Genomic DNA, 56,818 nt, shown 5'->3' with positions numbered 1-56,818 from the left:
CTCCCGGCGGCCCCTTAGTCGGGTCCCGCCTTACCGTCCACCAGATCGACAGCAGGAAGAGCGTGCCAAGCAGCAGGCCGGGCCCGATCCCAGCGATGAACAGTTTGCCGATGTCCTGGTCGGTCAGCACACCGTAGATCAGCAGCGGGAAGCTTGGTGGAATCAGCGCGCCCAGCGTACCGCCTGAACTGACGCATCCTGCTGCGAGGCTGTCGGCGTAACGATGGCGGCGCATCGGCGGCATGGCGACCTTGGTCATCGTGGCCGCCGTGGCGATGGAGCTGCCAGACATGGAGGCGAAGCCCGCGCAAGCCAGCACGGTCGCATGGGCCAGTCCGCCGCGGAAATGGCCAATCCACGCATTGGCCGCGTCGTATAGCTCTTCCGCGAGGTCGGCCTTGTAGATGAACGTCCCCATCAGGATGAACATCGGCAGCACCGACAGGTTTTCGTTGGCCGCGAGATCGGCGATGGTCATGCCGGCCATCGCCAGCGCCGGTTCAACACCGCGTATGAGGGCGAAGAATCCTACGCCGACGCTCAGCATGGCGAAGCCGAGCGGCACGCCTGCGAATGCGAACAGCAGGACGGTGAGAAAGCCTAGCAGTGCGAGCGTCATGATGCCTCCCGGTGACGCGGAAACGATCTGAGGTGCTGGAACGCGAGCAGGATCAGGACCAGCAGCGTGACTGCAGCCAGCGCACTCATGAAATAGCTCAGGGGCGCGAGCGGCCATTCGAGCACGGTGGTGGTGATCTGGTTCTCGGCCAGGTCAACGCCGTCGGCGGCCAGTTGCCGCGCCATGATCGCCACGGCTGCGATGCTGACTAGCAGGACAAACGCCTGCTGCAGCCACGTGCCCAGGTCGCCAAGCCTGTCCTGCAGGATGTTCACGGTAATGTGCTGCCGCCCCAACGTGACCAGCGGGAAGGCCGAGAAGATCAGGATGGCCATGGCGAATCGCACCATTTCGGCGGCGCCGCGGATCGGTGACGAAAGCCAGTAGCGCAGGAAAACATCGCCGAACGTCAGCATCATGATGAAGCACAGCGCCAGTGCCACGATGGTTCCAAGCGCGCGTTGCAGCCAGCGGGCCGCCCACCCGCGCGGCGGGGCGGCGGTGGCCGAGCCCATCTCCGCAACCGTCGGGGTTGCGGCGGAATCCGGATGTTTCATTGGGCCTCCTTCAACGCTTGCTCGCGATAGAAGCGAAGGGCGCCCTGTCCCTCAACATTGCGCCGCGCCGCGGCGGCAAGCCACTGCGCTTCCATCGGACGCGCGAGGTCGGTCAGCTCGGCCAGGAAAGCGGGGGGCGGCGTGACAAGCGCCAGTCCGCCAGCCACTGCGTCGGCACGCGCCTGCGTGTTTGCCTGGTCGATGACGCGCATGCGCCGTGCAAAGGCCTCTCCGGACAACGCGGTGATGGCGCTGCGGTCTGCCACCGAGATCGAATCCCAGGCCGCCTTGTTGACGAAGAAGGAAAAGCTTGGCGCGGTAATGCCGCCTGGAATGACGGTCTCGGCCCGCGCATAGCGCACTACGTTGAAGCGTGCGGCGTCCAGGTCGGGAATGCCCGCGAATCCGTCGACCGTGCCGCCGGCCACCAGCTCGCTCATCTTCGCCGCGGGCGTGGCCACGACGCCCGCGCCGGCATGATCCATCAGGTTCGCCGCGACGCCAGGGAGCGCCCACAGTTTGACGCCCCGCATCGCCTGGCGGGAGGTGATGGGCTGCTTGAGGCTGTAGAGCTGGCCCGCCGGGAAGACCACCAGCGCGAGCAGGTGCACGTCACGATACTCGCCGGCCTGACTGAAGTACTTCTCATGCGTGCGCCACAGTGCCACCGACATGCCGGCCGCCGTGGTCGAGCCGAGCGGCAGGTGCGCAAGCTGGGGCAGGGTGACGCGATTCTGGATCAGGCCGTTGAAGATATAGGCGCCGTCGACAATGCGCTTGCGGACCACGTCCCACTGCTGCTGCGGGGAGCCGACGCTCGTCGGCGGATAGACGATCCTGACGCGGCCTTCGGTCGCCCGCTCCACCTCCTGCGCCCACGGCTTCATGATCGCGACGTTGAAGATGTGCTGGGGCGGCAGAAAGGCACTGACAACCAGGGTGGTGGTTGGGGGCGTGGTGGCGCGCGCCGTGGCAGGCAGCGCAAATGAAAGCGCCGGCAGCAGTGCCGCCGCTATCCATGCGATCCATCTCGGCATGGTGTCTCCTGTTTCTCGGTTCTTGTGTCGTGGCCGGTGCGAGAAAAAAGGGTGGGGGCGCCGGCCAGTCGCGGCGGCCGCGCAAGGCAGCCGTCACAGGATCAAACTTAGCGGCTGGCGCAGCCGATGTCCCGGGTTTTTACTGCGGGTTTCACGTGGTGAAACCCGCAGGTATGCCGGGCGGCGCAGGCAAGTCGGAGCGCGCCGGGGCGAGAAGCAAAGAGGGCAGGCGCGCGGGGTCCGCGCTAGGGGCGAGCCGACATCTTCCCGGCGATGGCGTCGGCCGTGTGCCGCAGCGGGTCCAGGCACTGCGTCACCATCTGCTCCGGCGTGCGCACGCCTCGAATCCAGACGATGTTGACGCATCCATACACGCGCCCCTTGTCTCCCATGATTGGCACGGCCAGTGCATCCAGGCGGTCGTCCGCCTCGGTGCGCGGCTTGTCATAGTCGCCACCGAATCCCTGCTCGCGCACGCCGTAGCCGCGCTGCTGCGTGCGCTCGATCGACCGGGCCACGTACGCCGGATCACGCGCGACAGCGTCCCCGCCCCGGCGGCTGCGGCGCAAGGCCGCGAGGATCATCTCGCGTTCCTTCTGCGGGCAAAAGGCCAGATAGGCCTGTCCCACCGCCGAACGAAGCATGTTGACCTGGAAGCCGATGTTGTCGCGCCGGATCGTAAAGTACGACTCGGCGCGGTTGGTTTCACACAGCACCATGGCGTTGCCGCGCCGGATCGCGAGATCCGAGGGCCACAGGATCTCGGCCTGAAGCCGGTCGAGCTCCGGAGCGGCGAACTGTGCCAGCCGGTCGGTCACGTCGGATTGCCGCCGGCTTGCGGGCGGCGGACTGCCGGGGCAGTAGTGCCCGTCAGCGATGCGCCGCCAGATCAGCGCGCGGCGCTCCAGGGTCACCAGAATGCGCAGCAGCGTCGCCTTCGGCAGCCCCGTTTCATCATGCAGCGCCTGCAGGCTGGCGCCACCGGTCCTGCGCACCTCGTCCAGCACGGCCAGTCCCCGATCCAGCGCCGTGATTGTCTTGACCTTCGGGTCCCACATGCATCGTCTCCCGCACGGGACTCGGCTTCCCGTGTATTTCACTGAGTGAAACTCTAGCAGAAGCCGCTTGAGAAGCCCACTCGCAGGAAATATTGTTCTGGCCATGGCGGCGACGCAGCAAACGTGTCTGACCGCTTCACTACGAAGCCACAAGAGGAGACGTCGAGATGGGAGCGCAACGCATACGCAATGTCCTTTGGATCATGTGTGATCAACTGCGCTGGGACTACCTGTCCTGCTACGGCCATCCCCGCTTGCATACCCCCAACGTCGACCGCCTCGCGAGCCGTGGCGTGCGCTTTACCAATGCGTTCGTGCAGGGGCCCGTGTGTGGGCCGTCGCGCATGTCCTACTACACGGGGCGGTACGTGACGAGCCATGGCGCCGTGTGGAACTTCGTACCGATGCCGGTTGGCGAGATGACGCTCGGTGACTTCCTGCGGCCCCATGGCGTACGCGTCGCCGTAGCGGGCAAGACGCACGTGGAGGCGGACCGGGCGGGCATCAGGCGACTCGGTATCGATCCGCGCAGCGCTGAGGGCGCGCTGGTGGCGGAAGGCGGATTCGAGCCGTTCGACCGCGACGATGGCATCTGGCCACCGGGCTTTGCCGATGAGAGCCACCAATACACCGCCTATCTGCGCGAGCGTGGCTACGACGGGGCGAATCCGTGGCACGACCATGCCAACTCGGCCGCCGGTGAGAACGGAGAGATCCTGTCCGGCTGGGACATGCGCTACGCCCGGTTGCCTGCGCGGGTCCGCGAGCAGGATTCGGAAACGCCGTACATGACGCGCCGCGCGATCGACTTCATCGAGCAGAGCGGCGACCAGCCCTGGGTGTTGCACCTGTCATACATCAAGCCACACTGGCCCTACGTCGCGCCGGCGCCGTATCACGCGATGTACGGCCCTGATGACGTGCTGCCGGTCAAACAGCACCAGAGCGAGCTGGACCATGCGCATCCCGTGCTGCAAGGCTTTCGCAACTGCGAGGTCAGCCGCAATTTCTCCCGGGCGGAGGTGCGGGACACGGTCATTCCCACTTACATGGGCCTGATCAAGCAGATCGACGACCAGCTTGGCGTGCTATTCGACTACCTTGAACGCAGTGGTCGCTTCGACGACACCATGGTGATCTTCTCCAGCGACCATGGCGACTACCTTGGCGACCACTACCTCGGCGAGAAGGAGCTCTTCCACGACAGCGTGGCCAAGGTGCCGCTGATCATCTGCGACCCGCGCGCGGACGCTGCGCGAGGCCACGTGGAAGCACGGCTGGTCGAGGCCATCGATCTGGTGCCGACCATTCTCGATGCCTATGGGTTGCCAATTCCCGACCACGTCGTGGAAGGCCGATCGCTGGCGCCGCTGCTGCGCGGCGAGACGCCGAGCGAATGGCGCGATGCGGTGTTTTCCGAGAACGACTACGCCTTCCGCGATTTCGTGCGCGAACCGGTCGGACGCCCGGCGCACGGCTGCCATATGACGATGGTGCGCGACCACGACTGGAAATTCGTGCACTTCGAAGGCCTGCGTCCGCAGTTGTTCGACTTGCGCAATGACCCGGACGAGTTCGTTGACCTGGGCGCCGATCCTGCCTATGCAGAGATACGCGAGCGCTTCCAGGCGCGCCTGTTCGACTGGCTGCGCGACCGCCGTATCCATCCGACAGTCAGCCATGCCGCCATGGCCGGATGGACGCGCAAGGAAGAGGAGGTCGGCATCCATATCGGCCGCTGGTAGCGCGGTTGCAGTACCCCGTAGCGGCCACCGGAGAGCCGCCGGGAATCACGAAACTCTCAGGAGACAACATGAAACCCACAAGTCACGCACTGGCGCTCGCCTGTCAGATCGCCTGCGTGTTTGCCGTCGTGCCGGCGGCTTCGGCACAAGCCGACTGGCCCAGCAGGCCGATCCGGATCGTCGTAGCGTTTCCCGCAGGTTCGCCCGGAGACATCGCATCGCGGCTGGTTGCCAACAAGCTTGGCCAGTCGCTCGGGCAGCCAGTGGTGGTAGAGAACCGGCCGGGGGCCGGCGGCAATATCGGCGCCGACGTGGTAGCCAAATCGCCCGCCGACGGCTACACGCTCCTGCAAGGCCCGGACACGATCCTGACGGTCAACCCGACGCTATACCGCAAGCTCAGCTTCAAGCCCGGCGACCTTGTTCCCGTGATCACGCTTGCGCGCTTCAACCAGATGTTGGTCTGTGCGCCGTCCTCGGGTATCCAGTCCCTTTCGGACCTGGCGAAGAAGGCCAGGTCGGCGCCGGAAGGGCTGAACTATGCATCGGGCGGCCCCGGCGTGCCGGGCCACCTGGCGATGGAGATGTACCTGACGCATGCCGGCATCAGGATGACGCATGTGCCGTACAAGGGACCGTCGCCGGCCATGCAGGATGTGCTGGCCGGACAGGTCCCCTGCGGATATCTGGCGTCGCCGGTGGTCACGCCGATGGTCAAGGCCGGCAAGCTTGTGGGACTGGCGGTATCGGGTTCTACACGCTCGGTGCTGGCGCCGCAGGTACCCACCATGGCCGAGGCCGGCGTGACCGGCTACGACGCGAGCTTCAGCGAACTGCTGCTCGCGCCGAAGGGCACGCCGGACGCCATCGTGCGCCGCCTGAATGAAGAGATCGGCCGCATCGTGAGGCTGCCGGAGGTGCGCGCGAAGCTGCTTGCCAATGACCTCGCACCTGCCCCCGACCAGCCCGCCGCATTGGCCGGGCAGATTGAAGCCGACACCGCCAAGTGGCAGGCCGTGATCCGCCGCGTCGGTGTGTATCTGGACTGATCCGGCCACCCGACAGACAACCAACCGCAATTCGCCGGCGGTGCATCCGCCCAACTCAGGAGACATCCATGACGACATCCACGCCCCGAACCGTTTTCGGTTCTCTCGACAACTACCGCAAGGGCAGCATCGAAGTGACCCAGGGCGACGCCCGTCACTATGTGTTTTCCAACATCTTCGAAGTGGCCGCAGGCTCAGCGCCGTACGAGCGCGTGGTAGTCGGCAAGAACTTGGAGTACGTGGTGGAAGCCGCGCGTGCCGAAGGGCAATCCGCATGGTTCACCTGCTCGCACGATGAATTCGTGATCTCGATGGACGGCGAGGTACGCGTGGACTTCGTCAAGCTGGACGCGTCTCCCGCCGCCGCGGATGGTGCCGTGCTGGCCGAGCCCACGGGGCGCAAGATGGGCCACGTGGTGCTGGGCAAGGGCCATCAGAGCCTGCTGCCGGCAGGCTGCGCCTATCGCTTCAACGCGCAGCAGCCATGCGCACTGCTCTTGCAATCCAGGCTCGGTGCGCTGTCCGTGGAGAAGTGGGCGGACATCTGCCTCCATTGACCCAAGGCCCGATCGCACGTTCCACCAAAATCATTAGGAGACTTACCATGGCCATGCTCGACGTTGCCGACAAGCCGAAAACTTCCGCCTTCGCCGCCAATAAAGTCCAGTCCGGCGCGCCCGATCCGGTCAGCGGCTACCGCGATTTCAACCTTGGCGCCTTCCGCTTTTCGCGCGACGCCTACTTCGCCACCGTGCAGTGGCCCGCGCGCGGCCAGCTCCGTACCCACGCCATTCCTGCCGACGCCTTCCTGCGCGCCATGATGCGCGACGTCGCCTGGGGCTTCTTCTACGGCTGGGTCAACTTCGACCACGTCTTCGGCACGCGCAACCACTACGGCAAGGTCGACGTCTACGCGGGCGCCTTCAACGGCGTGATGAAGGAAGCGGGCGTGGACTATACCGAGACCTTCGAGACCCCGGTCATCATGGCGACATTCAAGGCCATCCTGCACGACTGGACCAACGAAGGCTTCGATCCTTTCGCCGCGCCCGAGGAAACCGGCACAGCCTTCGGCCCCAAGCACGGCGACAACATCGCTGCGATCGAGCGCACGCGCATCGCCACGCGCCGCATGCCTGGCCTGCCGGACGACTCGCCCCTGCGCGATGACCTGCCCGTCAACCGTGCCTTCCTAGACGTGGCACAAGATGAGCCCGAGATCCACGTCGAACCCGGCTTCGAAGGTCAGCTCCACGCGTTCAACCTGTTCAAGTACCTTTCCCGCTCGGACGTGACGTGGAACCCGTCGGTCACGTCGGTCTGCGGCCAGAGCCTGTTTTGCCCGACTACCGAAGAGTTCATCCTGCCGGTCTTCCACGGCAACGACCGCGTGGAGTGGTTCCTGCAACTGTCCGACGAGATCATCTGGGACATCGGCGACAAGAACACCGGCGCTCCGCGCGCCCGCGTCACCATGCGCGCCGGCGACATCTGCGCAATGCCGGCCGACATCCGCCACCAGGGCTACTCGACCAAGCGCTCGATGCTGCTGGTGTGGGAGAACGCCACGCCGAACCTGCCCAAGCGGTACGAAAGCGGGGAACTGAAGCCGTATCCGGTGGAGTTCTGATCGTCCGCTCCGTGCCTTGCGCCTCACATACTCCTGGAACATCGTCATGCTGAACAAACTCTTCATCAACGGCCGCTTCGTCGATGCGCTGGCCGGCGGCACCATCGACGTACTGAATCCGCACGACGGCAGCCTCATCACCGCCATCGCTGCGGCCGAGGCAGCCGACGTGGATCTTGCCGTCGAGGCTGCCGCCAAGGCGTTCCCCGCCTGGTCCCGCATGGCCGCCGCCGAGCGCGGACGCCTGCTGCTGAAGCTCGCCGATGCCATCGAAGCCAACGCCGAGGAACTCGCGCAGCTCGAATCGCTCGACACCGGCCACCCGATCCGCGATTCGCGTGGTCTGGACGTGCCGCGCACCGCCGCCTGTTTCCGCTACTTTGGCGGCATGGCCGACAAGCTGCAGGGCTCGGTCATCCCGGTAGAGACCGGCTTCCTGAACTATGTGCAGCGCACCCCCATCGGGGTGGTCGGCCAGATCGTGCCGTGGAACTTCCCGCTGATGTTCACGAGCTGGAAAATGGGCCCGGCACTGGCGGCAGGCAATACGGTGGTGATAAAGCCGTCCGAGCTGACGCCGCTGTCGTCGCTGCGGATTGCCGAGCTGATGGCCGAGGTGGGCTTTCCGGCGGGCGTGGTCAACATGGTGCCGGGCTACGGACACACGGCGGGCCAGCGGCTGGCCGAGCATCCCGGGGTCGGCAAGATCGCCTTTACCGGGTCGACCGCCACTGGCAGGCGCATCGTGGAGGCGTCGAAGGGCAATCTGAAGCGTGTGCAGCTCGAGCTGGGCGGCAAGGGCGCCAACATCGTCTTCGGGGATGCCAACCTCGACGCGGCCATCAACGGCGCCGCCTGGGCGATCTTCCACAACCAGGGGCAGGCGTGCATCGCGGGCTCGCGGCTGGTGCTGCATGAACGCATCGCCGACGAGTTCCTCGACCGCTTTGGCAAGCTAGCGGCGTCCATCCGGCTGGGCAATCCGCTCGATCCGGAAACCGAGATGGGGCCGCTGACCTCGGCCCAGCATCGCGACAAGGTGTTGTCCTATACCAGTGTGGCGCGAGAGCAGGGTGGGCGAGTGCTGACCGGCGGCCGGGCGCCGACGCTTGCGGGGCTCGAGAAGGGTTACTACGTCGAGCCGACCATCGTCGAGGCAAAGCCGCACGACCGCGTGGCGCAGGAGGAGGTGTTCGGCCCCTTCGTCACCGTGCTGCGCTTCGGCAATGACGAGGAGGCGCTGTCCATCGCCAACGCAACCGAGTACGGACTCGGCAGCGGCCTGTGGACGCGCGACCTGGGCCGCGCGCACAAGATGGCCGACAGCATCCATGCCGGCATGTGCTGGATCAACTGCTACAAGCGGGTGAACCCCGGCAGCCCGTTTGGCGGGCTTGGGCAATCCGGCTACGGTCGCGAAATGGGCTTCGAGGCCATGCACGACTACACGGAAGCGCGGTCGGTATGGGTCAACGTGGACGCTACGATACCGCCGCATTTCAAGCGCTGATGCACTGGGCGGGTCAATGAGTCAGGGAGGGGGGATGGAATCCTTTGTCTACCAGGCCACACCGTCGCGGGTGGTCTTTGGGCCGGGCCGACTGAATGCGCTGCCCGATGAGGTGAAGCGGCTCGGCGCGCAGCGCGCGCTGGTGCTCACCACGCCGGAGCAGCGGCCGCTCGGCCAGCACGTGGCCGCGCTGCTCGGCGAGTGCTCGGCGGGCGTCTACAGCGAGGCGGTGATGCACGTGCCCGTCGAGGTGGCGCAGGCCGCGCGCGATGAGGCGGCGCGGTTGGGCGCCGACTGCTACGTGGCGGTAGGCGGCGGTTCGACTATCGGCCTCGGCAAGGCCATCGCTCTGGTCTCGGGGCAGCCCATTATCGCTGTGCCGACCACCTACGCCGGGTCGGAGGTGACGCCGATCTACGGGCTGACTGAAGGGCGCCTGAAGAAGACCGGTCGCGACCTGCGCGTGCTGCCACGCACGGTCGTCTATGATCCCCAACTGACCCTGAGCCTGCCCGCCGGGATCTCGGCCGCCTCCGGCATGAACGCGATGGCGCATGCGGTCGAGGCGATGTATGCCGAGGATGCCAACCCGATCATCAGCCTGATGGCCGAGGAGTCGATCCGCGCGCTGGCAGGATCGTTGCCCGCCGTTGTGCAACGGCTGGACGACATCGAAGCCCGCAGCCGTGCCCAGTACGGCGCGTGGCTCGCGGGCGTCTGCCTGGGCACGGTCGGCATGGCGATCCATCACAAGCTCTGCCACACGCTGGGCGGCACCTTCAACCTGCCGCATGCGCAGACGCACGCCACCATGCTGCCGCATACCGCACACTACAACCACGCCGCGGCGCCGCGCGCGCTGGAACGCGTGGCGCGGGCGCTGGGTGGCGAACGGGCGCGGGACGCCGGCCCGCTGCTGTTCCGGCTGAACCAGTCGCTGGGTATCGCCACGGCGCTGACCGCCATCGGGATGCCGGAGGACGGGCTGGACGAGGCCGCCACGCTGGCCTGCACCAATCCGTACTTCAACCCCAGGGCCGTCGAGCGCGACGCGGTACGGGCGCTGCTCGAACGCGCCTGGCGCGGCGAAATGCCGGCCTGAATGCGGCAATCACACCTCAGGAGAGCCAACATGGAGCGAAGCCCCCACGCTGCCGCCGACGCCGCACTGACCGAGCAGGTCATCGCCCGTTTCAGCGACACACCCGACCCTCGCCTGCGCGCGCTGATGCAGGGGCTGGTTCGCCATCTGCACGCGTACGTGCGCGAACTCGAGCCGACAGAGGCGGAGTGGTTCGCCGCCATCCAGTTCCTGACTGATACCGGCAAGATGTGCGACGGACTGGTCCGCCAGGAGTTCATCCTGTTGTCGGACACGCTGGGCGTGTCGATGCTCGTCGATGCGATCAACCATCGCCAGTCCACTGGCACCACCGAAACCACCGTGTTCGGCCCGTTCTATATTGCCGGCATGCCTGACCGTGCCTTTGGCGAGAACATGGCGGTCACGCCCGGTACACCCGCGCTGGTCCACGGCCGTGTTTGCTCCGCCGATGGCACGCCGCTGCGCAATGCGGTGCTCGACATCTGGCAGACCGCGGAGAACGGCATGTATTCCGGCCAGGATTCCGCCCAACCCGCGGGCAACCTGCGCGGCCGCTACCGCACTGACGACGAGGGTTACTACGCGATCCGCACCATCGTGCCGGTGAGCTACCCGATACCGACCGACGGCCCTGTCGGCCGCATGCTCGACGCCACCAGGCGCCATCCTTGGCGGCCGGCACACCTGCATTTCATGATCGACGCGCCCGGCCATCGCCGGCTGGTCACGCACCTGTTCAACCAGGGCGATCCATACCTGAACTCGGACGCGGTGTTTGGGGTCAAGGAATCCCTGCAGGTAGCGTACGAGGAGCGCCCCGCGGATGATCCGTTGGCACGGCGTTTCGGCTTCGATGGGCCGTTCCGTGAAGCGCGCTACGACTTCGTCCTCGAACCGATCTCGCAAGGCTGATCGCCATGTCCCGCTTCTATGCCATCTTCGCCACTGACAAGCCCGGCATGCTGGCCGTCCGCGAGCGTGAGCGCCCCGCGCATCGCGCCTATCTGCGCAACGCCGCAGCCGCGCAAGGCGTGTTCGTGCGACTGGGCGGCCCGACACTGGACGCACAGGCCGACACGATGAACGGCACGCTGCTGGTCATCGAGGCCGAGCACATCGACGATGTCCAACGCTTCGTCAGCGACGATCCTTATATGCACGCCGGCATCTTCGAACGTGTGGAGATCCGACCGTGGAACTGGAGTCTGGGTCAGCCCGGGCGCGAGGGGTGACGATATGGACACCACCGTGCTGTGCCATCTCGATGACGTGCCCGACGGCGGCGCCCGCGTGATCGACCGTGACCCGGGAGTCATCGTGGTTCGCCGGGGGCAACAGGTCTGGGCCTACATCAATCGATGCCCTCACTTCTCCATTCCGCTGGACTTCGAGCCGGGTACCATCTGCACGTATGAGGCCGAAGTACTGATGTGCGCCCATCATTCCGCGCTGTTCCGGTTTACCGACGGCGTTTGCATCGACGGTCCGTGCCGTGACGCGACGCTGTCATCGCTGGCCGTGCAGGTGATCGACGGGCGGGTGTGCCAGTGCTAGTCGCCGCGCACCATGGCTACTCCTTCACGGCATGTTTCCTGTCGCTATGGGCGTGTGACATGGCATACCGATGGATGAGGGCCGGATGATGGCCCGACCGAAATGGCAGCAGCAGGGGAGCGAGCCCGACTACCGGTTCTCGCTTGCGAACGAGCGTACCTTCCTCGCGTGGATCAGGACCGCACTCGCCATCCTGGCCGGGGGTGTTCTGCTGGATCAGTTCGCCGGACATGTTGAACCGAAGATAATGCTGGCAACGGTTGCGCTCGCATTGTCAGCGCTGGCAGCGGTGATTGCCAGTTGCGCATACTCGCGCTGGAAGGGCAACGAGATCGCCATGCGCAATGCTGGCCCGCTGCCGGCATCCCGTGGAATTCCATTGCTGGGTGCCGCGATCGTCTGCGTTGCGTTGGTTCTCTCTCTCGGGCTCTTGCTGAAGTTTCATTGATGCGCGATCCAGGGGTTCAACCTGAACGTACGGCGTTGGCCTGGCACCGCACGGCGCTAGCCATGCTGGTCAATGGCGCGCTGTTGGTCCGCGCAGCGGCAGAGGCTCGATCGCCGCTGGCCTGGGTGGTCGCTCTCCTGGTCGTGGTTTCCGCCTTGGGGTTGTTTGTCCTCGGATGGCTCAGAGGCCGAGCCATCCTGTTGGCTGCGGCATCCTCTTCATCGCCGCATGCCGCAGCGATCGCCGCGCTGGTCGGTGCCGTTTGGCTTGCCTGCGCAGCGGTGATGTTAAGCGGCTTCCTCGAGATCTTCGGGTAGTCGCGAGCGGTGAAGAGTCCAATCCGGCGCATACAATGCGCGCATGACTTCGATCCCAGGCCGGAGGCCTCCCTCCTTCAACTTCGCTCATCGAACGGTGCCACGGTCCGCAACCATGCCATTAGCCTGGGGCGGGAAGGCTGAGATGCGCGTGCTCTGCTATCAGTCGCGTGATGTCGGCCTGCTTCGATCGTCGCTTCCCGACCCTGAAGAGACCCTCGGTTTTCCCGAAAGCGGCCAGTGGACGATGTCGCAATCCGTGCGCAATGCTCGGAATATATTGAAAACCGACTACTCAACCTCCAGCGCCGTCAGAGTCGCAGGGGGAGACTGACTTTGTTGCCGCCTAGCTATGAGCGGGAAATATGATTGCGTCGTTTGGCGACCGCTTTCCGAACCAACGGAAGTTATGCGAGCGGGCACACTACTACGTCTGCCGGCTTCTGAGTTTGCGGTGCATTGAGTAGGACATCGACTGGGTGATTGACCTACTCTGCCGAGCATCCATCTGGAATTTCCGCTTATTGCTGCTCACCTTGCCGAGCGCATTTGGCTTATGGCAGACTGACCCTAAAGCTTGCCAACAAGATTATGCCAATAACGACCAATGCGGCCACTGAGGAAAAGTCAGCGCCGCGTCAGCGGTGGTTGACTCGCGAAAGAATTGTTCTTTACAGCGCTGCGCTGCTGGCCTGTCAGGTCATTCTGATCGGAATCTGGGCGATGGCCCACTGGGCGTGGCATATCCCCAGCGTTCCGCCCCCAGGCATCGATTTCCGGGTTTATTGGAGTGCCTCATACATCTCTCTTCATGAGGGGGCCATCCAAGCGTTCAATCCGCAGCAGTTGGCCGCTGTAGAAACCAGATTGCTGCCCGATACCCCATTGGGAGAAATGTATGCGCCATGGGTTTATCCGCCCACGTTTCAGATATTGATCTACCCTCTGGCGCTGCTGCCGTACCTTGCGTCGTATTTGTTGTTCGCAGGTTTCGGGCTCGCGTGCTGCATGGCTGTGTGCGCGCCGGCAGTGAGAGCGGGAGCATTGCCGTGGGTCTGGGTTGCGGCTTTTCCAGGTATCTGGGTAGCCACTGTATGCGGCCAGAACTCTCTTCTGACGTTGGCGCTGGCGGCCGGCGCACTGGGACTGCTGGAGCGTCGCCCCGTCTTGGCCGGTGTGTGCGCCGGCATGCTCGCGATCAAGCCGCAGCTGGCGGTGCTCTTTCCTTTAATGTTTCTTTGTGGCCGACATTACCGAGCATTTGGCGCGATGGCAGTAACAGGTGTCCTGTTCTGTATGGTGAGCGGACTGGTGTTCGGACTACCGCTCTGGCTCAAGTTCTTCAACATGCTTGCGTGGTTCAATACAGTCATTGTGCAGAACGGCGAGGGCGATATCTGGAATGCCATGCCTACTGCGTTTGCACTCGCACGACGAATGGGAGCAAGCCTGTCGGTCGCCTACGCAATCCATGCGGCGGTCGCGGTGCCCGCTGTGTTGGCGACCTTGTTCCTGTGGATACGGAGGGCCCGCATCGAGTTGCGCTGCGCAGCGATCGTCGTCGCGACAATGCTCTTCCAGCCTTACCTTGTTTACTATGATCTTGCGTGGTTGATCTTGCCGATCATTTATCTGGGCGTTGACGGCAAAATGCACGGCGCATGGACTCGCGTCGAGTGCTTGACAATTGGCCTCGCGTGGCTCTTGCCAATAGCATCGTTTCTGGCCGTATTCAAGCCGTCGATCGGACAGTGGGGTGCCCTCCTGTTGCCAATACTGCTGATCGTTGTAGTGCGCCGCGCTCTGCCTTCCAGTGCAATTAATACGAGCTTCTGAGGCACGAGCACGCATGTGCCGCACAGCAGGTTGGCATCTCTGCGTCCGCTAAATCAAATGGTGCAGAGCCGAATCGGTGCAACAACTGAGAATTCGCTTCCAGTCACAAGCAGAACTGGCTCTGCATTGTCGACAATTTACGTAGCCATATCGAACGCTCCTTGCTGGCCGGGTGCGGCACGACGTTAGCACAACCAAGTGCTCCTCCTGAACTGGTCCGCGTAGGGCAGAAGATGCCCGATGCGGTTCTCTGGAATGTGTGAATCCACATTGACGGCTATTGGACAAAAGGCCGGGAAGAGTCCCATTGCTCAGACGATCGGGGAACCCGGCATCGACCGGTTGACTCCGCAATCCCTTGCCGTCATTCGGGTCGACGCGATGGCAATGGCCGTTCTCGACAGTTCAAGGGCTAATCGCTCCCGCCTCATCGGCCCGTCCTTGCAGGCGCGTTCTTCGCGTTATTAGGAATCAAACCACAGTTAGGTATCCGAGTCCCACTGGTTCTGATATGCGGTCGTAATTGGTGTGCGCTCGCGTCCGCCGTCGCGTTTTCGCCGCATCAGCTTTTCAGAGTGTGTGAGTCGCCGATAACGCAAATTTGTGGCCGCTCGTGCCAACGGTCTATGGCGTACTGCGAATATGCGGCCTGTCGTATGTAACGACTTATGCACTTCACGTCACGGCGGCGTTGTTCGTCGTCGGCTGGGTCACTTGGTTTTGGTCAAGGCCCGCGCGCTACACGCTCAAGGCGGCGGCGTTCGTCTGCGGGACTCTTTTCATGCAGCCATATATGGGCTTCTACGACCTTGCCTGGTTGGCAATTGTTATTGCGTTTCTCGCTGTGGATATGCGGGAGCACGGCTCGTGTCCCGTAGACCATGCATTGCTCGTCGTCACGTGGCTAATGCCATTGCAGGCGTTAGCCGCATTGCGGTTTCCTACCCTTCTTCAATGGACGCCTGCCGTCCTCATCATGCTCTTGGCCGTCATCATTCGGCGACACCTAGGCGCCGATGGACAAGCCTCAGTAGGTTGCCGTTAGCAAGGTAGGACCGGTCTGGACAAGTGTAGGCTTGTTTCGCGCGGCTTGTAGCCGCTTCCCCGTGCAGCGAGCGGCGGTCGTGCGGGTTCGGGAGCGCTCGCGGAATCGCTTCCGTGCGTCACCTCCGCAGCTTTGTCGGACAGCGCCCGATACCGACGTGGACCAAGCGCGCACAGGCTGTCAGCATAAGCATGCAGGAGACAGCCATGCCAGGGAAGAGCATCCATATCATGCCTACGCGGCGTCTTATCGTGCCCGTCGTGCTTGGCGCATTGGCTGGGCTGGCAGGAGTTGCCGGCGACGCGCGCGCGGACGTCGCCGCGGGCCAGTCCAAGGCACAGGTCTGCTTCGCCTGCCACGGACCGCAAGGCAACTCTACCAACCCCGCCTATCCGGTGCTGGCCGGCCAGACGGCACGGTACCTCTACCTGCAGTTGCGCGACTTCAAGGAAAAGCGGCGCATCGACCCGGCCATGTCACCGATGGCAGCGCCGTTGTCGCGCGAAGACATGCAGGACCTGGCGAACTACTTCGCGGCGCAGAAGCCGGTGCCCTCGAGCTACAAGGTCGAAGCCGCGCGCGTGGATGCCGGGGGCAAAAAGGCTGATGAAGTGCTTTGCATGACATGCCACTTGGGCGGCTTCTCCGGGCAGAACGAGATTCCCCGCGTCGCCGGCCAAAAGTACGCGTACATCGTCAAGCAGCTCGAGGATTTCCGTGCGAAGCGGCGCACCAACGATGCCGGCAACATGACGAGCGTGTCACGCAACCTGACCGACGACGACATCAAGAACCTGGCCAGCTACATCACCAACCTGAACTGAGCCGCCGCCTGGAAAGGCCGCACGCATCAAGCCTTGGGCGCAGCAGCTTTCGGAACACGCTGGGAGAAGCCCCTGCGTGAATAGCCGGACTGCAATGCTGGCTGCGCACTTCTCGTTGCAAGGCTGTTGCTCAGTGGCTCTCTATAACCCAACGTTAGGTTCTCTGCAAGCTCCCGAGCGAACGGCATCCGCCGTTCCGCCAGGTCCAGCATCCGCCGGACCATCATCGCGTCCCTCAGTGGCTCCATCACGAGCTGGATGGTGCCGCCGCAAGGCAGCCCCATGCGTCGCGCTTCTTCCGCGTTGACACCGTAGGACCTCCGGCGTGCTTCCCGTCAGCAGCCCCGTCCGGCCGCGATAGATCAGGTCGTCCTCGATGCAGCCGCCAGAGACCGAGCCCGAGACCCGGCCATCGTCCCGCAGCGCGAGCATGGCGCCGACCGGGCGGGGGCTGGAGCCCCAGGTGCGGGTCACCGTCACCAGCGTCACGCCGAATCCAGCATCGACAGCGCCTTGCGTCCTTCAGTACCTGCAGGTCGATGCTGTCCATGATGTGCTCCGCGAATGGCGTGTCTATTTTTCCGCGAGACGGCCCAGCGTCTCAGGTACGATTGCTGCCCCTGCCAGGTAGACCAGCGTGGCCACTGCGACGAAGATGCTAAGGACTACCGGAAGGTCGGCTGGTGTGCGTGCAGCGAGTGAGGCCAGGGTCGGCATCATTCCACCAATGGCGAAACCGATGTTCCACGAGAGTCCCGTGCCCGAGGCGCGGATGCTGGTGGGGAATCGTTCGTTCAGGAAGATCAGGATCGGCGCAAAGCCGGCGCACCCGAGCATGCTGAGGGCCGTCGCGTAGAGGCCACGGAGAACGGCGGTCGGTGCGGCCGGCATCCACTGGTAGAGCAGCGGCATCAGCACCACGCTCACCGCGCCGATCAGCAGGAAGGCGCGCTTGCGCCCGATCATCGTGCTCAGGTGGCCCGCTGCTACCGACGCCACAATCACGCCGACGCTGCTCAGCATCAGGGTCGCCGCAGCCTCCCCGGGGGATGCCTTCACCACGACCTTAAGGAAGGTCGGCAGGTAGCCGGACGTCAGGTAGTAGGCGGTGCCGCCGCCCACTGTGAGGAGAATGTTGACCAGCAGCACGCCGCGATATTCGCGCGAGAACAGCGTGCGCAGGGGATGCGTCTGCGGCTTTGCTTGGCCGCTTGCCGCTGTTGCCGCTGTTGCCGCTTTTGCCGCTTGCAACTGCTTCCACAGCGGCGACTCCTCCAGCGAACTGAAGATGACCAGCCCGAGCACCGAGCTGACGATGCCGGCGAAGAACATGCAGCGCCATCCCCAATTCTCGAAGGCGTCGCCGGGAAAGAGGGCCGTCATCGCCATATACGTGATCGACGCCAGCAGCGCCCCAATGCCCGCGCCGCCACCGCCCACCAGCCCCGACACCGCGCCGCGCCATGACGGCGGTACCGATTCCGTGCCGATGGTATGCGTCGACGCTACCACCCCACCGACGAACACCCCCTGCACCAGGCGCAGCAGGATGAACAGCGCCGGCGCAAAGAGGCCGATCTGGCCGACCGTCGGCAGTAGCCCGAATGCCGCTGTCGACAGGCCCACTCCGGTCACGGCAACCACCATCGCCCCCTTGCGGCCATGTCGGTCCGCGTAGGAGCCGAAGATGGCGGAGCCCAGTGGCCGCATGAGCAGCGTGACCGCGAATGATGCATACACCGCTGCCAGCGACAGCATCGCATGCTGGGACGGAAAGAACAGCTTGCCGATCACGGGTGCCACGAACAGCAGGATGAACAGGTCGAACAGATCGAGCGCCCATCCCATGCATGAGGCCGTCACCGCTCCCAGCACCTGCCGGTTGCTCGCAGCCGGTGACACCACGATCCCCGAGCCGCCCGGTTTCGTCTTGTCGTTTGCCAGCATTTCCATCGTTGTCTCCTTGTTTCTTTGAACAAGCGGCTCCCCGCGATGCCCGCCAAAGGGCATCGCCGCGAGTCCTTCTTACTTTTGGGGCGGCCAGTTCAGCCGCGCCCGCGCATACGGTCAGCTACCGCGAAATACAGGCTTGCGCTTCTCGTGGAATGCTTCCACGCCCTCGCGAAAGTCGTTCGAGCTACGCAGGCGGCTGTAGCAGTGCCCTTCGAGTTCGATGGCGATCGACAGCGGCGCGTCCTCGGTGTCATTCAGCAACTTCTTGGCGGTGCGCTGGGCCAGCGGCGAGAATGCACGCAGTTCGTCGGCCAGCGCGTCAGTGGCGGCTTCCAGTTCGGCATCGGCCACGCAGTCCACAACGAGGCCCCAGTCGTACGCCTGCCGGCCGGCAATGCGGCGCGAGCGCATGACGATGTCCTTGGTGCGGCCGACGCCCACCATCTTCTGCAGCCGCGCGGAGCCGCCCGAGCCCGGAATCTGGCCGAGCTTCTGTTCCGGCAGCGCGTACTCGGTGGTGTGGGTGGCGATGCGGAAGTCGCACGCCAGCGAGAGTTCGAAGCCAACGCCGAAGCAGTAGCCCCGGTTGGCGGCAATCACCGGCTTGCTGCAACGCGCCGGCGCCGCAATGTTCCACGCCAGCTTCGATACGTGCTCGGGCGATGCCTCCAGGAATCCCTTGATATCGCCCCCGCTCGAGAAATGTTCACCTTGCGCGCGCAGGACGATGACGCGCACGCGGTCGTCGGCGTCCAGCGTCTCGAACACGGCGCGCATCTGGTCGCGGGCAGCCATCGAGATCACGTTGTAGGGCGGGCGGTGCAGGATGATGTCGGCCCGCTCGCGCGCAGGGTCGATCTCGACGGAAAAGCCGTCGAGGTCCTGGAGCCGCTGCTGGTCGGGATGGGTCAATGCGAAGGTTTGTGTCACGTCGTTACTCCTTGGTCGGGACGTTGGAAGAAGGGCAGGAAAGCGAGGTGTATTCGCCGGCCGACAGCTTGCGGCGCAGGATCTTGCCGACCGGTGACTTCGGGAGTTCGGCCACGAACACGTAGTCACGCGGGCGCTTGAAATTGACGAGTTCGGAGCCGCGGCAGTAGGTGTCGAGTGCCAGGGCGTCCACGCAACCGCGCGGCTTGACGAAGGCCACTACCTTCTGGCCCCAGCGGGGATCCGGCAGCCCGGCCACGGCCACCTCGTCCACGGCCGGATGCAGGGAGAGAACCGACTCGATGTCGGCGGGAGCGATGTTCTCGCCGCCGCTGATGATCATGTCGTCCACTCTGCCGGTCACGAAGAGATCGCCGTCGGCGTCGAAGTAGCCGATGTCGCCGGTGAAGTACCAACCTTCGTGCAGCGACTTTGCATTGGCGTCGTCGCGGTTCCAGTAGCCTTCGAACGCTTCATCGCCGCGCAGGTCGGCGATGATCTGACCCTCTTCGCCGGGAGCGGTCACCGCCTCAGGCGAAGTGGCGTCCAGCCGTACCACGCGCAGCCGTGTATTGAGGCCGGCGCGACCGGCGCTGCCCGGCTTGCGCCCCGCGCGCTGCTCGATGCTGAATGTGTACACCTCGGATGAACCGTAGTGATTGACGAACAACTCCGGGCGGAATGCTTGTTCGAGCCGTGACAGCAAACCGTCGCTCATCGCCGCGCCGGCGAAGCCAAGCTTGGCGACCGTGCGGACACCCATGCTGTCGAAGCCCGGGTCGGCCAGCAGGTCGTGGTACAGCGTAGGTACAAGATAAAGGCAGCTCACGCGATGGTCGGTGATGGCCTGCAGCCCTTGCGATGGGCTCCAGCGCCGCACGCAGACGAACAGGCCGTCCACCAGCGCCATGGCAAGCAGCGAGCGCACGCCCATCGTGTGGTACAGCGGCATCACGCCGAGCGTGCGCTCGCCGCGCCGATACAGGTTCTGCGCGACGTGAGCCAGGGCGGCGGCGCGCTCCTGCCGGTGGCGGCGCGGCACGCCCTTCGGGCTGCCGGTGGTGCCGGAGGTGTACAGCATCAGCGAGATGTCGTCGGCTGTTGCCAATGTGCTGTCGAGCCGGGGTGTGACGTCGAGCAGGGTGTCGAATGACAGCGAGCCGCCTGGCGCATGGTCCAGTGCGATGCAGGGTATCTCCTGCGCGGCGGAGCTCTCCAGCACGGCGTCGGCGCTGACGGGCTCGAACACCAGCGCCCGGGCGCCGGCATCGCGCACGCAATAGTCCAGCTCGTCCGGCTTGGCGCGCCAGTTCAGCGGGACGATGACCACACCGGCGAACTGGCAGGCCCAGTGCAGCGTAGCCGCCTCCCAGCGGTTCTGCAGGATGGCCAGGAGGCGATCACCGGGGCGCAGGCCGAGGTCGTGCAGGCCGGCGGCCACGCAGCGGATGCGCGCGAACCATTGCTCGTAGGTCAGCAGCAGGTCGCCGTCGACGATGGCGGGGGCGCTGGGGCTGCGCTCCACGCTTTGCAGGAAAGTGCGGCCGAGATCAAGCATCGCGGGTCTCCCCGACTGTCGCCGCTTCCACGTGGCGTGCCCGCGCCCGGCTGGCCGCGACATCAAGGACGGCGGCGACGACCGGCGTGTAGCCCGTACAGCGGCACAGGTGGCCGGACAGCATGTCGCGCACCTGCGCCTCAGTCGGCTCGGGCACCCGTTCCAGGTAGTCCACGCACGACATCAGGATGCCTGCCGTGCAGAAGCCGCATTGCAGGGCGTGGTGGCGTCGGAAGGCTTCCTGCAGGTCGCTCAGGCCTTCGCGCGGCGCGAGGCCCTCGACGGTGTCGATGGCGCGGCCGTTGGCCTGTACGGCCAGCATCAGGCATGAGCGCGCGGCTACGCCGTCGACGCGCACCGTGCAGGCGCCGCAGACGCCGTGCTCGCAGCCGACGTGCGTGCCGGTGGCGCCGAGTTCATGACGCAGGAAGTCCGACAGCAGCTCGCGCGGAGCGCACAGGCCGCTGCGCTCGCTGCCGTTCAGGGTCAGGGTGACGCGACGGCGCACGTCGCGCCGCATCACTGAGAGCGTGCCGGCTGGCGCGCCACGTAGGGTCTTGCTCATCTTGCCTCCTCGATTACGCGCATGCCCAATTGCCGCACCAGGTGGCGGCGGTACTGCGCGCTAACATGGGCGTCGTCCTGCGCGCCCAGCTTCCAACTGAAATCGTTGATGGCCTCGGCCAGCGCCTTGCCTTTCAGGTGTGGCCAGCTCTCCAGTACTGGCCGGTCGGCCACGCCGCCCACGGCCAGTGAGATGGCGTCGTCCGTGACGATCGCAGCGCACGCGACCAGCGCGAAGTCGCCATGCCGGGCCGAGAACTCCATGAAGCCGTAGCGCGCGCCAGGCCGCCTCAGCGGGAAGCGCACGGCTTCCACCAGTTCGTCTGGCTCGCGCGCGGTCATCAGCATTCCCTGGAAGAACCCGGCGGCCGGCAGCACGCGGCGGCGGCGCAAGGAGCGCAGCACGACCTCGCCACCGAGTGCCGTGAGCACCAGCGGCAGTTCTGCGCTGGGGTCGGCGTGCGCGACGGAGCCGCACACCGTGCCCCGGTTGCGGATCTGGAAATGGGAGATGTGCGGGAAGGCGAGCGCGAGCACCGGTACCTCGTCGGAGAGCGATGCGCGCCATTCGACGCTGCCCTGCGTCACTGCGGCGCCCACCACAAGATGGCCGTCTTCTACGCGCACGGTATTGAGGTCGGCGGTGCGAGAGATGTCGACCAGCAGTTGCGGCTGCGCGAGCCGCATATTGAGGACGGCCATCAGCGACTGGCCACCGGCCAGAATGCGGGCGTCCTCGCCGGCACGGGCCAATGTCTCCAGCGCGTGCTGTGTGGATTCGGCGCGCAGGTAGTCGAACGCGGCGGGTTTCATCGACGAACTCCCAAGAGCGCCAGCATGCGAGCGATCCATCCGGGACTGCGCACCGGCTTGCCGCCTGCCTGCCGGCCGAGCGATTCGAACAACTGGCGCAGCACCACTTTGGCCGCGCCTTCGAGCATGCGGCCGCCGACGGCCGCGACCTTGCCGGACACCTCGGCCTCGTAGTCGTACGCGAGACGGGTGCCGTCGCCGTGCGGGGTCAGCTCTACCATTCCGGAGCCGCGTGCGCTGCCGAGCGAGGACAGGCCGGCGCCTGCCAGCCTTAGCCGGTGCGGCGGCTCCAGGTCGGACAGCGCGATCTCGGCTTCGTAGCGCGCCTTGATCATGCCCACGCCCACGGTTACGTCGGCGCGGTAACGGTTATCGCCGATGCGTTCGAGCGCGTGGCAGCCGGGCACGACCTGGGCCAGCGCTTTCGGGTCGAGCAGGACGGCGAAGACGGCTTCAGGTGTGGCATCGAGATCCACCGTCCCGCGTGCGCACAGGGCCTTCGCGGCCTTGCCGCCTTTGCCGTTTGCAGGCGCTGCGTCTTTCGCCGCTTCGGCCAGTTCGGGGCGCGACGGCGGCGGATCGTCAAAGCCGATCATCGCCATCACCTTGGCGGGCGTAAGTGGCAGGCGGATGTCGCGCACGCCGAGTGCGTCCGCCACGGCGTTAGCGACGCAGGGCGGTGTGCTCATATTGTTGCCCTCGCCGAGCCCCTTGGCCCCGAGCGGCGTGAACGGGCTCGGCGTTTCCAGATGAACGATGACCGGGTCGGGCACTTCGCACGTGGTGGGCAGCAGGTAGTCGGCCAGCGTGCCGGACTGGAAGCTGCCATCGGGGCCATAGCGGAACTCCTCCATCAGCGCCGCGCCGAGTCCCTGCGCGAAGGCGCCGCGGATCTGGCCGTCGGCCAGTGCCGGATTGAGCAGCTTGCCGGCATCGTGCGCGGTGACGTAGCGGTCGATGCGCACGCGGCCGGTGGCACGGTCGATCTCCACGCCGCACAGGTCAAAGGCGAAGCCGTAGCAGGCGGACGTGTTGACGCGATCCTGTTCGTCCGGCGCGTCGAGGTTGGGCGGCGACCAGAACACGGTCTCACGCAGGCCGGGTTCCTCACCGGCAGGCAGGAGTTGCGGCGACCAGTGCGGCGCGTTGCTGGCGGCGCGGGCGAAGGGGAGTGCGGTGTCTGGCGAAGCGCTCTTGCGGGCAATGCGGCCGTTGGTGAAGACCAGTTCGGCCGGGTCGCAACGGAGGTGGGAAGCCACGATGCGCGCCAGCTTGTCGCGCACGCGCGTAGCGGCCAGGTGCACGGTTCCGGCCACGGCGCCGGCGAACCGACTGGAGTAGTTGCCTGCGGCGACGGACCACGCGTCCTTGTGGGTATCGAATTCGACGTTGACCGCCACGTCAGCGGGATCGATGCCGAGTACATCGGCCACGACCTGTGCACATACGGTCATGTGGCCCTGTCCCGCTGGCGTGGAGGCGACGGTCACTACCACGCCGCCGAGCAGGTCGACGCTGACTGTTGCGCTGGCGATAGCGCCGTTCTTTGGCCCAGCTTTGCGGCGTGCCTCGGCCGGTGTGGCGGTGGTGATGTAGCCCATGTTCGATACCGACGGCTCGACGATGGCAGCAAAGCCGATGCCGTACAGCCGGCCCTCGGCGCGCGCGGCATCGCGGCGGCGCTTCAGTTCATCGTAAGCCCCGGCTTCCAGGGCGCGTGACATCGCCAATTGGTAGTTGCCGGAATCGAGCAACGCGCCGGCCGCCGCGCGATACGGAAAGCCGTCGGCGGGCACGAAGTTACGGCGGTAGACGTCGAGCGGATCGAGGCCGAGCTCCACAGAGATTCGCTGTACCAGCCGCTCCAGCGCGAAGTACACCTGGGGCCCGCCGAAGCCTCGCACAAGGCCAGTCGGTGTCTTGTTGGTCAACACCACGCGATTGCGCACCAGCAGGTTGGGGATCGCGTAGGCGCCGGTCAGCAGGCCATGCATGCGATAGAAGGTAGCGGGCTCCGGCGCGCGCAGGTAGCCGCCGCAGTCCTCGAGCTGATCGTACGATAGTGCAACGATGCGGCCATCGGCCTCCACGGCAGCTTCCACGGTGGAGAGCCGCGCGGTGGCCGAGGTGGCGGCGCTCAGATGCTCGAGCCGGTCCTCCACCCACTTCACCGGCGCGCCGGCCTTGCGCGAGGCGAGGCACATCAGCACCACGTAGGGAAACACCGCCTGCTTGACGCCGAAGCTGCCGCCAGAGTCGCGCGGAGCGACGTGGCGCAGGCGGTTGGCGGGCACCTGCAGAGCCATCGCCATGACGGCATGCAGCGAGAATGGCCCCATGAAGTTGGAGGTGACCTGATAGCCCTCGTCGCCCGGCAAGTGTTCGGCAATTACCACGCCACACTCGATCGGTGTGCAGGTGTTGCGCGGGTAGTGGGCGGTCAGCGTCACGCGGTGCGGCGCGGCGGCGAACGCGGCCTTGGGGTCGCCGTAGCAGAAATGGCGATCGCTGGCGACGTTGCTGCCGAGGCGGGGGTGCAGCACGGGGGCGTCGCCTGCCACGGCAGCCTCGATCGACACCACCGGTGGCAGCGCGCGGTAATCCACGCGCACGAGGTCGAGCGCATCCTCGGCCAGCGCGCGGCTTTCGGCCACGACTACGGCCACCGGTTCGCCTACGTAGCGCACGCGATCCATTGCCAGCGCCCACTGCTCCATCGGCGCCTTCACGCCCACCACGAAGGGCCGGGAGCAGGCGGGCAGGTCAGCGGCCGTCAGCACCGCGCGCACGCCCGGTGCCCTAAGTGCCGCCGCGAAGTCGATGGCGCCGAGTTCGGCGTGCGCGTGCGGCGAGCGGAGGATGGCGGCGTGCAGGGTACCGGGCCGGACGCCGAGGTCGTCGGCATAGCGGCCGCGGCCGGTCAGGATGGCGGCGTCCTCGACGCGCGCCATTGGGCGACCGACGTGGGGTGCCGGCCGAGTCTCCTGTACCGTGCCGGTCGTTTCGCCGGCATCGAATCTTTTCATTTGCGACTCCGTTTCACGCGACGGAACCGGGCCGGAAAGCGGCCAGGACCGTGCAACGTCAAACAGAGATTAGTGAGATCGAGATATAAGTACTAATATTGTTTTTTGATAAACAAAATCATTATTTCTGATAGAAGTGGCCGTCACTTTGGCCGCGACTTTGTCTCTAATAATCCATAATTTAAGTTTTTTTCCGCACTCACATGATGAATCGCATCACAGTAAATGATGACGTGATGCATCTTTATTGATACCTATCCGAAGATGGACCTCAGACAAATTCAGTACTTCATTGCGCTGTTCGAGGACGGTTCCGTCACACGGGCGGCGAAGCGGCTCAACATCGTGCAGCCGGCGCTCAGCATGCAGATCGCCCGGCTGGAAGAGGAATTTGGGCAGAAGTTATTCGAGCGTATCCCACATGGAATGGCGCCTACGGCTGCTGGCCGGATGATGTACCGCCTGTTCCTGCCCATCGTGCGCGACCTCGCGAGCGCGCGGCAGCAGATGATGCAGCGCGAGGAGCAGATGGCCGGCCGCATCGCGCTGGGCATGGTCGCCTCTGAGACAGAGAGCGTGCTGGTGGGATCGCTAGCGCGCTTCAACGTGCGCTATCCGAATGTGGAGGTATCCGTGGCGGACGGTTTCAGCGCCGCGCTGATCGATCTTGTGTCCGCCGGCCAGCTCGACGCGGCGGTGGTCCACCGGCAGCGCGGCCGGCCAGCGCTACAGGTGCAGCCATTGCATGACGAGGAGATGGTGTTGGTGACCAGTGCCGCGCATGGTCCAGAACTACCGGAATCGGTAGAGATGGCGAAGCTGCCGGGGTTGGAGTTGGTGCTACCGACCAAGCGCCATGGCCTGCGCGTGGTGCTGGATACGGCCACGCAGGCGCACGATGTCACCCTTGCGCCGAAGTTCGAGATCGACATCCTCGGCACCATCGTACAATTCGTGCAAGCCACGCGCTTTGCTACCGTGCTGCCGCGCATCGTGGTGCAGCGGGCCGTGGAAGACGGCCGGCTACGCATGCATGCCATTGTTGCTCCGCGCATCGTGCGACACCTGGTCTGCGTCAGCCATCCGCAGCGGCCGCTGAGTACGGCCACGGAAGCGTTGATCACCATCGTGGCCGAGGAAATCCGGCGAGTTTCCGGCGGCGGCTACCCGTGAGACTCACGTCGCATGGCGTCATTCAATCGCTGGAACTCGGGATCCAATCAAGACCCCGTCCCTTCTTTCCGGAGCTGGAGCGGCAAGTGGCATCGCGCTCATGAACGCGATTAGCGGATTTGCTGGATTCTTCGCCCCGTGGCTCGTGGGCGTTGCGCGCAGCCAGTCGAGTGATTTCAACCCGGCGATTTACTGCCTTGCGGCAAGTGCGGCGATGGCTGCAATCCTGGCGGCATTATTGCCGTACGGTCGAAAGTGAATGTGGTACCTCTCGAGGTGGCATGAGTATCGAGCCTGCGTGTCCGGAGTAGAGAGGTCAGCCGACGTTCGAATGACTTGGCAAGGCTGGGGGCCGAGGGCCGAGGGCCGAAATTGGCCGATTATGGCCCTCGGCGCTCATCCGGAACCATCCGGTGCGTCAACCCGTAACTGTTGTACGTTGCCACACACCCCCTCTCGTCTAAAGATTATCGATTGTCAGCTTTACGGCCGACCGGCGCCTTACGACTGTGGATGCAACGGTCGGTGCAACGGGTTGATGGAATCGTTCAGTCGGTGTATCGAAGTTCAGTGTGGCGGAAGCCGTGAATTCCGAACTTGCTTGCGCGGCGCCCAATCTGGCATCGGATAACCCGCGCAAGAGCAAGATAGTCGGACTTAGTCAACTCCAAACTCAGTGCTTCTGCGCGTGTTTGGTGTTCCGATGCATGCGATTGTCTTGTGCCTTTTCGTGGCTCGAGCCTTCCAGGCTTCTCCGGTCCTCAGCACGCTGTAGGCCCTTGTCGCGGTCGCTGGAAAACGAGCCATTGGAATTTGTCATGGCCTCTTTGCTTGCGTGGCTAGGACCCGCGCTACCGAAGTTGCCACCACCGCCTCCACCACCGCCACGCGCAGAAGCAGTAAGACTCAAGCCAAGCAGCAGACTTCCGACGGCAACTACCAGTGTTTTCTTGAACATCACGTCCCCTTAAAAATGTCGAGAGTAATCCTCACTCACCCCTAATATAGCCTGAGACGGGTTGGCGCCGCGTAACAAACAGTAAGGTAAAGCACTTGGCCGGAAAGCCTGCAAGCCGCTCAACGAGAGGCAACCAGGGAATACAGGAGCCGATAGCTAAACTGGCAAGGAACCGTAGACCGGGGCGGCATCGTGCCACCGGTTGCGTCCGAAACCGCATGGACGATACGGTAGAGGCAATACTGCACGGCTCGCTAGAGCAGCTCGCCGACATGTGCGCTTGGTTGAGTGAAGGTACGTCGGCAGCGCTTGTGGAACAGCTGAAGTGATAGAAGTGATGCCACCCCTTGCGTGCTTTGACCGCTTCGAACGCATACAACCCTGTAGCTGGCATGCACAACTACAGCAAACACGGTCAGAACGTGATTGCCTACAGGAAATCTGTTTGTGTCTGCTGGCTCACATAAGCCATTGCCATGAGATGCGCCCATGGAGATACTTTGATGCAAAACAAGACGAGGGCATCATGTGTAGGCGCATCGCACAATTCAGCTCGTTCGCCATATGGGAAGCCGAACTGGGGGTCCAATGCGTCTACTCGGGAACCTGGCAGAGCTATAACATCGCCCCCGATGACAGTCCCGTTGTGCTACATAAGCTACATGATGAACGCGTCACAACTGCCGAGTCCGTCCATTGGGGTTATAAGCCATGTTTGCCCTATCCTACACATTCGGTTTCCAACGCTCGGGTAGACCGGGTAGCCAAGAATGACTACTTCAAGGCACTTTGGCGGAAGCGGCAGCGGGTAATTGTCCCGGTGGACGGCTGGTACGAATGGCCAACGATACAAGGCATCAAGCGGCCACAATTTATAAGTCGCAGGGATGGACCGTGCTTCCTCGCAGCCTTGGCATATTGGGAACCTGGCGCCACGGTTCAGCCTGATGGCGCGGGCTTCGTCATCATTACCGATGATGCTAAAGGGGGGCTGACCGATGTCCATGATGGCCGGCCAATCGTACTGTCGGGGGTGGACGCCTTAGCATGGCTAGACCCGGAGTTAATCCCCCGGGGGGCGTCGGTATTGATGCACCACTGCCTTCCCATCGATGCCTTCCAGTGGTGGGAGGTGGGCCTGGCAATCGGGAACCTGCAGAGTGAGGGCAAGGACCTGATACAGAACGTTGTCACTGCGTGAGAGCTATCGGCAGGCGGACAAAGTAAAACGGGTGGCGTTGCGTTTCAAATTTGAACATACCAAGCGTCTAGTAATTCTTTCGAACTCGCTATACGCTTCCTCAAGATTGTTGGGTTTTCTCGAAAAATTCGATAACTTCCATTCCAAAAAAACAGAAAGGACAATTTGTGAGCCCGTTGAGGTCCCTGCCTCACGGGCTCATTTTTTTCTCACTTCATCGCCTTTGTAATATGCGAGGTATGTGTGTCACTTCAAAACGGCCCTGCCTATTTCTGTTCTGGCGACAGATATTGCATGCCCCCTTCCAGTTGCGAAGCGGTAGTCCCCCCGCCTGTTGGCAAGGCGACAAGCGCATTATTCCAGAGGGCTCTTTTCACGCCTATAGTCAGCATTGCTGAAATTTTCTTGGCTACTTGCTGGGCTTTTTCTTGTTTGGTTGGGAATTAGGGGCCGGAGGCTGGGCAATAAGCAGAGGCTGGGCCGCTGGGCTAGGCGTCGTTGCTGGTGTCTTTTCTGGGGCAGGCGCTTGGGGGACTTGACCGTTCTCATAACCCGTTGAAACAGACTCCAGGTAGCCGGGTGGAAACTTCTGTTCCGTTGTTGCCGCCGGCTCGCCATGCGCGACAGCGCAGCATGTAAGGGCGCTTATGGCAATAACTTGCCGCCAAGCAGTGTGCAGAAGGGGGGCGGTGAGCCTCATGAGCAACTCCTTACCGGGGGCAGCCCTAATTCGCTTAGCAATTCAAGCTTGTGCTCGACTGTAATGCGACAACGAGTTCTGGCGTTATGTCAGGCCGGGATGTGGAGTCGAACGTAGCGAGAGTCGTGCCAGGCCTGCTGTGAGGCAAGAAGCCGGCATGAATAGGCAGGCCAATTAAATTGAATTGTATTAAAACGTTTCACTTTCAATATGTCGCAATCGGCACAGGCCTGCAGCGGCTGACACCATGGCGACCAACCAGGAAGGCGGATAGTGCCAATTTTCAGTGCGTTAGTACGAACGAGGACATGCCGGCCATCGTTGTCCATTCGCTAAAATCTGTTGCAAACCTGTGACAAGGAATTTTTTTGTCAGAATGAATGAATCTGAAATTCACCGGGACGATCCACGGTCGCTCGTCGCTTCCTAGCCTGAAAAGCGACCAACGTACGGCGACGCGGGTAGGCACCTGCATGTGTTGTGCACATCGCGACAACTCCACAAGGCACTGTGCGGTATCGCCCTCGTGCAACTCGTGCAGCGCCTCGCCGGCTGCCTATACTTCCAAACGGACTAAGGCGCACGCTGCCCCAGTCCCGGGGAAGTTGCCGTCCCGCCTCTCGGCGACGCTGCCCCAAGGGGGATAAAAATGGCAAAAGCAAATCCCGCAGGTGCTATAGGGCGATTGGTTGCCCCTTTGATTTTTGCACTTGCATTGCCCGTCTTCGCTCCGCTCATGAGCTATGCCCAAACACCGCAAAACGTAAAGCAAGCCATGGCATCACTGAAGGCTAAGACGGCCAAATTGGGCGCACCGGGGATTAGGGGAGAAGATGCTGTTGCAGGAAAACCGGCGCCAGCTTTGTACTTTGGCGCGACCAAAATGAACAACAACTTTGCCGTTGTCGATGAAGTCAAGAAGGAGCATGGCGGCACGGCAACATTGTTCGTCAAAAGCGGCGATGATTTCGTGCGCGTAGCGACGAATGTACTGAAGGACGATGGGTCGAGGGCGATCGGCACTGTCCTTGACCCGAAGGGAAAGGCCATGGCGGCAATACGCGGCGGTGGCGCCTACTACGGTGACGCTGACATCCTCGGTAAGCCATACACCACTGGATATGAGCCAATTCACGACGCCAGTGGAGGTGTCATTGGCGTTTACTATGTAGGGTATCCAAAGACGCAATGAGTTACGCCACTCCCAGATGCGTCACTCGGCGGTGACGCATCTACGGGCAGGGCCTCGCGCGGCAGTCAGGAAGCACAACATGTCTTCGGAATCGACTGGGCCTCTGACGAGGCGCAGTCGTATGACGGCCGCCTTTCTATCCTTCTCAGCCGCCTGCAAGTTGCTCCTCTCCAATGGCCGCTATCAGGCGACTCGACCATCGCTTCCCGGTAATCGCCCCAGGAAGGTATGACGAAAGTCGCTTCCCGACCACCCTCCGCGGGAATTGCAGCCGTACAGCTTCATGTGTCCAAAGCTGCCCTGAAGGGTACCGTTCGCATTGGTTTCCACCCATGCTCGCCCAGGAGCATTTCCTTTAGTGGACTAAATCAGACGTGATTTCAGCCAGCGAATTGCATCCCTGCCGACCTCGCGCGGCGCCTGGCGACGGTCGAAGGAGCCGGAAGCCGCCCCGCCTTTGCCACGCCTCGCAGAGTTCGATGCAGAACTTGATTGATACAAGTCAACAAGCAAGGATCTGCCGCTTCTATCATGAAACAAAGGTCGATGGCTGTGGCGCCGCGCACCGCGGCCTTCCTGAGCATGCCGGGTGCCATCGGACTGGCGTTTCCTCTTGGTTTTGCCTCTTCTGCAATCGAGACATCTCCGAAGCGTTGGCAAGCGGTACCCTGTGTCCCGATTGCAAGGGAGAGTCATCATGGATGACGAGATCGGAAAGAAGATCCTGGCGCTACTGGAGCACCACCGGGTCATGACGATTGCCACGATCAGGCCGGATGGCTGGCCGCAAGCGACCACTGTGGGCTACGTCAGCAAAGGCCTTGTCCTCTACTTCCTATGCGGCCTGGAAAGCCAGAAAGCAGCAAATCTAGCTCAGGACGACCGGGTATCCCTGACCATCGATGACGATACCTCAGACTTGATGGCGATCACGGGACTGTCCATGGCAGCGCGTGCGAAGCCCGTCCTCGACCCCGTCGAGGCGGACGACGTACTGCACATGCTTCCCCTTAAGTATCCACAGCAAACCAAGTTGCCCGTACCAATGCCTACCCGGAACGAGGTGAGGATATTCCGAGTGACGCCCACTGTCATTTCTGTCCTTGACTACTCGAAAGGCTTTGGACACACGGACCTGGTCGTGCCAATCCTTGACTAAGACAACATAGACGTCGGCAATCCGCCGCGCAGTTCTGCTACCGAGACGGCTCCGTCAAATGAAAAACTCGCGCGTCATAGTCACTCATTACGGTGGCCCTGATTCGCTTCAGGTGATAGATGAAGAGTGCCCTGAGCCAAAGAACGGTGAGGTGCGAGTAAGGGTGCTGGCAGCGGGTGTGTGCCAGCCCGACCTGATGATGCGCGAAGGCTTTCATCCCGAAACGCCTCCTCTGCCATTCACACCGGGGTGGGATCTGGTTGGACTGGTGGATCGACTTGGCGCCGGAGTTTCCGAGGTCGGTTCAGATCAGTTGGTCGCCGCGCTGCCCATCACTGGCGCGTATTCCGAGTTCGTCTGTCTGCCGCAGCGTGAACTTATTCCCGTGCCTTTCGGACTGGACGCCGCCGAGGCTGTCAGCCTAGTGCTGAACTACGTCACGGCCTACCAGATGTTACATCGGTCTGCGAAAGTCAAAGCGGGCCAGAGCGTGTTGATTCATGGCGCGACAGGCGGCGTCGGCTCGGCACTGATGCAACTCGGGGGACTTGCCGGTCTCAAGATGTACGGGACTTGCTCATCGCAACATACGCCTGTGATTTCTGCTTTGGGCGGGATCCCGATTGATTACAAACAGGTTGATTTTGTGAATGAAATTCACCGCCTCACGGGATCGGGTGTGGACGTCGTTTTTGATGGCATCGGCGGACCCAATATTTGGCGTTCCCGCGAGGCGCTGCGTCCCGGCGGGACGGTAGTGGCTTATGGACTCTCTGCCTCGCTGCGAGGAGGGCGAGTGGCGTCAGGTCGCTCAGGTCGCAGGAATCGCTTCCAACGACTCGCCATCTTCGGTTTGTTCATTGCCGCGAGCTACATTCTCCCGGGTCGGAAGCGCGTCGTTCCCTATAGCATTCAGTGGCTCAAGCGAATGCGGCCAGCATTATTTCGCCAAGACCTGATCACCTTATTCGATTTGCTTCAACAGAAGAGAATCAAGCCGCTGATTGCGGAAAGGTTTTCTCTGGCTGAGGCAAGACGGGCGCATCAGTTGCTTGGAGAGCAGGGTGTTACAGGCAAAGTCGTTTTGGTGGCAAAAGGCCTTGTCGCAACTGCGAACTGCAAAGATGGCCGCAGAGAAGATACTCTCGTCCACACCGAGAACGCCCGATCATGAGATCAGCCAACGTTCGATCGCTTTCGCGATAACTGATGTCCGTGGGAATGCTCGCGGGCCGATCCGGTGTCCATCGTCACTGACCGACCGTCCCTGCCATTAGTGGGCTCGTCCAGCCAACGGCGGGTGTTGGGCCACAGCAGCCACCGGTGATTGCCACCACCAGTCTGCTGCGTGCTCATGCGTGGCGTCGGAATCGTTATGCGCGAGACCAACTCATCCGTTCCCTCACGGCCTTGGCCAGGCTGGCATAGTGGCGCCGCACGACATCGGATGTCTCCACTTCGCGCGTCGTAACCAGCGCGTCGATGCTCAGGCCATCGACCGGATCGAATGCCAGTACATCCATGCCCGGGATCTTATTGATATTGATGACGTGGGACGGTTTTCGATGCGATTCCTTGATCTGCACGAGCAAGTCGGTGCCGCCCGCCAGAACGCTGGCCCGACCGCCGCAACGGTGCAGCAGCGCCGACGCCTCTGCAAGCGTTGCAGGTTCGAGGTATTCAAACGCACTCATCTTCGTTCCTGTTTGGATGAGTTGGCGGTCCGTCGTCGGTACCGCCGGTAAGACGGTGACGTCTTCAGAACTTGTGGCGCACGCCCACGCCAAACGTATCGCCGTGCTCGATGCCGGTGATCTTGTCGTAGTAGTAAGCGGCGTAGAGGTCGGTCCTCTTCGACAGGTTGTAGTCGTAGGCAACGGCAAAGGTGTTGCGCTTGAAATCGCCCAGCGAATTGTCGGTCTTGTCGTAAGCGTACGAAGCCAGCAGGCTGCCGGCGCCGATGGGCACCGACGCGCCGAACTGGCCGTTGACGTGCTTGATGTTGCCGGACGGCGCCGTGGTTGCACGGGTCTTGATGTACTGGCCCTGGGCAAACAGCTTGACCACCTTGAAGTCATAGGACAGGCCCACCTGGGCGGCGTCCTGGCGCGATAGACCGGCGCTGGCCAAGTCGGTCGGCGCATTGTTGAAGCGAACTTGCTGGTATGCCACCGTCGCGGCGAACGGGCCGCCAAAGTACAGGACGTTGCCACCCCACTTGTTCTTGCCCGCGGCGCCCGGCTGTTCGCCGAATCCATAGATGAAGTTGGCGGTCAGGCCGCCGAAGTTCGGCGTGCTGTACAACACCGAGTTGTTCCACCCCGAATCGCCGATGATGCCGGGATCGGTGACCGCGCCGCTGGTCGCGCCGAAGTAAGTGTGGAAGATGGTCGGTGAGAACACGTACGAATCGACCAGCGGGTTGAACAGGATGGTCGAGATGAAGTACGGCGCGGTGTTGCGGCCCAGCTTGAACGTGCCCGCGGTATCGTTCTGCAGGCCGACGTAGGCGCCGCGGCTAAACATCGAGTCGCCGTTGAAGCGCCCGCCGCTGCCGCTGTCGGTGCGGAAGAAGCCGTCCAGGTCGAAGATGGCCTTGGTGCCGCTGCCCAGGTCTTCCGCGCCCTTAATACCCCAGTAGGACGTCTGCATCCCGCCCGAGTCGGCGACCCAGGCGCGCTCGCCGACGCCCGGGCTCTTGACGCCGCCAACGAACATGTCAGCCTGGCCGTACAGCGTGACGCTGGACTGTGCCATGGCCGCGCCGGAAAGAAGGGTAGCCGCTACCGCCGCCAGCTTCAGTGCCGGCTTGTACTGCTTCTGCATGTTTAGACCTCTGTGAATTAATCCTGCTGGAACGTTGTGTAATGGGAACCCTGTCGGGTTCCATTTATGTCTTCGTGCTTTTATTCGTGCCACCTGGCGTGGGCTCGGTGTGGTGGTGCTTGGGTGCCGGTGGCATCGGGTATATCGATTTTTGTTTTATAGGTGACGCTTTCTTTCCGGGCGTGTACTAATCCCCGCGTGCCCGCATCTTCAGCAGCGCAACGGCTTCGCGCGCCTGGGCGCCCAATTCGGCCAGGTCCACGCCCGGCAGCGCATCGTCCTCGGCGATCACGCGACCGCCTACCAGTAGTGCTCGCAGCGTTGGCCGGCCACCGCTGGCCACCGGGGCAATGGCCGGATCGTGTAGCCCGAAGAAACGCGGATCGTCGAGTCGGTAGACCGCGAGATCAGCAGCCTGCCCCGGCGCAAGGGTGCCGACGCCCTCCAGCCCCAGTACTGCCGCACCGCCGGCGCTACCCCAGCGCACCACGTCCTCCACGCGCGCGGCATCGGCGCCACCTTCGCCCTGGCCGCCCTCGGCATGCGAGCGCGCCAGTTCACCGCGCCTGGCACGCTGCATCAGCCATGCGGCATGGGCTTCGGAAATCATGTCCGCCGCCTCGTTGGAGGCCGCACCATCCACACCGATGGACACCGGCACACCGGCTGCCTCCAGTGCTGGAATGTCGGCGATGCCGCTGCCGAGCCGTCCATTGCTCTGCGGGCAGTGCGCAATGCCCGTCCCGGTTTCGCCCAGCATCCGGATTTCCGCCGGAGCGAGCTTGACGAGATGCGCGAACCAGACATCCGGCCCCAGCCACTCATGCTCGCCGCAGAACGCGACTGGCAGCGTGCCGTGCAGGGCGCTGGCGGCGTTTTGGTATTCCACAGTTTCAGACAGGTGGCTGTGCAGCCGGATGCCAAGGCGACGTGCCGTGCGCGCGCATGTACGCAGTTGCTCCGGTGACATCGAATACAGCGGCGTCGTGGGCGCCATGACTACGCGGCGCATCGCCCCGGGCCCGGACTGGTGATAGCGCGCGGCCAGCCGTTCGCAGTCGGCCAGGTAGGCATCGAGCGTTTCCGGGCGCAACGCCTGCGGCAAGGCACTCTCGAGCCCGCGCGATTGCGTCGCGCCGCCGCGGCAGAGCACGAAACGCAGCCCCAGTGCATCGGCTTCCTCAAACAGGATCGCCGAGCCGTCGAACGGCATGCCGGGGTAATACAGATAGTTGTGGTCCGCCACCGTACCGCAGCCGCTGCGCACCAGCTCGACCAGGCCGATGCGGGCGGCCAGACGGAAGGCATGTTCGTCGAACGCCGCGCGGAACCGGTAGGGAGTGGCGCCCAGCCAGGGCGTCAGCGTCAGGTTCAGCCCTTGCGGCTCGCCCTTGAGCAACGACTGAAACAGATGGTGGTGCGTGTTGACCCAGGCGGGATAGACGACGCAATCCGTCGCATCGATGACGCGTTCACCGGGTAGCGGCCTCAGATGGCCGATCGCGTCTATCCTGCCATTCACGATGCGCAGATCTGGCCCGGGACTGCGCTCGGGCCGGCCCGGGCTGCCGTCCTGCCCGGTGAGTATGGCGGCAGCGTTGCGGATCAGCAGGGATGCGTGTTGTTCAGAAGGGGTCGTCATGCCAGTTCACTTTCATGCCAGTGGGACAGCGCAAGCCGCGACAGTGCAACCATGGCCACAAACAGGGCGATACCCGTCACCGTGATCAGGAACAGCGCGGCAAACAGCCGGGGAATGTTGAGCGCGAAGCCCGCCTGCAGGATCTGGTACGCCAGCCCGGCACCGGTGCCGCCCGTGCCGGCCACGAACTCCGCCACCACCGCGCCGATCAACGCCAGACCGCACGAGATGCGCAGTCCACCAAAGAAGTACGGCAGTGCGCTCGGAATACGCAGGCGCACCAGCGTGTCCCAACGGCTCGCGCGATTGATGCGGAACAGGTTGGCGAGTCCCGGGTTGACGCTGCGCAAGCCGAGCACCGTGTTCGAGATGATCGGAAACACCGCCACCAGCGTCGCGCAGATGACGAGCGCCAGCGTCGGCTCCTTGACCCAGATGATGATCAGCGGCGCGATCGCCACCACCGGGGTGACCTGCAGCAGGATTGCATAGGGAAACAGGCTCGCCTCGATCAGCCGGCTCTGCACGAACAGGAATGCAGCGACCGTGCCGCATACCACGGCCAGCCCAAACGCCAGCAACGTGATGCGCAGCGTCACCCACAGGGAACCGAACAACAGGGACCAGTCCTCAGCCAGCGTCTTGCCGATGGCCACGGGCGACGGCACCAGATAGGACGGCACGTCGAATGCCATGCAGACGGACTGCCAGGCGAACAGCAGGACGATGCCCACGGCCAGCGGCGCTGCCACGCGCTGTACGGCCGGACGGGACAACAACGGAGGGTTCATGATGGGTTCTCCAGGGATCAGTCGGCCGCCGGCGCACCGGTATTGGCCTGTGTCAGCAAAGCCGACAGTTGTGCGCAGTACTGCATGAAGGCCGGCGACACGCGGAAGGCATCGTCGCGCACGGCTGGGCCTTCGATCGGCACGTCAGCAATGACCCGACCCGGGCGAGCCGCCATGACGATCACGCGGCTCGACAGATAGACCGCCTCGTAGATGCTGTGCGTGACAAACACCACTGTCAGCCCGCGCTCGGCCCACAGTGCGCGCAGGTCGGCATCGAGCTTGTTGCGCGTAAACTCGTCCAGCGCGCCAAAGGGCTCATCCATCAGCAGAAGGTCGGGTTGTACGGCCAGAGCGCGCGCGATCGACACACGCATCTGCATGCCGCCGGACAATTCGCGCGGGTACGCCTTTCCGAAGTGACCGAGGCCAACGAGCGCGAGGGCGCGCCGTACGCGCTCGTCGGCCTCCGCGCGCGGCATGCGGGCCAGATCGAGCGGCAGGCGCGCGTTGTCCGCCACGCTCGCCCATGGCATCAACGTTGCCTCCTGGAACACCATCGCGAACGTACGCCCTGGCGTGCCGATTCCCGCGGCGAGCGCAGGGCGGCCCCACCAGCGCACATGGCCAGCCGACGGTTGTTCAAGTCCGGCAAACAACTTGAGCAGCGTGCTCTTGCCGCAGCCGGACGGCCCGAGCAGTGAGACGAACTCGCCCGGCTGGATGGCTAGCCTGACCCGCTCGAGGGCCACGGTGCCGTTCGGATACGTCTTCTCGACCTGGTTGGCGAACAACGCCGGGGCATCGGCGGCACGCACGCCATCCAGCGGCGGCTGGCTTCCACCCCCTTGCGGGACGGCAGCAGTGCGACTGCTACGAAAGACGAGCGACATGGCGGCCTCCCCAATAGAACACAGATTCAGCAAGCAATGCGGTCTTCATGGCATCACCTTCAGGTCCTTGACAAACTGCGTGGTGTAGGCGCGCTTCCAGTCCACATCGGCCTTGAGCAACCCTACCTCGACCATGAAATCACGCGTCTTACGCCAGCGCGCGTCGGTCATCACGCCGATGCCCTGCGTGGCGGCGTCTCCGCCGGTGATCATGCGGAACTGCTTGAGCTTCTCGAGGCCATAGGCGATCTGGTCGTCCTTCATGTTCGGGTTGTCACGCTTGATGAGCGCGTTGGCGGGCGCCGGGTCGGCCAGGTAGCTCTTCCAGCCTTCCATCGAGGCACGCACGAAACGGGTGACCAGGTCCGGCCTTTCCTTGACGGTCTTCTCCATCGTCACGATGGTGGTGCCGTAGGGCGGGTAGCCATCATCGGCAAACAGGAAGAAGCGCGACTTCACGCCCGCCTTGTCGGCGCTGAACAGTTCCGACGACGCGTAGGCCTGCTGCGCGGCATTGGGATCGGCAAAGAATGGCTGCAGGTTGAACGTGTAGACGCGCGACTGCGATTCATCGAGCTTGTACTTGCCTCGCAGCCACGGCCACCAGGTCGTGCGTCCGGAGGTGGAGACCAGGATGGTGCGTGTCTTCAGGTCCGCCAGGCTCTTCACGTCTTCATGCGTCATCATGCCTTGCGGATCGGTCTGCATCGAGGCGCCGACCGTGGTGACAGGCACACCCTGCTCGACACTCTTGAGTACCTGCAGGTCATAGCCCATGAGGAAGTCTGCCTGGCCGCTGGCCAGGATCTGCATGCCGTTGACTTGCGGCCCGCCCATGCGGATCTGCACATCGAGGCCGTATTTCCTGTAGAGGCCGGTGGCAACGGCCTGGTAGAAGCCGCCGTGTTCGGCCTGGGCGTACCAGGAGGTGAGGAAAATGACCTTGTCGAGTGCAAAGGCGCTGGCGGACCAGCAGGTGGCGGCAATGGCTGCCAACCCGAGCAGGCGGCGGAGCAAGAGGCGAGGTGTCATGGCGGGGCGTGGTTTGAGCTGTCGTTCAACACGCCTGCGGTCGCGCCATGATGAGAGCCCGAGCGGTTCCATGGATGCCGGGCATGCGTCATGAAGGCACGGCCTCGGCCCGGACTACCGGACGCAGGCGCGGCTTTCAAGAGCAATTTCCGGCTGTCGCGCCGATGATCCGAAAAGCCGTCCGGCTCCTGGCGCGACAGTGAACGCTTCTACTCTCGCCCGTACTTCCGCAACTTCCATGCCATCTGCGGCGGTGCGAGAGGCCTGTGCATGGTTGCCGCCCCGGCCATGTCGGCACGCCATCGCTGTGCACGACATGCACGTTGGCGGTGCATCGGGATTTCCACTGGTGCGTCCACCGCGCAATTCCCCCTCTCCTGACTGGCCTCACCGCCTGGCGTGGACTTTGCATTGTCGCTGGCGAGAGTAGAAGCGTTCACCAGTCGCGCATGTGGTGCCGGCTGGCCGGGAATTGCTCTTGAAGTCGGAACAGGTCGGGCCGCAACGGCTTGGCTTGCTTACCTTCGGAGCTTCAAGACTGCACTGCCCGGATCGACTGCTCATGCTTCCGCGCGTTGCCTGCCGCTCCGGGTCCGACTCCCATCGACCTTCTTTCGCACGGAGCACACATGACTACGCTGACCGCCTCTCCTCATACGCTGACCGAACTCGACAAGGAAGCCCGCATGGGCGGCCGGGGTTCCGAGACCCATGCGCGTGAAGTCCGCCGTATCGACCTTTCCGACTTCGAGGCGCGCCGCCCGGAGATCACCGAAGCGCTGTGGGCAGCCGCCACCGATGTCGGCTTCTTCCAGCTCGTCAACCACGGCATCGACCTGGCGCAGGTCCAGGGAGCGTTCGAGATGGCACAGCGCTTCTTCGCCCTGCCGGACGCCGTCAAGGCGCAGTACCCCTTGCAGCGGGCACTGAACAGCGGCTGGGAGAGCAAGGCGCAGGTGCGACCGTCCACGGGCACACACGACCAGAAGGAGTCGTACCAGATCACGCTGCCGCACATGGCGCCGCTGTGGCCGACCGAAGACGAGCTGCCGGCGTTTCGCGCTGTCATGCTGACGTTCGAGGCGCAATGCTGGCAGGTCGGCATGCGCGTGCTGTCTTGCTTTGCCGAGAAGCTCGGCTTCGCGCGCGACTTCTTCACCCGCGCGCACGACCCGTCCCGACCCACCTACCAGAGCACGCTGCGCCTGCTGCACTACTTCCCGAGCGATCCCTCGGTGCCATCTGGACTGTGGCGCGCCGGCGCGCATACGGATTTCGACTGCCTGACGCTACTGTTCCAGCGCGCGGGCCAGGGCGGCCTGCAACTGTGTCCGGGCAAGGAGATGGAGGGCCAGGAATGGACCAGCATCGAGCCGGCGGATGACATCATCACCTGCAATATCGGGGACATGCTGATGCGCTGGAGCGATGACCAGTTGCCCTCCAATTTCCACCGCGTGCGCAACCCGCAGCCGCACGAATACCAGGGCTCGCGCTACAGCGTGGCCTTTTTCTGCCAGGCCAACCGCGACGTGATGATCGAAAGCCCGTCCGGCAAATACGCGCCGATCAGCGCGGAAGACTATCTGCGCCAGCGTGTAGCCGCCAACTTCCAGGCGACGATGTAAGGATCCGGGCAGCCACTGACGCAGCCGGTTCAGATGGGTAACTTCAACGATCGCCCGCTGACTGGGATAGCCGTCGGGACGGCGCCTGCGGAAGTCACCGCCCGCCGTGCGCTGCCTTCCGCATTGCTTCCAATATTCTCAACTTCTGAGTAAGTGATTAGGCTTTGTACCGGGGGATCCGCCACGGAAGATCATCACTCGCTATGTCAAGCGACTGACGGCAACCAAAGCACGAGTGAGCTACCACGCCTAGGAACGTGGCGACGCGCGAGCAGCTCACCGGTTTCAAGCGGCGTATAGGCTAAGCCATGGCGCGGTTTGCCTGACCGAGATCCACGCCATGACATCGTCAAACTGTATCAACCCGGAGATATCCGATACGTCAATTTTGGCCTGCAACGGAAGATTAGAAGCATAGGAAAGCAAAGGTAAGAAGGGCGACTGGGGAGCGATATTGCGGCCCGACGCCGAACACATTCCTCTTGGACCGGCTCCGCAGGGCGTGGAGCGGCCCCATGCCGGTTGCATCATTTGCACCATCACGGGTGGCCCCACAGTCCTGCGCTTATCACTTGTCTGATCCGCTCCCACTGCCATCATGTCCGAGCGAGCGCGGTAGATTCCAGTTGTAGCGAAGGGAGAGGTAACGCAGCGCGAAGCACGCCATCAAGGCGGTCCAGGTTCGCCCACTGGACACCCATCCCAGGCGCTCGCCGGACACCTCGATGACGGCACCCACCAGAGCCGCCGACGCATAGACCTCGCGCCGAAGGATCATCGGCACCCGATTGAGTAGCACGTCACGCGCCACACCACCACCCACGGCGGTAACTACGCCGAGAATCACCGCCACCTCGGCGTTATGGCCGAAAATCAAGGCCTTCTGCGCGCCGGTCACTGCAAACAATCCGAGTCCCAGAGAATCGAACAAGGTCACCGGGTGTGCAAGGCGCACGACCAGCGCACGCGCAGCGAGCACCACCCATGACGCTGCCATAGCTACGGCGAGATAACGCCAATCGGTTAGTCCCGCGGGCGGCACGGCGCCGATGCACAGATCGCGCAGCACGCCTCCGCCGCAAGCGACCGCAAAGGCAATGGCGATGACACCGAACCAGTCGAGGCCGCGGTCTCTGGCGGCGACCGCGCCGCTGAAGGCAAAGGCAAATGTGCCGGCCAGATCGAGAAACGTGAACAGACGGTGGTCATTCAAGCCGGCAATGGCCAATTCGTGGACGTTCATACACTGGGACACAACCACGCGCTGGCGGCTGTCAGCATAGCCGCCAAGCCGGTCTCGAGCGTCGGATGGATCTGCGGCGCGAACTTCGGTGAGTGGTTGCTAGGGATTCTGTTGATGGTCCTCTCCTGTTTGGCCTTCTCGTACACCTCCGGGTTGGTACCGCCGACGAACCAGAATACATAGGGCACGCCCCAAGTGCGACCGAAGATGCTGAAGTCTTCGCTGGCCGATGCCGGACCGGGTGCCTGCGACGCCTTCTCGCCAAACTGGCGGCCGAAGGCCTGCGCCACCTTTTCCGTAGCGGCCAGATCGTTATCGGTCAACGGGTAGCTGTTGATCGTGGTGAACTCGGGCGGACGCTCGGCACCGGAGGCATCGCACTCGGCGCAACAGATGCGGCGGATCGAATTGAGCATGTATTCGCGCGTGTCCTCACTGAAGGTGCGCATGTTCAGCTTGATGGTGGCGTCGTCGGGGATGATGTTCTCCTTGGTACCGGCCTGCAGCGAGCCGATAGTGAGCACCGCCGGTTCGGTCGGCGCGATTTCCCTAGAGACAATGGTCTGCAGGCGCAACGTGGTCGCTGCTGCCATGATGACCGGATCGATCGAGGTTTGCGGCTGAGAGCCGTGCGAACCGCGCCCGAACAGCTTGATTTTCAGGCTATCTCCGGCGGACAGCGTAATGCCGGGACGGTAGTTGACGGTGCCTGCCGCGCCGACCATCACGTGCTGCCCGAGGATAATTTCGGGCTTCGGAAAGCGACCCTCGCCCCATTCGCCCACCATAGAGGATGCGCCCTCGGCCGTTTCCTCGCCGGGCTGGAATACAATCAACAGCGTGCCGCTCCAGGCGGTGCGACTTGCAGACAAGATACGGGCGGCACCGATCATCCAGGTCACGTGCATGTCATGGCCGCATGAATGCGCGACGCCGACTTCTACGCCTTCATCGTCGCGCGCGGTCACAGTACTGGCATACGGCAGGCCGGTGTCCTCTGCCATTGGTAGGGCATCCATGTCGGCGCGTAGCATCACGGTCGGGCCTGTGCCATTCTTCATCACGCAGACCACGCCAGTCACGCCGACGTTGCGCGTCACCTCGTAGCCCAGACCTTCCATGGCATCGGCGACGATTTTCGCGGTGCGAACTTCCTGCATCGACAACTCTGGGTGCTGGTGGAGGTCCTTGTAGAACGCCTCGAGTTCGGCCACCAGGGCGGGATCGGCGCGGTCGAGGACTTCAGTGAGAGGATTCATGATGACTCCAGAAGTGTCGAGTTGAACAGGGGACTCAGGCCGCACCTTCAACCCCATAGGCACCGCGAGCACGATCAAGGTTGGCCATCGCCACCGCCACCGTCAGGACGTCGAAACCCCGCGTAACGATGGCGGTTTCGCGCACGAACAGATTGTTCTGGCGGCCGGCGAAGGTGAGCACGCCGTCGAGCCAGTATATGCTTTCGCAACTAGCTCCAAACACGGTGAAAATGGCCCACAAAAACACTAGCAAAGTTCACGGCTCGCTGACCGCGTAATTCACTGCATTCGCAAATGTGTCGAAAGGAGCGCATGCTTACCCTATGGGAAAGACCTCCCGCAGGAGACCCACGCGAGAACGGAATGTGCTGGGTCGTCCATCACTCTGTGGGATGCTCCAGCAGGCTGATGATGGGGCGGCGTTTCTCGACGAAGGACCGCTTCTAAAGTGGAATTGCCATGTGAATGTCTCGGCAGCGCATGGGACGAGAGTCTCCTGATGGCCCGAGCCCGGCCATCGTCTCATGTTCACGGCGCCGCGCTGGCCCAAGTGGCAACAGAAAACCCTGAGCGGCCTCGTGAGCTTCGCGGCGGTTGCGGCTGTTATTAAGGAGCAACACCCACGGGCCCGTATGCGTGCCCAAAGATGCGGGCGCAGGTCATACCGCCGCGTCGTACTGATGGATCTGCGCAGCTAGTCGTTGCAGCAACCGGTTCGCGGCAGGCGAAAGCTGGCGGCCCACGCGCGTGATCAGTTGAGCCTCCGGACTTTGCAGCAACCGGTTCTCGACCGGGATTGCCATCAATTGGCCGGCTTCCAGCTCAGGGGCAACCGCGATCCGCGCCAGAAACGTGAAGCCGAGATTATTGGTGACGAACAGCTTGAGCAAGGTGACCGAATTCGTTGTCAATGCTGGCGTCAGCCGGACGCGGTCGAGCAGCATCGCCGCTTCCACCAGCCGCCGCGTGCCGTGCTCCGGATGCGTCAATGCCAGCGGATAAGGAAGCAAGTCCTGCAGCGTGACCGATCCGAACTTGCCGGCGAGCGGGAAATCCGGCGCAACGATCGCGTGCATCGGTTGACGCGATTCAGAGCGGCTGACGACCTTGGGGTCGGGTGACGGGTTGAACGCCAGCCCGATGTCGGCCTCGTCCTCGGCCACGCGGCGCACCACTTCGTTGGTGCTGCACAGGTCCACTGTGAGCGAGATTTCCGGGTGGCTTTCGCGGAACTGCCGTATCGGGCCGCCGACCATCGTCGACGCGAAGCCTTCACCCATGACGACGGTGACCTTGCCGCGGCGCAGTCCGCGCAATTCCTGGATCTTGGAAACGAGGTCGGCCTGGTGGGCACGCTGTAGTGAAAAGTACTCGAGCAACAGCGCGCCAGCGTCGGTTGGCTTGACCCCTCGCTTGTTGCGCTCGATGAGCGGCGTGGCGAGTTCCTCCTCGAGCAATGCGATCTGCCGACTCACGGCAGAGGGCGCGATGTCGAGGAAGTCGGCCGCCGCGCGCACTGTGCCGCAGCGCACCGCTTCATACAGGTAAGCAATACGGCTTTCGGTGTAGGGCGCTGTCATGCGGTCGTTCCAGACGAGGCGTGTAGGCGCCCATTCTGGCACGCCAGCGGAATCGGGAGTATCGGTCTTTCCTCTACCGCTCCGATTGAAACATCAGCAGGTGCATGCCATCGTCTATCGGCAGCCAGCAGGGCACGACCTTCATGCCGATGCAAACCTCATGCAGCGAACAATTGACCAGGTTGGCAATCACATTGACGCCGACATCGAGGGTCACCGAGGCGACCACATAGGGCTCGTGCCCACGAAACGGCGCGGCGCCGCGCCGCACTACGGTCCATGAAAAAACTTCGCCGCGACCCGAGACTTCGCGCCATTCGATATCGGTCCTGCGGCCGGTGAAGATGCTGGTTGGGCGCGGGTAATGCTGATACTTGCCGGTCGCCCGGCAATACTGGATGACCAGCTTCTTCTCGCGTGTCGCCGCCCAGAATGGCTGCGTGAAGCTGGATGGCTTGATCGCGCGCTTGACAGCAAACGTATCATCGGGAAGTTCGGGAATAGCTGTTTCCATGGTCCGCCTTGTGTAGGGATCATGCGTTGGGAGCAAGGACCAGGGCGCTGCTCGTGCCCCAGTTGCGCGAGTAATTGATCCAGCCGATGCCGCTCACCAGCGCATTGGCGGTGTTCCTGACCTGACGCGCGCCGCCTTCGCCCATCAACTGCCTCACTGCCTCGATCAGGTTGTGCGAACAGCATGCCGCTTGCCCCGCCGAGATCTGGCCGCCGCCGGTATTCAAGGGTAGGTCACCATCGAAGGCAAAGTTCATGTCGCGGATGAACTGCACGCCCTGACCCGGCCCACAGAATCCGAACGCCTCGAGCTGCAGCATGATCGCGATGATGAAATCGTCGTAGGGGTGAAACGATGCAATGTCCTTGAGCGCGAGTCCCGCCTGGGCGAGGGCGCGTTTGCCGCAAACCTCGTGGCCACTTCGGGTGACATCGACGAAGTTCTCCCCGCCCTGGAAGTTGGTCCGCTCGCCGTAGCCGATCGGTATGACGAACTTGTCGATGCCCTTTTCCCTGGCGCGTCGCCTGCTCGTCATCAGCAGGCCGGAGGCGGCGTCGCAGCGCATGACGCAATCGAGCAGACGTATCGGGTCGGCAATCATGCGCGAGTTGAGGTAGTCATCGATCGTGATCGGCTTGCGCAGCTTCTCGCAGGCGTTCTCGTTCAACACGGCATGGGCGCGCTGGGTGACCGCGAGCTTGCCCAGCATCTCGTAGTCAAGTCCATACTGATGCTCGTAGCGCCGCGTCAGCAAGCCGAAAGCATCGGGGGGGCCGAAGACACCGTACGGATCGGCCCACTCGCGGCGGAAGCTGCGGTCACCCCGGTTGTTTTCCGCCACGCCAGTGTCGGCGAACAGCAGCAAGGCCGTGGTGCACAGGCCGGCATCGATTGCCGCCGCGGCACGTGCGACGCTGCCGGTGGCTGAACAGCCGCCGATATGCACCTGGTCGCAGTAGTCGAGTTCCAGGCCGAGCTGGTCGGCCGTGACCTGTGCCCAGAAGCTCTCACCGGCCGCCGTCAGCCCGAATCCGGCCATGACCAGCCCGTCGATCTCCCCCTTCTCGAAGCCGCTGCGCTCGAGCAGGGCTTCGAGGACCTCGGCATCAAGCTCCCAGACGTCGCGATCGCTTTTTTCCATGACCTTGGTTTCGGCAAAAGCGACGATCGCCGAATCGCGCAGGCGGTTCACAGCGTTTCTCCCCCTCCCGGCGCCTTGATGGGCACCGCCTTCTTGTTCAGGAACTCGCTCAGGCGTGCGGTCGTTTCGGGGCTGAGGGTATATTCACTGACCAGTCGCTCGACGAAGATGCCATCGTCGTAAGACATATCAGCGATGCGCGGCAGGGCATTGGTGACGGCGAAGTTGGTCAGCGGCGCGTTGGCGCAGATGCGCCGGGCCAATGCGACTGCCTTCTCCAGCGCCTGTCCCTTTGGCACCACATACTGCACCGCGTTGAAGCGCAGCGCCTCCTCGGCGTTCAGCACGCGTCCCGTCAACATCAAATCCGTCATGAGGGCGGTCCCGATCAGCCGGCTGATCCGCACCGAGCCGGCGCCGCCGACGAAGATGCCACGTTGGCCCTCGGGCAGGGCGAAGAACGCCGTTTCGTCGGCGACCCGGATATGGGTGCTGGCCGCGGCCTCGAAGCCACCACCGATGGTGGCGCCATGCAAGGCAGAGACGAACGGTATCCTGCCCCGGGCAATCAGCTCGGTGTCGTAATTGCGGGGATACGGCAGCTTGTGCTCCTTGCCGCTTTCCCACATCGCCGCGGCGTAGGCGAGATCCAGCCCGCCGCTGAAGCACTCCCCATGACCAAACAGAACGCCACACCTGGCTTCTTCACCCGCGCGCATCACCGCCGTGTGCAGCTGCTTATGCAATTCGTCGTTGAAGGCATTGCGCTTGGCCGGGCGGTTGAGACCGATCAGGGCAACGTCGCCATCGAGTTCATAACTTACTACTTCATTACTCATCTCTTTCTCCTTCCTTGTTTCGTTCATTTCACGAGGGCAACAGCCAGGTCATCCCTGCGCCATTGCATCGAGGTGGGCAAGTAGATTTCGTTTGAGCAACTTGCCGGTGTCGGTCATCGGCAAGGAGGGCAACACGCGAAACAGTGCCGGTTGCTTGTAGGGGGCCAGTTGCTCGCGCAGGTAGCCGCGCAGTACTTGCTCATCAAAGCCCACGCCGTCGCGGAGCTCGAGGAAGGCGATCACCTTCTCGTTCCCATCAGGCTCTCGCTGCCCGACGACCGCCGAGCGCTGCACGCTGGGATGCTGATTGAGCACAGCTTCGACTTCTGCCGGATATACGTTGAAGCCGGAGCGGATGATCAGCTCCTTCGTTCGGCCGACGATGAACAGCGCGCCGTCCTCGCCCAGCCGCCCAAGGTCACCGGTGGCATACCAGCCGCCGGGACGGAACGCCTGCCGGGTAGCCTCGGGATCTCGAAAGTAGCCGGGCGTCAAATACGGGCCGGCAAGCCAGATCTCCCCGGTCTCTCCTGTCGCTACATCGCGATGGCCGGCGTCCACGATGCGCATGGACATGCCTTCCAGTAGATAGCCAGCGGCGGTGTCCTGGCGCCGCACGTTGCTCGTGGTGGCGCAGCCGACCGGCGATTCCGAACTCGCATAACCGTGGTGCAGCGGCAGGCCGAAACAAGCCTCCACGCGATCCTTCAGCGCGAGATCGAGCGGACTGCTCCCTGTGTAGAGGTAGCGCAGATGCGGCGCTGATGGCCGGGCGATGCCATGGCTCTCGAGGTGGGCAAGGAGGCGTGAGTACAGCGCCGGCGGACCTTGCAGTTGACTGACCCGATGGTGGGCGAGTGCGTCGAGCACGTCGGCGGCTGAGAAGGTCTGCCGCAGGACCAATGTTGCGCCCGAATGGAGCGACGAGGCCAGCACGGCGGCGAGGCCAAAGATATGGGTCATCGGCACGAACAGGCACAAGCGATCGTCGCGCCCGAGGCCGCGGGATTTGCAGGAGACGCGCGCGGCATGCAGCACGGCCGCGTGAGTCACCATGACGCCCTTGGGCCTGCCGGTGGTGCCGGAGGTGGAGATGATTGCCGCGACGCGTTCGGCTTCGCTGCCCTGTTCGGCGACCGCCTCAAGGTTCACGTCGCTGTGCATGAGTCCGTCGAGCGTCGATGAACGGGCGTGGTGGCGCCGGGCATGGGTCATTGCCACCGCGGAGACCCCCGTGGTGAAGTAGGCCAGCCGCGCATCGACCAATTGCGCAAAAGCGTCGACCTCGCCGGCGGCCATGCGGGCATTGACTCCGCAGGACCAGGCGCCGACGCGGCTGCAAGCGAGCAGCAAGGCGATATGCTCGGTGCAGTTTTCCGTCACGATTACCACCCGATCGCCGGAGCGCACGCCCAGGGCGAGCAGTTCCGCCTCCAGGGCGCTGGCCATGGCGCCGACCTCGGCATAGGTCACAGTGCGATCGGGCAGATGGATGAATTCGCGGTCGGGCTCACTCGCGAGCCACGGTTCGAGGAGTTCGTGGATGCGGCTTGGATTCATCAAGGGTTCTCCAGAAGGAAACAGATTCGGGCGCGATGCCTTGCCTGGATCGGCAATGCGCCCTGGCGGACCAGTGCCATCAGCCGAACACATTCAATGCATGCCGCGCAATGGCGATCTTGAGAACGTCGGTCGGTCCATCGGTGATCAACATGCTGCGCTGATCACGCCAGAATTTCTCGATCGGCAGTTCGGTCGAGAGTCCGATACCGCCGTGGAGTTGCATGCATCGATCCGCGGCTTCAAAGGACTTGCTGTCACCGAAGTTCTTCACCATGTAGGCTTCCGTGCGAATGTCCTCGCCGCGATCGTGTTTCCACGCTGCGTGCCTGACCATCAGTTCGAGCTGATGCCACTCCAGGTAGGAATCGGCAATCGACCATTGCACGGCTTGCCGTTCAGCAAGCGGCTTGCCGAAGGTCACCCGCTCGTTCGCGTAGCCCGCGGCCAGCTCGAGACAGCGCTCCATCACCCCGCAGGCCTTGGCGCCGTGACGCACGCGAAGTACGGTGAGCACTTTCTGTGCGTGCTTGAAGCCTTCACCTTCGGCGCCGATGCGATTTTCCACCGGCACTCTGACATCGTCGAAGGCGATTTCCCAAGGCGTGTCGTCGACCAGCATCTTCTGTGCGCGCAGCAGTTTGACCCCGGGAGCTTTCATGTCGACGATGAAGGCGGAGATCCCCCCGTGCGAGCCCTTTGTGCGGTCGGTCGCGGCCATCAGTTGCGCATAATCGGCATCAGCCGCGCCGGTGATGAAGCGCTTGAAACCGTTGATCACGTAATGATCGCCGTCGCGCACGGCGGTGGTCTTCATGCCGCCGGGGTCAGAACCCGCATCGGGCTCGGTCTGGGCAAAGCACCATTTCAATTCGCCGCGCAGTGTCGGCAAGAGAAAGCGCTCCTTTTGCGCAGGGTCGAGTTCATAGAGCACGGGGTACACGGTCGCGCCGAACGGATTGATCGCCCGTACCGGCAGGGCCACCGTGCGGGCGAGTTCCGACCACACGACGGTTTTGGCGAGCAAGCCAAAGCCCAGTCCGCCGTATTCGACGGGCACGTCGAACTTGTCAAGTCCCAGCTCTTTCCCGAACGCCTCGACGCGGGTACGCAGTTCGGGAATCAGCTTGTCGTCCTTGCGCGCTGTGAGTTCGGCCGGGATGAGCTCCTGATTCACAAAGCGGCGCAGCGAATCCTTCAGCATGCGCAGTTCTTCCGGTAACGCAAAATTCATTATTTCGTCTCCGTCCATACCCATTTCTTTTTTGGCGCCCCTGCGTGCGCGCATGCCGACGGCATATATGCGGCTGTCATTGGCCGCGCGCGCAGCGCTCAGCGCGATGAATTCGACTGGATGTACTGGTTGAAGAAGGTCTCCATCCCCGGCGGCGACCTTTTCAGTTCCACAATGACGCGCTCTCCGTCGGCACCAAGGACGAAATGCGCCGGCGCCAGCGCCGCCTTTTCGTACTGCGCCATGAATTGCGGATCCTTCGCCATCCTTTCCACTGCGCTACGCAGTTCAGCGACGGCGGCGTCGGGGGCATTGGGCGGCATGAAGATCACGCGCGCCATGCGCGAGATGCTGTTCAGGAACTGCAGCGCTTCCCACTTCGCACCGCCAGGGTTCACATTGGCGCCGTGGATTTCGCGATAGAGCTCCAGGAAGGTAGGCACATCGGGAAGATGGGGACTGCGGTTGCCATCGCCGCGCTCGAACTGGAAGAGCGGAATCGCCAGACCCCTGCCCACCAAACTGTTTTTGGCAAAGGAGTTGTAGCCGGGCAAGGAATTGCTGACCAACTGGATGTCGCCCTGGAGCATCGCCACTTCGGCCTCGCGCGTCCCCTTGTAGCCGGTGATGGTCCGGTATTTGGCGCCTAGCAGGTCAAGGGCCAGACTCTGGCGCAACGCCGACCAGTCCGAACCATTCGAAAGTACCGCGGCACGAAACGGATTGACGTGGGCAATGTCGGCAGGCTTGGCGATGCCCGGGGCGGTGTCACGCCGAATGTAAAGCAGGTTGGTCTGCTCCATGCCGGCAATGAACTTGAAGTCGTTGAATTGGACCCGCAAGTTCGGATGATGCAGGATCTGCTGCATCGGGTCCCAGGTAAAGAAGCCGATGTTGAACTTATTGGTCTCGGAGACGTCGCCGAGTTGGTTGACGCCGATCATGCCGCCGGCGCCGGATACATTGCGAACGACGACCGCGCTGGTGCCTTTCAGAAAGCGCGGCAGATGTTGCGCAAAAACGCGCCCCTCCAGGTCGGTGGGCCCGCCCACCGGGAAATTGACAATCACGTTGACCACGCGGCCGGCAAATTCCTGCGCATGGGCAACACCCGTTCCAGAGAGCATCGCCAGGACGCAGGCAATGCTGCGAAGCTTAGACATCAGACGCATTTCTTAAACTCCTGATAGCCGACATGAAGTGAGTCGCGACGCCGGTAGCTCCGCTGATCGAGTCTGCGGGCGTCGCAGGCACAACGAATCGCTTGGCGCGATCCAGCTCCTGTCCGTTTCGCGGTCAAGTCACGAACGGCCTACCCGTGTCGTCGGCGTGGCGGCGGTCTGGACCCACACGCTCTTCGTCTGCGTGTATTCGTACAGCGCCTCGACGCCGCTCGTGCGCCCGTAGCCGCTGTTCTTGTAGCCGCCAAATGGCGAGGCAACATGCACGGAGCGGTAGCCGTTGATCCAGAATGTGCCGGCGTCCACCTGGGCCGCCACACGGTGCGCGCGGGCAACGTCATTGGTCCACACTGCACCGGCCAGGCCGAATTCGCTGTCATTGGCGATCGCGATCGCTTCCTCCTCCGTGTCGAACGGAATCGCGGCGATCACGGGTCCGAAGATCTCGGTGCGGGCGACTTGCATCGAGTTCGAGACGCCGGCGAACAGCGTCGGCTTGACGTAATAGCCACCTGACTCGAAATCCGTGGTGCCGGCCGCGAGCTGGGCGCCTTCTGCGACGCCCGCGACGATCATCCGCTTGATGTGCTCGTACTGGCCGCGGTTGCTGATCGGCCCAATCTCCGTTGACGATTCGAGCGGATGCCCGATGCGCAGCCGGCGCGCGCCCTCTGCCACCTTGTCGACCAGTTCGTCGTAGATTCGGCGCTGCACAAGCAGGCGCGATCCGGCGGTGCAGCTCTGGCCCGTGCCCGAGTAAACGGCTGCCTGGGCGCCAATTGCGGCCATGTCGAGGTTTGCGTCTTCGAAGACGATATTCGCGGACTTGCCGCCGAGTTCAAGGATGCACGGGATCAGGTGCCGCGCAGCAGATTCGGCGATCTTTGCGCCCGTTGCGGGCGAGCCGATGAAGACGACCTTACGCACGATGCTGTTCGCGATGGCTGTCTGGGCTGTCGTGTGACCGTAGCCGGCCAGCACATTGACCAACCCGGCGGGCAGGCCGGCCTGTTCAGCCAGCGCGGCAACCGCCAGCGACGTGAACGGCGTCAGCTCCGACGGCTTGAGCAGCACTGCATTGCCGACGGCGATGGTCGGCGCGACTTGCCAGCCGAACGACAGGATGGGGATATTCCACGGCGTGACATGGAGGATGGTCCCGTAAGGCTCGCGGCGCGTGTAGTTGAGGTGGGTGGTCGGCACGGCGATGACGTCGCCGTGGAACTTGTCAGCCCAGCCCGCGTAGAACTCGAACATCTCGGCCACCATCTCGGCCTCGCGTCGGCTGTCGCGGATCGGCTTGCCGGTCGAGATCGATTCGAGGCGGGCCAAGGCTTCGCCGTGCTCCCTGATTTTGGCGGCCACCGCGAACAGCGTGCGCCCACGCGCGGCGTGGGTCATGCCCCACCAGGTTTTCTGCGCCTCGTGCGCGGCCGCGCAGGCCAGCGCGGCCACGTCGGCACCGGCGTCGCGATAGGTGACGCTCCTCTCTCCGGTCGCAGGGTCGAACAACTGGATCTCGTCGCCGGTGCCCGGGATCAGCATCCCGCCCACATACGAACCGATGTCCTTGGCACCTGGAAAGAATTCGGCAAAGGCCGCCACCAGGAATCCTGCTTTCGATTGCTCCATCGTGAATGCTCCAGTCAGTGGTGTTCGTCCGGGGCAGTATGGTTGGACGGTGGAGGCTGTTCAATGGCACACGATCAGCAATCGTGTTCTGAAAAAGAGAACAGCATTTCGTTGCGCCATCTACTTGTCGGCCGAAGCGGTAAGACGTGGCTTCAATGGAGCACGGTACCGAGCGAGCCGGCGAATCGCTTCCCTACACATGTCTGCTGCTTTGCATTTCATGACAGGCCCGCCTCGGCGAACCCCGCCCTCCTGCAATCAATGCGATGCATGATGGCCTGTCGGCCGATGCATGGCCTGAGCCTCCGGCCCCTACGCAGCCCGACCGAATTTAGCCGCAACTTCGGTATGGCGTGGGGCATGGGCGTGGCTGGATAGATCGTGCTGGAAGCGCTTACCGCGGGAGAGATTGCGCCGGTTTCCCTTCAGGTGCGGTCCATCGCTGCACCGGGTCCTGGCCGAACCGAGCTGCCGGTAGGGACCCCGCGCTTCTCAAGTTTCGCGACAACGCCCTGTTGCTTATCATAAAGATGGCAGGCCTGGGCAAGTGATGACTTGGCCAGGCGAATATGCGCTCAAACGACCATCCTGTTCTCCGGGGGGCTGAGCAGCCGCTCTCGGGTCGAATAGCGGCAATGGGAGGTGAACTGCAATGAGTCACGCTATCGCTGTTCACACGCCTGACAGCAATGTGCCTATCGTAGCGGTCGGTGCATCGGCGGGTGGTATCGGTGCGCTACAGACCCTGTTTGCCTCCTTTACTGGCACACCGCCTTACGCGATGGTCGTGTTGCAGCACTTGCCACCCGCTCATACCAATCGCCTGGCGGATGTGCTGCGTAAATGGACAAAGATTCCCGTGATCGAAGCGCGGGATGATGCGCGTCCCTCGCCTGGATACATCTATATCCCGTCACCTGACAGCATCCTGACGCTGGAGGAGGGGGTTTTCCGCACACGGCCGGCACAAGGCGGCGCTCGCCGCCCGGGCATCGATATGATCGATGCATTCCTTGAAAGCGTCGCGGCGCAGGGCCGTCCGCGGGCGGTTGCGGTGATACTTTCTGGCATGGGCATGGATGGTACTGCGGGCGCGGTAAGTCTCCGGCAGGCCGGCGGCATCGTCATCGTCCAGGATCCCCTGACGGCGCAGCATGACGCCATGCCCATGGCAGTGATTCGGCGACGCATTCACGATCATGTGTTGCCCGTCACTGCTATGGCGGGGCAGTTGCTTGCCTGCTTTGAAGAGGGATACACACGACCGGCTGCCTCGGAACTCTGGGAATCCACGGTTGCCAGAACGCTCGATCGGATCCTGGCACTGATTCGCCGCGAAGTTGGTTTTGATCTCAGCGGCTATCGGCCGTCGCCATTGCTATGGCGTATCCAGCAACGTATGGACGTGCGGCTCGTCTATTCCTTTGAGGACTACGCCTGGCTCGTCGAGGACGACCCCATCGAGCTTGAGGCATTGGTCCGTGGCCTGCCCATTCATGTCACGGAGTTCTTTCGTGACGCTGAAGCCTGGAGCGCTTTGAAGCATGACATGCTCGAGCCGCTGGTGAAAGAGAACGACGGTACGCCGCTGAGACTCTGGACAACTGCTTGCTCGACTGGCGAAGAAGCTTACTCGTTGGCGATACTGCTGGACGAAATCGTCCAGGAAAGCGGACACGCAGTCGATTACCAGATATTCGCGACCGACGCGGCGCCAGAAGCGGTCGCCATGGCTAGCCACGGTGGCTTCAGGGCTGAGTCCTTCGCCAAAATGGACCCGGGTCGGGTCTCTCGCTATTTCTATGCGGTAGATGGTCGCTATCGCATCAAACGCTTCGTGCGCGAACGCATGGTGTTCGCCGTCCAGGACGTGATATCGGACCCGCCTATCGCCGGGGTCGATGTCGTGACCTGCCGCAACCTTTTGATTTATCTGGAACCTGCCACCACCAAGGACGTGCTGCGCACACTCAACAGCGCTTTACGTATCGGAGGCGGCCTCTTCGTCGGGGCGAGCGAAGCGTATCCGGTGGATAGCGTTGGCTTCGTGCCAGTCTCGAGAAGGTGGAATATCCACAGGAAAGTGGACGACATTGGAGAGGGCAAGCGCAGCCTGGCGCCAAGCAGCGCCAGCATTGCAAGGTCAACGGTTCGCACGGCGGCGCAGTCGCCTCGTCTTCCGGCGGTACTGATTGACGAACAATGCAATCTTCTACGCCTGTATGGAGATACGGCGGGAATTTTGAGTTTTCCCGCTGGGGAGCCGACCCTGAATCTTCTGCGGCTTGTAAGCCGTGCCTGCGCAGCGGAGCTCAGGATCACGGTCCAAAGGGCGTTGGCTTGCGCACAACCGCAGGCGTTACTGGGTATGTTCGAGATGGCAGGCAAGACTGCCTCTGTCAGGGTCAGCGTGACCCCCCTGGAACCCTCAACCGACGGAAGGCTGAACCGATTGCTGGTCTCGTTCAGTACCGAGGATGCGGTCGGCAATAATGTGGATCCGCTCGCAGCCAGCAAGGAGCTTTGCGATATCCATGGTCAAAGGATGGATTGGGAAGAGGACCTGCGCATTTCTCGCGAAGAGCTGGAGGCCTCGCGCGAAGAACTGCAAGCGCTTAACGAAGAGCTGAAGGCCGCGAACGCGGATCTGAACGCCAGCAACCAGGACCTCAACGACGCGAATTCCGATCTGAAGGCAAGAGTCGCCGAAATCAGGATGCAAAGCGATGTGCTGTCTTCAGGCGCTGTCATGACGGTCTTTCTTGATCGGGACCTGAAGGTGCGCTGGTTCACGCCGGCCATCTCCGAGGCCATACCGCTCATGCCGAATGATGTTGGCCGAAGCGTTTCCGACCTGCGCCGGTCGTTTCGCGATGACGTCTTCATTTCGGATATTCGGGCCGTTCTGGCAACAGGAATCCAAAGCGATGCCATCGTCGGACGAGGCCAGGATCGCTGGCTTCTGAGGCGCATCTATCCCCATCGCTCATCCGAGGGCGTCATACTAGGCGTAGCTATCACGTTCGCCGATGTCACGGACCGAACACGCGCCGAACACGGGCTCCAACGCAGCAAGATCTGGCTTTCTGCACAAAAGGAAGCATTTCAGTCGGCCATGAACGGCGACTCGCTGGAATGCTCGCTTGGCATCCTCATCCAGAGTCTGCTGGACCAGGCGGAAGATCGTCGACGGTGCGCGTTCTACATCGCCCGGGGTGATACGTTGCACCATGTAGCCGGTATGCCGGCTGACTACGCGAAATGCGTGGACGGATTCCTGATTTCGCCTGAATCGCTGGCATGCGGTCTCGCCGTTGCCACGGGTACCCCCGTCATCACGCGTGATGTACTTGACGAACCCCGGTGGCAGCCATGGACATGGTTGGCAGACCAGTTCCACTACCGCGGCTGCTGGTCCTTCCCCGTGGAGACCTCCGCAGGCAACCTGGTGGGTTCACTGGCGATGTACTTCGAACAGCCACGGGAACCGTCGGAGATCGACATCGAGCTGGCGGCGGCATTCACCCAAACCGCAGGAATTATTATTTCGCGGCATGCGTCAAGTTGAAGAATCATGCTTCCCCGGCGGCAGTGCGCCTTGGACACGGGGTATCACCATGGACAGGATTGCTTGCGTGGCGCTGCCGGACATTGCGTCGAGGCAGGCATTGCAACAATCCGCGGCCTCGTCTGACGCCTGATGCGTCGGCGCGCGCCCACCCTTCCGCTATTCGTTTTCAAGATATCAGGTGTTGGATTTCTTGATTTTACGATGGCGCGGGCGCTTTCTACACTGCTCCGAACAAAAGAAGCATACGGAGACAGACAGCGTGAATACCTCACTTTCGCCGCCTGGCGCGAAGCCCTGGCCGCGGGCAGCCTCTACCATCCCCACACGCTCGACAATGTCCGCGTCCACGTGAGCGGCCCCCCGGTGCTACTGCGACCACCTTTGCTGCAATAGGCGGAGCGCCGGGCAATTCCAACAGATAACGGGGCCGGCGCGCGACCAGCGTGCCGGCAAGCCGTGCGGCCTACCCGGCAGCACGCTGTCCCGATGCCATCGCGCCCGCATGACCCGCCGCCAGCTCCGGCGCGGGCCCATGCGATCGCTGCGGCAGCACATAGAGGAGACACCTGTATGAGCTTGTTCCGAACCAAGAACATAGATGCCATGCTGGCGGACAGCCACGCTGGCGGCCTGAAGAAAGTGCTTGGGCCGATCGATCTCGTGATGATGGGCATCGGCGCCATCATCGGCA

53 protein-coding genes (2 of these 53 running past the window's edge) are annotated in these 56,818 nt (G+C 63.2%); 24 read left to right on the top strand and 29 right to left on the bottom strand.

Translation table 11 applies throughout. The annotated features are described in order from the left end of the window. From ACIGJC_RS26635 to ACIGJC_RS26620, 4 genes are all read right to left on the bottom strand, one after another. A protein-coding gene (locus ACIGJC_RS26635) for a TRAP transporter large permease (protein WP_483712451.1) crosses the window boundary here: on the bottom strand, positions 1–619 show its start. It extends 674 nt beyond the left edge of the window; the window shows 619 of its 1,293 coding nt (coding positions 1–619); it begins with the start codon at positions 617–619; its stop codon lies off the left edge, out of view. Continuing rightward, a complete protein-coding gene (locus ACIGJC_RS26630) occupies positions 616–1,176 on the bottom strand; it encodes a TRAP transporter small permease (protein WP_483712449.1) in 561 nt (186 codons plus the stop codon). Before ACIGJC_RS26630 ends, ACIGJC_RS26635 begins: the two co-directional genes overlap by 4 nt. Continuing rightward, positions 1,173–2,213, bottom strand: coding sequence for a TRAP transporter substrate-binding protein DctP (dctP, locus tag ACIGJC_RS26625; RefSeq protein ID WP_483712448.1), 1,041 nt, complete (start codon positions 2,211–2,213; stop codon positions 1,173–1,175). The genes ACIGJC_RS26630 and dctP overlap by 4 nt, the downstream gene beginning before the upstream one ends. Positions 2,214–2,458: 245 nt before the next feature. Continuing rightward, positions 2,459–3,271, bottom strand: a complete 813-nt coding sequence (locus ACIGJC_RS26620) for an IclR family transcriptional regulator domain-containing protein (protein WP_483712447.1) — start codon at positions 3,269–3,271, stop codon at positions 2,459–2,461. Positions 3,272–3,474: 203 nt separating this feature from the next. Between ACIGJC_RS26620 and ACIGJC_RS26615 the strand changes: the two genes are divergently transcribed. From ACIGJC_RS26615 to ACIGJC_RS26550, 14 genes are all read left to right on the top strand, one after another. Then, complete coding sequence (locus tag ACIGJC_RS26615; protein ID WP_483712446.1) at positions 3,475–5,016, top strand: alkaline phosphatase family protein; 1,542 nt, start codon at positions 3,475–3,477, stop codon at positions 5,014–5,016. 68 nt (positions 5,017–5,084) lie between these two features. Continuing rightward, the gene (locus ACIGJC_RS26610) at positions 5,085–6,065 is read left to right on the top strand and encodes a Bug family tripartite tricarboxylate transporter substrate binding protein (protein ID WP_483712444.1); all 981 of its coding nucleotides are present in this window, start codon (positions 5,085–5,087) and stop codon (positions 6,063–6,065) included. 68 nt (positions 6,066–6,133) lie between these two features. Next, a complete protein-coding gene (locus ACIGJC_RS26605) occupies positions 6,134–6,622 on the top strand; it encodes a cupin domain-containing protein (protein ID WP_483712443.1) in 489 nt (162 codons plus the stop codon). Between the two features lie 47 nt (positions 6,623–6,669). Beyond that, positions 6,670–7,695 carry a hydroxyquinol 1,2-dioxygenase gene (locus ACIGJC_RS26600; RefSeq protein ID WP_483712442.1) on the top strand — a complete coding sequence of 342 codons (1,026 nt, stop codon included), beginning with the start codon at positions 6,670–6,672 and terminating at the stop codon, positions 7,693–7,695. Between the two features lie 46 nt (positions 7,696–7,741). Beyond that, positions 7,742–9,205, top strand: coding sequence for an aldehyde dehydrogenase family protein (locus ACIGJC_RS26595; RefSeq protein ID WP_483712440.1), 1,464 nt, complete (start codon positions 7,742–7,744; stop codon positions 9,203–9,205). Between the two features lie 34 nt (positions 9,206–9,239). Further along, positions 9,240–10,307 (top strand): maleylacetate reductase, encoded by a 1,068-nt coding sequence (locus tag ACIGJC_RS26590; RefSeq protein ID WP_483712439.1) that lies wholly within the window; start codon positions 9,240–9,242, stop codon positions 10,305–10,307. 30 nt (positions 10,308–10,337) lie between these two features. Further along, complete coding sequence (locus ACIGJC_RS26585; RefSeq protein WP_483712438.1) at positions 10,338–11,222, top strand: intradiol ring-cleavage dioxygenase; 885 nt, start codon at positions 10,338–10,340, stop codon at positions 11,220–11,222. Between the two features lie 5 nt (positions 11,223–11,227). After that, the gene (locus ACIGJC_RS26580; protein ID WP_483712436.1) at positions 11,228–11,542 is read left to right on the top strand and encodes a YciI family protein; all 315 of its coding nucleotides are present in this window, start codon (positions 11,228–11,230) and stop codon (positions 11,540–11,542) included. A gap of 4 nt (positions 11,543–11,546) precedes the next feature. Then, complete coding sequence (locus ACIGJC_RS26575; protein ID WP_483712434.1) at positions 11,547–11,864, top strand: Rieske (2Fe-2S) protein; 318 nt, start codon at positions 11,547–11,549, stop codon at positions 11,862–11,864. Between the two features lie 85 nt (positions 11,865–11,949). Then, positions 11,950–12,312, top strand: a complete 363-nt coding sequence (locus ACIGJC_RS26570) for a YidH family protein (RefSeq protein WP_483712432.1) — start codon at positions 11,950–11,952, stop codon at positions 12,310–12,312. 62 nt (positions 12,313–12,374) lie between these two features. Continuing rightward, positions 12,375–12,629, top strand: a complete 255-nt coding sequence (locus ACIGJC_RS26565) for a hypothetical protein (protein ID WP_483712431.1) — start codon at positions 12,375–12,377, stop codon at positions 12,627–12,629. Between the two features lie 483 nt (positions 12,630–13,112). Further along, positions 13,113–14,465 carry a glycosyltransferase family 87 protein gene (locus tag ACIGJC_RS26560; protein WP_483712430.1) on the top strand — a complete coding sequence of 451 codons (1,353 nt, stop codon included), beginning with the start codon at positions 13,113–13,115 and terminating at the stop codon, positions 14,463–14,465. A gap of 470 nt (positions 14,466–14,935) precedes the next feature. Next, a complete protein-coding gene (locus ACIGJC_RS26555; RefSeq protein WP_483714400.1) occupies positions 14,936–15,127 on the top strand; it encodes a hypothetical protein in 192 nt (63 codons plus the stop codon). Between the two features lie 589 nt (positions 15,128–15,716). Next, the gene (locus ACIGJC_RS26550) at positions 15,717–16,334 is read left to right on the top strand and encodes a c-type cytochrome (RefSeq protein WP_483712429.1); all 618 of its coding nucleotides are present in this window, start codon (positions 15,717–15,719) and stop codon (positions 16,332–16,334) included. A gap of 141 nt (positions 16,335–16,475) precedes the next feature. On the opposite strand, the gene ACIGJC_RS26545 is transcribed toward ACIGJC_RS26550, so the two are convergent. From ACIGJC_RS26545 to ACIGJC_RS26515, 7 genes are all read right to left on the bottom strand, one after another. Further along, on the bottom strand, positions 16,476–16,808 hold the full coding sequence (locus ACIGJC_RS26545; protein WP_483714399.1) for an XdhC family protein: 333 nt from the start codon (positions 16,806–16,808) through the stop codon (positions 16,476–16,478). A 99-nt stretch (positions 16,809–16,907) separates the two neighbouring features. Continuing rightward, on the bottom strand, positions 16,908–18,287 hold the full coding sequence (locus ACIGJC_RS26540; RefSeq protein WP_483712428.1) for an MFS transporter: 1,380 nt from the start codon (positions 18,285–18,287) through the stop codon (positions 16,908–16,910). 114 nt (positions 18,288–18,401) lie between these two features. Further along, positions 18,402–19,217, bottom strand: coding sequence for an enoyl-CoA hydratase/isomerase family protein (locus ACIGJC_RS26535; RefSeq protein WP_483712427.1), 816 nt, complete (start codon positions 19,215–19,217; stop codon positions 18,402–18,404). A 4-nt stretch (positions 19,218–19,221) separates the two neighbouring features. Next, positions 19,222–20,775, bottom strand: coding sequence for an AMP-binding protein (locus ACIGJC_RS26530; RefSeq protein WP_483712426.1), 1,554 nt, complete (start codon positions 20,773–20,775; stop codon positions 19,222–19,224). Then, positions 20,768–21,340 carry a (2Fe-2S)-binding protein gene (locus tag ACIGJC_RS26525; RefSeq protein WP_483712425.1) on the bottom strand — a complete coding sequence of 191 codons (573 nt, stop codon included), beginning with the start codon at positions 21,338–21,340 and terminating at the stop codon, positions 20,768–20,770. The genes ACIGJC_RS26530 and ACIGJC_RS26525 overlap by 8 nt, the downstream gene beginning before the upstream one ends. Continuing rightward, complete coding sequence (locus ACIGJC_RS26520) at positions 21,337–22,152, bottom strand: FAD binding domain-containing protein (RefSeq protein WP_020201286.1); 816 nt, start codon at positions 22,150–22,152, stop codon at positions 21,337–21,339. Before ACIGJC_RS26520 ends, ACIGJC_RS26525 begins: the two co-directional genes overlap by 4 nt. Then, positions 22,149–25,178 carry a xanthine dehydrogenase family protein molybdopterin-binding subunit gene (locus ACIGJC_RS26515; RefSeq protein ID WP_483712423.1) on the bottom strand — a complete coding sequence of 1,010 codons (3,030 nt, stop codon included), beginning with the start codon at positions 25,176–25,178 and terminating at the stop codon, positions 22,149–22,151. Before ACIGJC_RS26515 ends, ACIGJC_RS26520 begins: the two co-directional genes overlap by 4 nt. A 264-nt stretch (positions 25,179–25,442) precedes the next feature. Between ACIGJC_RS26515 and ACIGJC_RS26510 the strand changes: the two genes are divergently transcribed. Together ACIGJC_RS26510 and ACIGJC_RS26505 are read left to right on the top strand one after the other, a co-directional pair. Continuing rightward, the gene (locus ACIGJC_RS26510) at positions 25,443–26,351 is read left to right on the top strand and encodes a LysR family transcriptional regulator (protein WP_020201288.1); all 909 of its coding nucleotides are present in this window, start codon (positions 25,443–25,445) and stop codon (positions 26,349–26,351) included. A 100-nt stretch (positions 26,352–26,451) separates the two neighbouring features. Next, a complete protein-coding gene (locus ACIGJC_RS26505) occupies positions 26,452–26,610 on the top strand; it encodes a hypothetical protein (RefSeq protein WP_483712421.1) in 159 nt (52 codons plus the stop codon). Positions 26,611–27,024: 414 nt separating this feature from the next. Here the strand turns inward: ACIGJC_RS26505 and ACIGJC_RS26500 are convergent, their stop codons facing one another. Continuing rightward, positions 27,025–27,309: a hypothetical protein gene (locus ACIGJC_RS26500; RefSeq protein WP_483712419.1), complete on the bottom strand. Its 285-nt coding sequence runs from the start codon at positions 27,307–27,309 to the stop codon at positions 27,025–27,027. 218 nt (positions 27,310–27,527) lie between these two features. Here ACIGJC_RS26500 and ACIGJC_RS26495 point away from each other — a divergent pair, with 218 nt between their 5' ends. The 5 genes from ACIGJC_RS26495 (at position 27,528) to ACIGJC_RS26475 (ending at position 32,735) form a co-directional block, all read left to right on the top strand. Further along, the gene (locus ACIGJC_RS26495; RefSeq protein WP_483712417.1) at positions 27,528–27,638 is read left to right on the top strand and encodes an acylphosphatase; all 111 of its coding nucleotides are present in this window, start codon (positions 27,528–27,530) and stop codon (positions 27,636–27,638) included. A gap of 8 nt (positions 27,639–27,646) precedes the next feature. After that, positions 27,647–28,510 (top strand): SOS response-associated peptidase, encoded by an 864-nt coding sequence (locus ACIGJC_RS26490; protein ID WP_483714398.1) that lies wholly within the window; start codon positions 27,647–27,649, stop codon positions 28,508–28,510. 1,349 nt (positions 28,511–29,859) lie between these two features. Then, on the top strand, positions 29,860–30,402 hold the full coding sequence (locus ACIGJC_RS26485) for a Cache 3/Cache 2 fusion domain-containing protein (RefSeq protein WP_483712416.1): 543 nt from the start codon (positions 29,860–29,862) through the stop codon (positions 30,400–30,402). Positions 30,403–31,099: 697 nt separating this feature from the next. Continuing rightward, positions 31,100–31,561 (top strand): pyridoxamine 5'-phosphate oxidase family protein, encoded by a 462-nt coding sequence (locus tag ACIGJC_RS26480; protein ID WP_483712414.1) that lies wholly within the window; start codon positions 31,100–31,102, stop codon positions 31,559–31,561. A gap of 58 nt (positions 31,562–31,619) precedes the next feature. Then, positions 31,620–32,735 (top strand): medium chain dehydrogenase/reductase family protein, encoded by a 1,116-nt coding sequence (locus ACIGJC_RS26475; RefSeq protein WP_483712413.1) that lies wholly within the window; start codon positions 31,620–31,622, stop codon positions 32,733–32,735. Between the two features lie 199 nt (positions 32,736–32,934). Here the strand turns inward: ACIGJC_RS26475 and ACIGJC_RS26470 are convergent, their stop codons facing one another. The 6 genes from ACIGJC_RS26470 to ACIGJC_RS26445 form a co-directional block, all read right to left on the bottom strand. Beyond that, positions 32,935–33,255: an FAD binding domain-containing protein gene (locus ACIGJC_RS26470; protein WP_483712411.1), complete on the bottom strand. Its 321-nt coding sequence runs from the start codon at positions 33,253–33,255 to the stop codon at positions 32,935–32,937. A 64-nt stretch (positions 33,256–33,319) separates the two neighbouring features. Then, on the bottom strand, positions 33,320–34,387 hold the full coding sequence (locus ACIGJC_RS26465) for a porin (RefSeq protein ID WP_483712410.1): 1,068 nt from the start codon (positions 34,385–34,387) through the stop codon (positions 33,320–33,322). 187 nt (positions 34,388–34,574) lie between these two features. Further along, on the bottom strand, positions 34,575–36,029 hold the full coding sequence (locus ACIGJC_RS26460; RefSeq protein ID WP_483712409.1) for an amidohydrolase family protein: 1,455 nt from the start codon (positions 36,027–36,029) through the stop codon (positions 34,575–34,577). Continuing rightward, positions 36,026–36,820, bottom strand: a complete 795-nt coding sequence (locus ACIGJC_RS26455; RefSeq protein ID WP_483712407.1) for an ABC transporter permease — start codon at positions 36,818–36,820, stop codon at positions 36,026–36,028. The genes ACIGJC_RS26460 and ACIGJC_RS26455 overlap by 4 nt, the downstream gene beginning before the upstream one ends. A 17-nt stretch (positions 36,821–36,837) precedes the next feature. After that, positions 36,838–37,713, bottom strand: coding sequence for an ABC transporter ATP-binding protein (locus ACIGJC_RS26450; protein ID WP_483712405.1), 876 nt, complete (start codon positions 37,711–37,713; stop codon positions 36,838–36,840). A 45-nt stretch (positions 37,714–37,758) separates the two neighbouring features. Beyond that, positions 37,759–38,745 (bottom strand): ABC transporter substrate-binding protein, encoded by a 987-nt coding sequence (locus ACIGJC_RS26445; RefSeq protein WP_483712404.1) that lies wholly within the window; start codon positions 38,743–38,745, stop codon positions 37,759–37,761. A gap of 629 nt (positions 38,746–39,374) precedes the next feature. Between ACIGJC_RS26445 and ACIGJC_RS26440 the strand changes: the two genes are divergently transcribed. Further along, positions 39,375–40,373, top strand: a complete 999-nt coding sequence (locus ACIGJC_RS26440) for an isopenicillin N synthase family dioxygenase (RefSeq protein WP_483712403.1) — start codon at positions 39,375–39,377, stop codon at positions 40,371–40,373. Between the two features lie 568 nt (positions 40,374–40,941). On the opposite strand, the gene ACIGJC_RS26435 is transcribed toward ACIGJC_RS26440, so the two are convergent. The 11 genes from ACIGJC_RS26435 to ACIGJC_RS26385 form a co-directional block, all read right to left on the bottom strand. Beyond that, positions 40,942–41,616 carry a trimeric intracellular cation channel family protein gene (locus tag ACIGJC_RS26435; protein ID WP_483712402.1) on the bottom strand — a complete coding sequence of 225 codons (675 nt, stop codon included), beginning with the start codon at positions 41,614–41,616 and terminating at the stop codon, positions 40,942–40,944. Next, the gene (locus tag ACIGJC_RS26430; RefSeq protein WP_483712401.1) at positions 41,613–42,875 is read right to left on the bottom strand and encodes a M20 family metallopeptidase; all 1,263 of its coding nucleotides are present in this window, start codon (positions 42,873–42,875) and stop codon (positions 41,613–41,615) included. Before ACIGJC_RS26430 ends, ACIGJC_RS26435 begins: the two co-directional genes overlap by 4 nt. A 34-nt stretch (positions 42,876–42,909) precedes the next feature. Beyond that, on the bottom strand, positions 42,910–43,056 hold the full coding sequence (locus tag ACIGJC_RS26425; RefSeq protein ID WP_483712400.1) for a hypothetical protein: 147 nt from the start codon (positions 43,054–43,056) through the stop codon (positions 42,910–42,912). Positions 43,057–43,534: 478 nt separating this feature from the next. After that, the gene (locus ACIGJC_RS26420; RefSeq protein WP_483712398.1) at positions 43,535–44,455 is read right to left on the bottom strand and encodes a LysR family transcriptional regulator; all 921 of its coding nucleotides are present in this window, start codon (positions 44,453–44,455) and stop codon (positions 43,535–43,537) included. Between the two features lie 73 nt (positions 44,456–44,528). Continuing rightward, entirely contained in the window at positions 44,529–44,969 is a 441-nt protein-coding gene (locus ACIGJC_RS26415; protein WP_483712397.1) for a Zn-ribbon domain-containing OB-fold protein, read from the bottom strand. Positions 44,970–44,988: 19 nt separating this feature from the next. Continuing rightward, positions 44,989–46,161, bottom strand: coding sequence for a thiolase family protein (locus ACIGJC_RS26410; protein WP_483712396.1), 1,173 nt, complete (start codon positions 46,159–46,161; stop codon positions 44,989–44,991). After that, entirely contained in the window at positions 46,158–46,949 is a 792-nt protein-coding gene (locus ACIGJC_RS26405; protein ID WP_483712394.1) for a crotonase/enoyl-CoA hydratase family protein, read from the bottom strand. Before ACIGJC_RS26405 ends, ACIGJC_RS26410 begins: the two co-directional genes overlap by 4 nt. A 48-nt stretch (positions 46,950–46,997) precedes the next feature. Continuing rightward, complete coding sequence (locus ACIGJC_RS26400) at positions 46,998–48,509, bottom strand: class I adenylate-forming enzyme family protein (RefSeq protein WP_483712393.1); 1,512 nt, start codon at positions 48,507–48,509, stop codon at positions 46,998–47,000. A gap of 79 nt (positions 48,510–48,588) precedes the next feature. Next, positions 48,589–49,761 (bottom strand): acyl-CoA dehydrogenase family protein, encoded by a 1,173-nt coding sequence (locus tag ACIGJC_RS26395; RefSeq protein WP_483712391.1) that lies wholly within the window; start codon positions 49,759–49,761, stop codon positions 48,589–48,591. An 80-nt stretch (positions 49,762–49,841) separates the two neighbouring features. Continuing rightward, entirely contained in the window at positions 49,842–50,822 is a 981-nt protein-coding gene (locus ACIGJC_RS26390) for a type 2 periplasmic-binding domain-containing protein (RefSeq protein WP_483712390.1), read from the bottom strand. A gap of 222 nt (positions 50,823–51,044) precedes the next feature. After that, on the bottom strand, positions 51,045–52,556 hold the full coding sequence (locus ACIGJC_RS26385; protein ID WP_483712389.1) for an aldehyde dehydrogenase family protein: 1,512 nt from the start codon (positions 52,554–52,556) through the stop codon (positions 51,045–51,047). A 652-nt stretch (positions 52,557–53,208) separates the two neighbouring features. On the opposite strand from ACIGJC_RS26385, the gene ACIGJC_RS26380 reads away from it, so the two are divergent. Continuing rightward, a complete protein-coding gene (locus tag ACIGJC_RS26380; RefSeq protein ID WP_483712388.1) occupies positions 53,209–56,124 on the top strand; it encodes a chemotaxis protein CheB in 2,916 nt (971 codons plus the stop codon). A gap of 573 nt (positions 56,125–56,697) precedes the next feature. Next, on the top strand, positions 56,698–56,818 hold the beginning of the coding sequence (gene bcaP, locus ACIGJC_RS26375) for a branched-chain amino acid transporter BcaP (RefSeq protein ID WP_483712386.1). The gene runs 1,277 nt beyond the window's last position; only the first 121 of its 1,398 coding nucleotides appear in the window; it begins with the start codon at positions 56,698–56,700; the stop codon falls past the right edge of the window.

It is taken from the genome of Cupriavidus sp. C3SS-1, from assembly GCF_057073755.1.
Note: the sequence above shows the minus strand (reverse complement) of the source record. Positions and strands in the feature narration are given on the sequence as shown.

Excerpts from the sequence above, each read along its gene's own strand:
- ACIGJC_RS26630 (WP_483712449.1), bottom strand. The coding sequence starts at position 1,176 with ATGAAACATCCGGATTCCGCCGCAACCCCGACGGTTGCGGAGATGGGC.
- dctP (WP_483712448.1), bottom strand. The coding sequence starts at position 2,213 with ATGCCGAGATGGATCGCATGGATAGCGGCGGCACTGCTGCCGGCGCTT.
- ACIGJC_RS26620 (WP_483712447.1), bottom strand. The coding sequence starts at position 3,271 with ATGTGGGACCCGAAGGTCAAGACAATCACGGCGCTGGATCGGGGACTG.
- ACIGJC_RS26615 (WP_483712446.1), top strand. The coding sequence starts at position 3,475 with ATGTGTGATCAACTGCGCTGGGACTACCTGTCCTGCTACGGCCATCCC.
- ACIGJC_RS26610 (WP_483712444.1), top strand. The coding sequence starts at position 5,085 with ATGAAACCCACAAGTCACGCACTGGCGCTCGCCTGTCAGATCGCCTGC.
- ACIGJC_RS26605 (WP_483712443.1), top strand. The coding sequence starts at position 6,134 with ATGACGACATCCACGCCCCGAACCGTTTTCGGTTCTCTCGACAACTAC.
- ACIGJC_RS26600 (WP_483712442.1), top strand. The coding sequence starts at position 6,670 with ATGGCCATGCTCGACGTTGCCGACAAGCCGAAAACTTCCGCCTTCGCC.
- ACIGJC_RS26595 (WP_483712440.1), top strand. The coding sequence starts at position 7,742 with ATGCTGAACAAACTCTTCATCAACGGCCGCTTCGTCGATGCGCTGGCC.
- ACIGJC_RS26590 (WP_483712439.1), top strand. The coding sequence starts at position 9,240 with ATGGAATCCTTTGTCTACCAGGCCACACCGTCGCGGGTGGTCTTTGGG.
- ACIGJC_RS26585 (WP_483712438.1), top strand. The coding sequence starts at position 10,338 with ATGGAGCGAAGCCCCCACGCTGCCGCCGACGCCGCACTGACCGAGCAG.
- ACIGJC_RS26580 (WP_483712436.1), top strand. The coding sequence starts at position 11,228 with ATGTCCCGCTTCTATGCCATCTTCGCCACTGACAAGCCCGGCATGCTG.
- ACIGJC_RS26575 (WP_483712434.1), top strand. The coding sequence starts at position 11,547 with ATGGACACCACCGTGCTGTGCCATCTCGATGACGTGCCCGACGGCGGC.
- ACIGJC_RS26570 (WP_483712432.1), top strand. The coding sequence starts at position 11,950 with ATGATGGCCCGACCGAAATGGCAGCAGCAGGGGAGCGAGCCCGACTAC.
- ACIGJC_RS26565 (WP_483712431.1), top strand. The coding sequence starts at position 12,375 with ATGCTGGTCAATGGCGCGCTGTTGGTCCGCGCAGCGGCAGAGGCTCGA.
- ACIGJC_RS26550 (WP_483712429.1), top strand. The coding sequence starts at position 15,717 with ATGCCAGGGAAGAGCATCCATATCATGCCTACGCGGCGTCTTATCGTG.
- ACIGJC_RS26540 (WP_483712428.1), bottom strand. The coding sequence starts at position 18,287 with ATGGAAATGCTGGCAAACGACAAGACGAAACCGGGCGGCTCGGGGATC.
- ACIGJC_RS26530 (WP_483712426.1), bottom strand. The coding sequence starts at position 20,775 with ATGCTTGATCTCGGCCGCACTTTCCTGCAAAGCGTGGAGCGCAGCCCC.
- ACIGJC_RS26525 (WP_483712425.1), bottom strand. The coding sequence starts at position 21,340 with ATGAGCAAGACCCTACGTGGCGCGCCAGCCGGCACGCTCTCAGTGATG.
- ACIGJC_RS26520 (WP_020201286.1), bottom strand. The coding sequence starts at position 22,152 with ATGAAACCCGCCGCGTTCGACTACCTGCGCGCCGAATCCACACAGCAC.
- ACIGJC_RS26515 (WP_483712423.1), bottom strand. The coding sequence starts at position 25,178 with ATGAAAAGATTCGATGCCGGCGAAACGACCGGCACGGTACAGGAGACT.
- ACIGJC_RS26510 (WP_020201288.1), top strand. The coding sequence starts at position 25,443 with ATGGACCTCAGACAAATTCAGTACTTCATTGCGCTGTTCGAGGACGGT.
- ACIGJC_RS26505 (WP_483712421.1), top strand. The coding sequence starts at position 26,452 with ATGAACGCGATTAGCGGATTTGCTGGATTCTTCGCCCCGTGGCTCGTG.
- ACIGJC_RS26500 (WP_483712419.1), bottom strand. The coding sequence starts at position 27,309 with ATGTTCAAGAAAACACTGGTAGTTGCCGTCGGAAGTCTGCTGCTTGGC.
- ACIGJC_RS26495 (WP_483712417.1), top strand. The coding sequence starts at position 27,528 with ATGGACGATACGGTAGAGGCAATACTGCACGGCTCGCTAGAGCAGCTC.
- ACIGJC_RS26490 (WP_483714398.1), top strand. The coding sequence starts at position 27,647 with ATGCCACCCCTTGCGTGCTTTGACCGCTTCGAACGCATACAACCCTGT.
- ACIGJC_RS26485 (WP_483712416.1), top strand. The coding sequence starts at position 29,860 with ATGGCAAAAGCAAATCCCGCAGGTGCTATAGGGCGATTGGTTGCCCCT.
- ACIGJC_RS26480 (WP_483712414.1), top strand. The coding sequence starts at position 31,100 with ATGGATGACGAGATCGGAAAGAAGATCCTGGCGCTACTGGAGCACCAC.
- ACIGJC_RS26475 (WP_483712413.1), top strand. The coding sequence starts at position 31,620 with ATGAAAAACTCGCGCGTCATAGTCACTCATTACGGTGGCCCTGATTCG.
- ACIGJC_RS26470 (WP_483712411.1), bottom strand. The coding sequence starts at position 33,255 with ATGAGTGCGTTTGAATACCTCGAACCTGCAACGCTTGCAGAGGCGTCG.
- ACIGJC_RS26465 (WP_483712410.1), bottom strand. The coding sequence starts at position 34,387 with ATGCAGAAGCAGTACAAGCCGGCACTGAAGCTGGCGGCGGTAGCGGCT.
- ACIGJC_RS26460 (WP_483712409.1), bottom strand. The coding sequence starts at position 36,029 with ATGACGACCCCTTCTGAACAACACGCATCCCTGCTGATCCGCAACGCT.
- ACIGJC_RS26455 (WP_483712407.1), bottom strand. The coding sequence starts at position 36,820 with ATGAACCCTCCGTTGTTGTCCCGTCCGGCCGTACAGCGCGTGGCAGCG.
- ACIGJC_RS26450 (WP_483712405.1), bottom strand. The coding sequence starts at position 37,713 with ATGTCGCTCGTCTTTCGTAGCAGTCGCACTGCTGCCGTCCCGCAAGGG.
- ACIGJC_RS26445 (WP_483712404.1), bottom strand. The coding sequence starts at position 38,745 with ATGACACCTCGCCTCTTGCTCCGCCGCCTGCTCGGGTTGGCAGCCATT.
- ACIGJC_RS26440 (WP_483712403.1), top strand. The coding sequence starts at position 39,375 with ATGACTACGCTGACCGCCTCTCCTCATACGCTGACCGAACTCGACAAG.
- ACIGJC_RS26435 (WP_483712402.1), bottom strand. The coding sequence starts at position 41,616 with ATGAACGTCCACGAATTGGCCATTGCCGGCTTGAATGACCACCGTCTG.
- ACIGJC_RS26430 (WP_483712401.1), bottom strand. The coding sequence starts at position 42,875 with ATGAATCCTCTCACTGAAGTCCTCGACCGCGCCGATCCCGCCCTGGTG.
- ACIGJC_RS26420 (WP_483712398.1), bottom strand. The coding sequence starts at position 44,455 with ATGACAGCGCCCTACACCGAAAGCCGTATTGCTTACCTGTATGAAGCG.
- ACIGJC_RS26415 (WP_483712397.1), bottom strand. The coding sequence starts at position 44,969 with ATGGAAACAGCTATTCCCGAACTTCCCGATGATACGTTTGCTGTCAAG.
- ACIGJC_RS26405 (WP_483712394.1), bottom strand. The coding sequence starts at position 46,949 with ATGAGTAATGAAGTAGTAAGTTATGAACTCGATGGCGACGTTGCCCTG.
- ACIGJC_RS26400 (WP_483712393.1), bottom strand. The coding sequence starts at position 48,509 with ATGAATCCAAGCCGCATCCACGAACTCCTCGAACCGTGGCTCGCGAGT.
- ACIGJC_RS26395 (WP_483712391.1), bottom strand. The coding sequence starts at position 49,761 with ATGGACGGAGACGAAATAATGAATTTTGCGTTACCGGAAGAACTGCGC.
- ACIGJC_RS26385 (WP_483712389.1), bottom strand. The coding sequence starts at position 52,556 with ATGGAGCAATCGAAAGCAGGATTCCTGGTGGCGGCCTTTGCCGAATTC.
- ACIGJC_RS26380 (WP_483712388.1), top strand. The coding sequence starts at position 53,209 with ATGAGTCACGCTATCGCTGTTCACACGCCTGACAGCAATGTGCCTATC.